The following is a 54,231-nucleotide window of genomic DNA, read 5'->3' on the forward strand; positions in this document are numbered from 1 at the left end:
GCGCAGCACGCGCACCACCAACAGCGTCTGTGCGCCGGGCACGAAGAACGAGAGATAGCTGGGCAGGATCGACAGCAAATCGATCACGCCCCACACGCTGAGCGCGTAATGCAGCGGGCGCCGCACCACGGCCAGACGCAGCGCGTATTCGATGGTGAAGATCACCGTGAACGCCCATTCCAGCGGCACCAGCCAGTCCGCGGCATGCGAATGGATGCGCGGCACGCTGTCGATCATGATCACCACCACGCTCGCCAGGATCGCGACCACCAGCATCAGGTCGAAATTGCGCGAGGGGCGGGTGTCGTGGCGGTAGATGATGTCGAACCACTGCCGGCGCCAGCCATCGTCGGTGGCGGCAGTGAGTTGCGGATCGGAGAAGGGGCGCATGCGCGCATTGTGCCGCAGGCCGGCGAATGCGCGAGAATGCCGCTTCTCCCTCCGCTTCTGCGACCCATCCTCATGAGCACCGCCGCCGATTCGCCCCTGTCCCTCGCGCACTACTACCTGCCGGTGTATCGCCCGCGCCAGGTGGTGCTGGAGCGCGGCCAGGGCAGCCGCGTGTGGGATGATGCGGGGCGTGAGTATCTGGATCTGTCGTCGGGCATCGCGGTGAGCGGGCTCGGCCATAACGACCCCGATCTGGTGGCTGCGCTCACCGAGCAGGCCGGCAAGCTGTGGCACACCAGTAACGTGTTTTTCAGCGCGCCGCCGCTGAAACTGGCCGAAGAACTGGTGAGCGCCTCGCGCTTCGCGGACAAGGTGTTCCTGTGCAATTCCGGCACCGAGGCCAACGAGGCGGCGATCAAGCTGGTGCGCAAGTGGGCCAGCAGCCAGGGCCGTCCGGCCGATAAGCGCGTCATCGTCACCTTCCGCGGCAGTTTCCATGGCCGCACGCTGGCATCGGTCACCGCCACTGCGCAGCCCAAGTACCAGGAAGGCTACGAGCCGCTGCCGGGTGGATTTCGCTATGTGGATTTCAACGACGTCGCGGCGCTGGAAGCGGCGATGGCCAGCGGCGATGTGGCGGCGGTGATGGTCGAGCCGATCCAGGGCGAGGGTGGTGTGATGCCGGCCGCGCCGGGCTTTCTGAGCCGCGTGCGTGCGCTGTGCGACCAGCACGATGCGTTGCTGGTGCTGGACGAAATTCAATGCGGCATGGGCCGCACCGGCACGCTGTTCGCGCATTGGCAGGAACAGGTGACGCCGGACATCGTGACCCTGGCCAAGGCCTTGGGTGGCGGTTTCCCGATCGGTGCGATGCTGGCCGGGCCCAAGGTGGCGCAGACCATGCAGTTCGGCGCGCACGGCACCACCTTCGGCGGCAACCCGCTGGCCGCGGCAGTGGCGCGCGTGGCGCTGCGCAAGCTGGCCTCGCCGCAGATTGCCGACAACGTGGTGCGGCAATCTGCGGCATTGCGTGCAGGTCTGGAAGCGCTCAACGCCGAGTTCGGCCTGTTTGCGCAGATTCGTGGGCGTGGCTTGATGCTGGGCGCGGTGCTGGCCCCAGAACACGCCGGGCAGGCGGGGGCGATCCTGGATCTGGCGGCCAAGCATGGCCTGCTGCTGCTGCAGGCCGGCGCGGATGTGTTGCGCTTCGTACCGGCACTGAATCTGACCGATGCCGAACTGGCCGATGGTCTGGCGCGCTTGCGTCTGGCCATTGCCGAGTATGTCGCGCAGCCGTGATGTCGGGCGGTGCCTGCGCGCCCTCTGGCTGGCACTTTGCCGGCTAGAAGGGTGTTGGAGGATGCGTGGTATGGCATAGAACGCGCTGAGGCAGTGCGCGGTCTTTTGATTTGCTGGGTGGGATGGCTGTCCTCCGCCGTACCCTCACCCCAGCCCCGGTTGCACGCCCCGGCCCGCGCTTGCGACGCGGGCGCTCCAGGGCACGCGCGCCGGTGGCGTGCACCGTGCCTTCTCGCCCCCGGGAGAGCGGCTTTGTTTCATGCGAGCCCATAGCGCTTCAGCACTCGCCGCAACGCGCGGGCGTCGCGCACGGTGTCGGCGTGCAGGCCGGCCGCGCGTGCGCCACGCACGTTGACGAACAGGTCGTCGACAAACAACGTGCGTTCGGCGCGTTGCTCAAGCTGCGCAAGCGCGCGCTGATAGACCGGCACATCCGGTTTGCGGCCGCCCAGTGCACCGCTGCACAGCACGCGGCCCCGCAACAATGGAAATAGCGATGGCACGATCCGCTCGATCGCTTCTGCCATCAGCGGGCCGTTATTGGTGAGCACCGCCACCGCCGTGGTCGTCGATACCGCCAGCACCTGGGTCACCGCCGACGGGTCGGCGCGGCAGGCCGCCACGCGCGCATCGACCCAGGTAGCGCGATCGATCGGCTGCCCCAGCCCTTCGCTCAACTGCGCCAGATACGCCTGCGTGTCGATCGCACCAGCATCGTAGGCGCGCTCCAGACCCTGCGCGAACAACACCTCATGCACGCGCTGCGGTGGGCAATTCGCCGCTGCTGCAAGAGCGGCCATGCGCCGTGGCTGCGCGTAGTGCGCAAGCACGCCGTCGAAATCCAGCAACAGCAGCGATGGTGGTGCGGGCGACATGTGCGTGCTCGTGCGGTGGCTGCGCAGCGTTATCGATTCGGCGCGGCATGGCAAGCGCGCAAGACCTGCAATGCAGGACATTTGCGCAGGTAGGTGGCTGCGCTACCTATTCAGAGTTTTGAATTCGGCAGCGACCTACCCGCCTGCGCCGACCCCACCCGCCACACCGTGGTTGCGAAGCAATCGCGCTGGTTATGGTCACTGCACGCCGCATCCGCGGTATCAGCCGGTCTCGGGGGAGCGCCCGGTCACTCAGCACGCCACACGTCTCCAGGGGTTGATTGCATGCCAAAGTGCTTGAACACCGATCAATTGGCGGCCTCGGTCGCCGACATCCTCGCCACCACCCGCTCGCGCCACGCGCTGGCGTCGATGACCTTGCTGCTGGCCGGCGCGCAGGGCTTGCCTGCGCTGGCGCAAGACGCACGCACGCTGGATGCGGTCAGCGTGGTGGGCACCGGCTCCACGCGCACCACGGCGTCCATCTCGGTGGACGAGATCCAGGCGCAGGTGCCCGGGGTAGCGCCACAGCAGCTGTTGGCCAGCCTGCCCGGCGTGAACGTGCAGACCACCGATCCGTTCGGGCTGTATGAGTTCGGTGATTCGATGACGATCCGCGGGTTTTCCGCCAACCAGATCGGCGTGACGTTGGACGGCATTCCGATCGAAACCTTCGACACCCGCGAAGGCGGGCCGATCACCCGTTACGTGTCCAGCGAGAATCTGCTCGATGTCACGGTGTCGGCTGGTTCGGGTGACGTCACCCAGCCGTCGTATCACGCATTAGGCGGTGCGATCCGTTACACCAGCCTGCCACCGAAGGGCGGCGACAGCTGGAGCGGCAATCTCACCCAGACCATTGGGTCGGACGACCTGGTACGCAGCTTCGTGCGCCTGGACACCCCGGACTGGTGGGAGGGCGGCCCCAGCGCGTATCTGTCCGCCTCGCGCACGCAAGGCGGGGTGTGGGACATGGAGCCGGCCACGCAAAAGAGCGACCACTTCGAAGCCAAGATTCGCCAGGCCTGGGATGCAGGCAGCCTGACATTGGGCTGGATCTACAACAACCGCAAGGACTACGACGTGCAGTCGTACAACTCCGACGGTTCGGTGTCCTGGGATCTGCACGAGCGCATCACCGGCAACCCGGAAGTAGATGCCGAGCATTACAGCGAATGGCAGAACGGGCGACGCGATTCCTTGCTCAGCCTGCACGGCGATTTTCTGTTAAACGATGCGATCGGCTTCACCTTCACCGGCTATTACGAAAACAAGCATGGGTATGGCGTCGGCGGCACCCCGCCGAGCACGGCGACGGGCTTGTACAACGATGCCATCGCCGGCACACCGGGGCGCACCGATATCGCGATCAACGATCCGCAGATCGTCGATGCCAACGGCAATGTCACCCACGTCGGTGCGATGACGCGGCGCGAGGAAATCATGGGCGGCGATCGCTATGGCGTCACCACGTCGGTGTCGTGGGAGACCGAGCACAACAAACTCGAAGTCGGCGCGTGGTACGAAAACTACGATTTCGATCAGGTGCGCCCGCTGTACAACCTGGACCCGGCCACCGGCGCATTGCTCAAAAGCGCGCTGCCGATCGTGATCTACTACGACAACCACTTCTCCACCGAAGTGAAGCAGCTCTACATCAAGGACACGCTACGCCTGCTCGACGACCGGCTCACGATGGAATTCGGCGCCAAGGGGCTGGATGTCAAACGCGACTACAACGGCATCGCCAATCTCGACGACTTCAATGTCGGCATACGCCGCGATGTCACCATCAAGAACAGCGATTGGTTCCAACCGCAGGTCGGCGCCAGCTTCCAGCTTGCCGAGGGTGTGCAGGTGTTCGCCAACTACGCGGAAAACTTCAGCTCGGCGCCGCGGCTGGCGCTGACCTCCGGTGCGTTCAACCCGGATATCGCACCGGAAGAATCCACCAACATCGATATCGGCATTCGTGCCGAATCCACGCAGTGGAGCGGCTATATCGCCGCCTACAAGATCGATTACGAAAACCGCATCATCGCGCTCACAGACCCGGACCCCCTGGTGGCTGCGCCCACCGTCTACGCCAACGTCGGCGACGTGCAGACCTACGGCGCGGAAGTCTCCGGCATGTGGAAGCCGGCCCCGGGCTGGCGGTTGGGCGCATCGCTGACCTGGAACAAGTCCGAATTCCAGGACAACTATTTCGGCCCGGTCAGCGGCAACCTGGTGCAGGTGGAAGGTAACGAAGTGCCGGATGCGCCGAAGGTCATGTTCAGCGTCAACGGCGGTTGGGAAGGCGCGCATTTCTTCGCCAACCTCGATACCAAATACACCGGCAAGCGCTATGGCGACACACTCAATACCGATCAGGTGGATGCCACCTTCATCGTCAACGGCAGCGTCGGGTATCAGGGCGAGGACAGCGGGTTTCTTGCCGGCGGCCGGTTGCAGCTGTCGGTCTACAACCTGTTCGACAAGGACGATGCGATCGGTGCGGTGTTTCCCAACGAAAGCTCCGGTTCGTATCAGTTGATCGCACCGCGCCAGCTGTTCGCCAGTCTGGCGTACACGTTCTGAGGTGCAGCCGCGGCCGGCAAGGTTGCCGGCCGCGTGCGTTAGTCCATGACATGCAGGGGACGTGCGTTGATGCAAGGCAATCACACGGGAGCGATGACGCGGCGGCAATTGCTGGCGCGCATCGGCATGACCGCTGGCGGCGCAATGATGTATCAGGCGATGAGCAGCCTGGGCATGGCGGCCGAGTCCACCTTCAACGGGCCGCTGCAACTGGATGGCGACCCCAAGGGGACGTCGGTCTTGATCCTCGGCGCCGGGCTGGCCGGCATGAGCGCGGCCTTCGAATTACGCAAGGCCGGTTACCGCGTGCAGTTGCTCGAATACAACGACCGCCCGGGCGGACGGAACTGGACCCTGCGCGGCGGTGACCGCTATACCGAGTTGGGCGGTGCCACGCAGCATTGCCAGTTCGACGACGGGCTGTACCTCAATCCAGGGCCATGGCGTATTCCGCATCACCACAAGGCGGTGTTGAGTTACTGCAAGCAGTTTGGCGTGGCGCTGGAAGCGTTCAATCAGGTCAATTACAACGCGCTGCTGCACAGCCAGAAAGGCTTCGGCGGCAAACCGCAGCGCTTTCGCGCCATCGACGCCGACTACAAGGGCCACGTGTCCGAGTTGCTGGCCAAGTGCACGCAGCAGCACGCCCTGGACGCGGCCGTCAGCCGCGAGGATCAGGAGCTGCTGCTGGAATCGCTGCGCACCTGGGGGGCGCTCGACCAGAAGTTCGGGTATGTCAAAGGCAAGGACAGCAGCGAGCGGCGCGGGTTTGCGCGCTATCCCGGTGGCGGCTTGTCGGGCAGGCCGGAATTCTCCGATCCTTTCAGCGTGCAGGACGTGCTGCGCTCACGCCTGTGGACCACACTGGCGGCTGGCAACAACTACGAAATGCAGACCACCATGTTCCAGCCCGTGGGAGGCATGGACCAGATCGGCAAGGCATTCGCGCGTCGCCTGGGCGATGCCATCACCTATAACGCCAAGGTCACCAAGATCGATCAGGACGGCAGCGGCGTGCGTGTGTCCTGGCAGGATGCGACGCGTGGCGGCGAAGAACGTCTCGCCAGTGCGGATTGGTGCATCTGCACCATTCCGTTTTCGGTGCTCAGCCGCATGCCGGTCACTGCCAGCGATGCGATGACCACGGCGATCGGCAAGGTGCCGTACGCGGCATCGGTGAAAGTGGGCCTGCAATTCAAGCGCCGTTTCTGGGAAGAAGACGAAGCGATCTACGGCGGCATCAGTTACACCGATCTGCCGATCACCTTGATCAGTTATCCCAGCACCAACTACCACAGCCCGGGCAAAGGCGTGCTGCTCGGTGCCTATGTATGGGGGTTGGACGCCTACCAGTTCACCGCGATGCCCCCGGAGCAGCGCGTGCGTAAAGCGGTGGAGTACGGCACCCAGCTGCATCGGCAGTATCCGCGCGAATTCGAGAACGGCATTGCGGTCGGCTGGCACCGCGTGCCGTTCACGCATGGCTGCTTCGGCATGTGGAGCGAGCAGGCGCGCGCCGAGCATTACGAACCGCTGTGCCAGATCGACGGCCGCCTTGCGCTGGCCGGCGAGCACGTGTCGTACATCCCGGCCTGGCAGGAGGGTGCCATCCTGTCGGCACACGATGTCGTTGGCCGTCTGCATCGCAAGGTCATTGCCCAGGGAGCGCGCGTATGAGTCTGCTGCCAAGAGCGTGCGGCGCCACGGTTGCGCTCGCCATTCTCGCCTTGTTGCTGCCGCCCAACGTGCGCGATGCGCAGGCGCAGAGTTCCGATGCCACGCAGTTGTTTCCGCAGCAAGGCTTCGCCAAGGCCTCCGGTCAGGACGTTTACCAGGCCATCTGCCAGGGCTGCCATATGCCGGCCGGCGGTGGCGCGCAAGGTGCCGGCGACTATCCTGCGCTTTCCGGCAACCCCAAGCTGGCTGCCGGCCCGTACGTCACCATGATGGTGCTCGACGCCCACGCGGGGATGCCGGGTTTCGCCGACATGCTCGACGACCGCCAGGTGGCCGAAGTGGTGAGCTATGTGCGCACGCACTTCGGTAACGACTATGCCGAGCGCGTGACCATCGACGACGTCAAATCGCTCCGCCGCTGATCTTCTCTTCTACAAGGAATTGCCATGCCACGTTCCATCACGACCGTTCTTAGCGCCGCAGTAATGTGGGCTGCCAGTCTCGGTGCCGCGCACGCCGCCGAGGTGATCCGCCACAAGATTCCCAACAGCGATTTCCCAATTGCTGCTGCGGTGGAAATTCCCGCCGGCAAGGCCACGGTGTATGTCAGCGGCAAGGTGCCGGCGGTGATCGATACCAACGCGCCGAAGGATTCCGCTGCTGCCTATGGCGACACCAAGGCGCAAACGGTGAGCGTGTTGAACCAGATCAAGCAGCAGCTAACCACGCTGGGGTTGGGCATGGGCGATGTGGTGAAGATGCAGGTGTTTCTGGTCGGCGATCCGGCGATGGGCGGCAAGATGGATTTCAACGGCTTCATGGAAGGGTATCGCCAGTTCTTCGGCACCAAGGAGCAACCCAATCTGCCAGCGCGCTCGGCATTTCAGATCGCGGCATTGGGGAACCCGCTGTACCGGGTCGAGATCGAAGTGGTTGCCGTGCGTCCCTGAGTTCGCGTCTTCATCCTGCTGGAGTTTGTCATGAACACTGCTCTTTCGCGCCGCACGTTTCTACGCGACTCCGCGCTGTTCGCCGGCGCCGCCGGTGCCGGCAGCTTGCCGCTGCTGGCCAGCGCCATCGAACGCTCCACTGCCATTGCGCCCACACCGGCAACGGCGCTGACACCGGTAATGATCGATTCCAATGAATTTCCGGATGGACCGTCGGCTGCCGCAGTAAAGGCCATCGCGCAGATCGCACCGCAAGGCGGGAGGTATCTGCGCCAGGTACAGATGGAATTGATGACCACCCTGGCCGCCGAGCTCAAGCTGCCGGTGGATCATCTGATGGCGTACGCCGGGTCCACCGAGCCGCTCGACTACACGATGCTGGCATTCACTTCGCCCAGCGCCGCGTTGGTCACTGCCGATCCCACCTACGAATCCGGCTGGCGTGCGGCAACCCGCAATGGCGCGCGCTTGATCAAGGTGCCGCTGCGCAAGGATTTTTCGCACGATGTACAGGCCATGTGCGCGGCCGATGCCAACGCGGGAGTCATCTACATCTGCAACCCCAACAATCCCACCGGCTCGGTCACCGCACGCAAGGACCTGGACTACGCATTGGCGCACAAGCCCAAAGGCAGCGTGTTGGTGGTGGATGAGGCGTATATCCACTTCGCGCAAAGCACGCGCAGCATGGTCGACATGGTTGCCGCAGGCGAAGACGTGGTGGTGTTGCGCACGTTTTCCAAACTCTATGGCATGGCCGGCATCCGCCTGGGCTATGCGGCCGCGCGCCCGGACCTGCTGGCCAAGCTGAAGTTCTACAGCGTCAACAGCTTGCCGGTCACCGCCGCCGCTGCCGGGCTGGCCAGCCTGCGCGATCCTGCACTGGTGCCGCAACGGCGCGCACGTACCGCCGCTACCCGCATCGATGTGATGGACTTTCTCGCGCGGCAGGGCTATGCATGCACTGCCTCGGAGAGCAATTGCTTTATGGTCGATGTGAAGCGCCCGGCGGCTGGCTTCAAGGACGACATGGCCACCCACGGCGTGTTCATCGGCCGCAGCTGGCCGGTGTGGCCAACCTGGTCGCGCATTACCGTGGGTACCGACACGGAAATGGCGCGCTTCAAACACGCGTTCGTGCAGGTGATTGCCGGTAACCGCGGCCCGCTGCCGGCGCCGGGCGTGGCCACTGCAGCGGCCGATCCGATGGATGCATTTTTCCGTTACGCCTAGAGCGTGTTATGCACGTTGAGATGAGATGCGTTGGCCGTCAGCGGTGCGGAGCGGGTGCTGCGTGGTGCCGGGTTGGCCGGCGCCAAGGCAAGCCGCACGGCGCGCGCTCCGTGCCGCTGGCGGCCAACCCTCCGGGAAGCGCCCTGTGACGCGCCGAGACAAGGCGCACGCCTTGTCTCGGCGCGTCACAGGACGCTTCGCACTCACCTCGAAGTCAGAACACGCTCTGAGCCGGCGTGCGACGGAACGCTCGGTCGCCGACGGCCGAGCGTTCCACAGTCTTGGTCGATGCGCCCGCTGCGCAGCCGATGCGGGCATGATGCGCTGCTGATTGTGCATCGGCTACGCTGGCACTGTCGGCCTATCGCCATCACCGCCGCATCCGTGCACCGCATCCGCTGTGCTGCAACTTCCCAACGCAGGAGTGTTCTCTTGAAGCTGTTTTCCACGATTGCTATGTGTGCGCTGGCGCTGATGGCGCCGACGGCATGGGCACGGACGTGCGCGGTGACCATCACTGGCAACGATCAAATGAAGTTCGACCAGAGCACCATCAAGCTAGCCCCCGAGTGCACGCAGGTGGAGCTCACGCTCAAGCATTCCGGCAAGATGGCTGCCACCGTGATGGGGCACAACTGGGTGTTGACCAAGTCTGCCGATTTCCAGGCGGTGGCCAATGCCGGCGTACGTTCGACCATCGCCGACAGCTATCTGCCCAAGGCCGACGCGCGCGTGATTGCGCACACCAAGGTCATTGGCGGCGGCGACAGCACCACGGTGAGTTTTCCCACCAGCAAGCTGAGCAAGGGCGCAGACTACACGTTCTTCTGCTCGTTCCCCGGCCACTGGGCGATGATGAAGGGCACGCTGACGTTCGGGTGATGCGTGCGGGGCGGCCAACGCTGTCAAGCCTGGCCGCCACACGTGCAAACCTGCGTTGAACGCTGGATGCATGCGGATCTGGGTCAGTCAGGTTGCAGTGGCTGATCTGCATGCGAGTCGCTTGCACGCAACAACCCGCGTTGTAATGCTTGCGCAAGCGCGCCTTCGCGGCTGCGCGCATCGAGCTTGCGGTACAGGTTTTTCAGATGGAATTTGACCGTGTTTTCCGACAGGTGCAGGCAGCGTGCGATCTGTTTGTTGGAATAGCCGCGCGCCAGTTGCGCCAGCACTTCCAGTTCACGCTCGCTGAAGATGTCGCCGGCCGGATCGTCGTCGCCGCTGAGGCGTTCGAGCAACGCCTGGATGGTCAACGCACGCGTGGTGCCGCCCACGGTCTGCGGGTCGTGCTGGCGGAGCGAGCGCAGCATCGCCTTGGCCGGCAGGCCCAGTTCCACGATGGCCTGCCAGCTTTGCGTGAGCGCGACATGGTCCAGCGCGCTGTACAGATACGGCAGGGCGGCGACCAGTTCGCCGCGTTGCTGCAGTACCAGCGCGATGCGTGCACGGGTGCGCGCCAGATGGCAGACATTGTCGTTGGCCAGGCAGGCCCGCTCGATCTGCCCGAGGATGCTCAGCGCTGCGCTGCTGCGCCCGGCCAGGCGATGCCAGCGGGCCAGTGCGAAGCCCATCGCCGCGCGATCATGCCAGCGGTGTGGCGAGCGCAAGGTGTGCGCCAGGCCGGATTCGCCGCCGGTACGTGCGATCAGCACATCGATGGCAGCGTTGCCTGGATGTTCCAGCAACAGCATCAGCCGCCATGCTGCAGCCAGTTCCGACAAGCGCGCCAGCTTGCGTCCGTGAGCAATCTGTTCGATGTGCTCCAGCAACAGCAGCGCACTGCGTCCGCTGTGATCGCGCACGCGTTCCAACCCTAGCGCGGTGCCGTATCCGGCAGCCAGCACGTCCATGCCCCCATCGTGTTGCTCCAGCAATTCCAGCGCCGGGTGCAGCAGGTCGGCTGCGTCGTCGTGGTGGCCGCGTTCGTAGTGCAACTGCGCAAGCAGGCACTGAGCGGCGGCCTCCAGCACCCGATCCAGTTGCGGGGTACGTGCGCACCAGCTCAGTGCTTGTTGATAGCAGGCTTCCGCATCGCTGAGCCGGCCGCGATAGAACAGGCTCTGCCCCAGCGACAACATTGCCTGGCTGGCACCGACGTCGCTGCCGCCGCGCTGCATGGTGTCGCGCGCGTTGCGCGCGTAGCGCTCGGCAACCGCGAACGCGCCTTGCGCAATCGCGGTGGTGGCGCAGATGCAGAGCAACATGCCGCGGCCGAGATGGTCGTCTTCATCCAGTGCGCCGGCCTGGGCGGCAATCTGGGTCAGGCCATGCGGGTTGCCGCAGATTTCATCCAGACGGTCGCGCAGCAGCGCCACAACCACCGTGTAATCGCGCTGGAGCGGCTCGCGTAGCGCAGCCGGAAAATCGCGGAAGCGCTCCAGCAACAGGCGTGCGTGGCTGAACTCGCCCAGCCTGATGTGCAGATGCGCCTGGGTGAGATTGAGCGCGGGCGTGTCGCGAATGGTGCGGTGGTCGAAATGGCGCAGTAGTGCGCGCACTTCATGCGTGCCGTGAGTCAACAGCAGCTGCCAGGTGCCGGCGCGTGCGATGTAGCTGGCGGCAAGATCGCCGCAGTTGCCGCGCCACGCATGCCGCACCGCTTCGGCAAGATGCTGATGATCACCGAACCAGCGCGCTGCGCGTTGATGCAGCTGCACGCTCTGCCCTGGATATTCGCGGTCGAGCAGTTGCTGCAAGAAATCGGCAAACAGTGGGTGATAGCGGAACCATTCGCGCTCGCCATCCAGCGGCACCAGCAGGTCATGAAAATGCTCCAGCCGCGCCAGCAAGCGGCCGCTGTCCTCGCGCTGGCGCACTGCATCGGCGAGCGCGGCGTTGAAGCGTTCCAGCGGGCTGGTGCGTAGCAGGAGCTCGCGGGTGTCCGGGTCCAGATCGTTGACCACCTGTTCGGCCAGATACGCGGCAATCTGCGCGCTGCGCCCCGAAAAACGTGCGGCGACTTCCTGCTGACGTTGGGTATCGCCTTGCAGCCACAGCCGCGCCAGTTGCAGCGCCACTGGCCAGCCTTCTGTGTAGTTGCGTAGTTCGTCCACCACCGGTGTTGGCACGTGCGGGCCTAGCAACGCCTGCGCTTCGGTGTTGTCGAGCGCCAGTTGCGTGTTGCCGATGCGGCTGAGTTGTGCGTGCAGATCCAGCCGCGCCAGCGGCAGATTGGGCACGCGGCGGGTCGCAAGCACGAGATGCAGACGCCCACCACTGTGTTCGATCAGGCGTAGCACCAGTTCATCGACAGGGCTGCTGCCGAGTCGGTCGTAGTCGTCGAGAATCACGCTGATGCGGCGGGGCGCCGCGCGCAGCGCGCGAATCAGCAATGCCGTCGCCTCGCGCGGGTTGTGATCGCGGTTGTGCAGCACGGTGGCGCACAGCGCGTGGTCGGCGCCTGCGTTCTGCAGCGCCAGCGCAAGATGGCCGAGAAAACGGGTAGCGTCGGCATCTTCCTCGTCCAGCGACAGCCATGCCACCGGGCCCTGCTCGCGCATACTCAGGTGCGCATGCCACTGCGCCAGCAGCGTGGTCTTGCCGAATCCGGGTGGGGCGAGCAATAGCGTCAGCGGGCGTGCCTGCGCCTGATCCAGCGCAGCCAGTAGCGCGCCGCGTACCACCGCGGCGGGGCGCGGCAACGCAGGCTCCAGCTTGCCGGCAAGCAGCCAATCGGGAATCGCGGGGTCGCGCGAGGGTGACGGGCGCGGGGTGAGCAGCGCAACAGGCTTGAGCATGAGGCGAGAGCGGCCGTATCAAGCGTCGACAGCGTGCCGGCTCGGCACGCTGCAGATCGGGGTGAAACAGCGGCAATGCAGCGTAATCGCCTGATTCGGCGACGACGGTGCAGCGGCTGCGTCGAGGGTCCCCACCCATGCCCGTCCCTGAGCACCTTTCAGAAACATATGACAGCGACAGGACAAAAGCAAAGTGTGCTGCGCCGAGTCGAGGACTTCACCGCGGCAGATGCGCCTGCTTGTGCGCAGGTGAAGGAACGCTAGAGGTCGCCTGGTACCGGTGGCGCGCGTTCGGAGGCACCGCCACACAGCCTTGCGGGCACGCGGTCACGCGCACCGCAAACCCTCAACGCCCCGCGCTAATTGCGCACCGATTCCCAACTCCCCATTTCCGATTCCCAGCCGATCAGCGCGCCACGTCCGCAAACGCCTCGCGCGCTGCCGCCAGCGTGGCTTCGATCACCGCCTCGTCGTGCGCACTGGACATGAAGCCGGCTTCGTACGCCGAGGGCGCCAGGTAGACGCCCCGCTGCAGCATCGCGTGGAAGAATCGGTTGAAGCTGGTGATGTCGCACGCCGTGGCCTGTGCGTAGCTCTCCACGACGTCGTCGGTGAAGAACAGCCCGAACATGCCGCCAACCTGGTTGGTGGTCACGGCAATGCCGGCTGCGCGCGCGGCATCTTCCAGGCCTTCGCACAGCATGCTGGTGGCCTCGCTCAAGCGCGTGTGGAAGCCCGGCTCCTGCACCAGCTCCAGCATCGCCAGGCCTGCGGCCATGGCCACCGGGTTGCCCGACAAGGTGCCGGCCTGGTAGATCGGCCCGGCCGGAGCAACCTGCTCCATCAAGTCGCGGCGGCCGCCGTAGGCGCCCACCGGCATGCCGCCGCCGATGATCTTGCCGAAGGTGGTCAGGTCCGGGGTCACGCCGTAATGCGCCTGCGCACCACCGAGCGCGACGCGGAAGCCGGTCATCACTTCGTCGAAGATCAGCAACGCGCCGTGCCTAGTGCACAGCGTGCGCAGATGCTGCAGATAGCCGGCCTGCGGCGGAATGCAGTTGGCGTTGCCGACCACCGGCTCGATGATCACCGCCGCCACCTCCGCACCGATCTCGTCGAACAGCGCGGTGGCGCCCTCGAAGTCGTTGAAGCTCAGCGTGGCGGTCAGTTCGCTCAGCCCTGCGGGTACGCCGGGCGAGGTCGGTACGCCCAGGGTCAGCATGCCGCTGCCGGCCTTGACCAGGAACGAATCGCCATGGCCGTGATAACAGCCTTCGAACTTGATGATGCGATTGCGCCCGGTGGCGCCACGCGCCAGGCGTACCGCCGACAGCGTAGCTTCGGTGCCGGAGTTGACCATGCGCACCATCTCGCAGGAGGGCACCAGCCGGGTGATGGTCTGCGCCATCGTCACTTCGGCTGCGCACGGTGCACCGAACGAGAGCCCGTTGCGGATCGACTGCTCGACCGCTTCGCGCACGGCCGGGTGGTTGTGCCCGGCAATCATCGGCCCCCACGAGCCCACATAGTCGATGTAGCGGTTGTCGTCGACATCGAACAGATAGGGGCCATCGGCGCGCGCCACGAAGAACGGCTCGCCGCCGACCGACTTGAACGCCCGTACCGGCGAGTTGACGCCGCCCGGTAGCAAGGTCTGCGCCTGGGCGAACAGGGCGTGGGAGCGGGAATGGTTCATGCACAGATCCTTGAGGAGTACCGATTGGGGGCATCGACGCCCGGCAGCGGGCATCGCGTCCGCCATTGTCAGGCCTGCGGCCGCGCGCGCCTACCCGTCGGACGCCCGCCTACCCGTCGAAGTGGGCGGGTGGGGGAACTTGGCTGCCTATGATCGAACGCGACGGGATCGACAGTTTGGAATGAGCTGATGGCGCCCAGTCATTGGCATCCGGCTGTAGATGTTCAGAAAGTGTGATTTCGGTGGCCGTTGGCGCCGTTCGTTTGTCGCTTGCCGACAGTTCAAGACCTGGGGAGAGAGCATGAACCGTAGTATCCAGAAGCGTGCCTTGGCATTGGCCTTGGTCGTGGCCATGGGCAGCGTCCACGCGCAGTCCACCACCGGCAGCATCGTCGGTAGCGTGGGGCAGGGCAGTGGCACGAGCGTGCTGGTGGAAAACAACAGCGGCTTCAGTCGCGAGGTGCCGGTGGACGCGCGCGGCCGCTACACCGCCGGCAATCTGCCGCTGGGCACCTACAAAGTGACGGTCAAGCGCGAAGGCGCGGTGGTGGAAACGCGTGAGAACGTCGCCATCACCGTCGGGGCCAATACCGACGTGTCGTTTGCTGCCAGCGCCGCGGGGAGCGGCGTGCAGACCCTGGACAGCGTCACCGTCAGCGCCGCCAGCCTCACCACCATCGACGTCAGCAGCGTGGATACGCGCACCGTCGTCACCGCCGAACAGTTGCAGCAACTGCCGCTGGGCCGCACCGCCGAAGCGATTGCGCTGCTGGCACCGGGGGTGGTGGTCAACAGCGGCGGTTTCGACAACGGCCCGCTCGGCGGCTCGCTTCCCAGCTTCGGCGGCTCGGCCGCCAGCGAAAACGCGTACTACCTCAACGGTTTCAACACCACCACCATCAGCAACAACCTGGGCGGCCTGACCCTGCCTTACGGCGCCATCGACCAGCAGGAAATCTTCACCGGCGGCTACGGCGCGCAGTACGGCCGCGCCAACGGCGGCGTGATCAACCAGATCGGCAAGCGCGGCACCAATGAGTGGAAGTTCGGCGCTGCAGTGATCTGGGAGCCGAATGGCCTCAAGGCCAATCAGCGCGACATCTATTGGCGCCCGGACAGCCAGGGCAGCACCATCAACAACGCTGCCTACCGCTATGCGCGTGCGGCCAATGGCCTGTATCAGCCCGCCAGCGAGGCCGAAGCCAACCAGACCACCTACAGCGCCTATGTCGGCGGACCGATCATCCAGGACAAGCTGTTCTTCTTCCTGGCCGCCGAGCAGGTGAATTCTGACGGCGTACGCGTAGGCACCAATCGCGACACCGACAACGGCCGCACCGGTGGCCTCACCGACTACGACTACAAGCAGAAACGCTGGTACGCCAAGGTGGACTGGAACATCACCGACAACCACCTGATCGAGGTGACCGGTGCCAGCGACGTCGCCGAAACCAACGGCTCGATCTATCGCTACGACTATGTTGCGCGTGAGCGTGGTGCCTACTTCACCGACGAGTCCACCTGGAAAACCGGGCCGACGCTGTTCACCGGCAAGTACACCGGCTATCTGGGCGACAACCTCACCGTGACCGCGCTATACGGCAAGATGAGAACACCGGACGAGCTGACGCCGTTCAACTACAACGCCGCCAATGGCCCGGTGATCAACAGCGCCGCATTGCAGAATCCTGCCTACACCGGCGGCACACCGCGCATCGGCAACCAGCTGGTCACTTCGGTCAGCTCGCCGGACCGCGAGTACAAAAAAGACAACCAGCGCCTGAATCTGGAATGGCGCATCGGCCACCACACGCTCAACTTCGGTATCGATAACCAGAAGTCCGAAGGTATCGATGTGGGCTCGATCCTCTCTGGCCCCGGGTTTGCCTGGACCTACGGACAGACCAACGACCCGTACGGGCTGGCCACCGGTGGTCTGGTCAGCCAATCGGCCAACGAAGCCGGCGGCATCGGTGCGCCAAGCCCGGGTTTGGTGGATCCGGTCAACGGATCCAGTGGCTATTACGTGGTGCGCAACATCAACACCAGCCTGTATTCGTACGAAGCCAAGCAGCGCGCCTACTACATCGAAGACAAGTGGCAGGTCACCGACAATCTGCTGCTGAGCCTGGGCTTGCGCAAGGACGAGTTCACCAACTACACCCCGTTCGGCGATCCCTATATCGAAATCGACAACGCGTGGGCGCCGCGCCTGGGCTTCAGCTGGGACGTCAATGGCGACTCAAGCTTGAAGGTGTTCGGTAACCTTGGCCGTTACTACCTCGGTCTGCCGCTATCGGCGGTGAGTCTGTTCACCCCGGCCACCACCACCGATACCTACTACACCTACAGCGGCATCAATGCCGACGGCACGCCGATCCTCGCGCAGCAGCTGGGCTCGGCGGTGTCGGCCAATTCGCGCTTCGGTCGCATCGCCGATGTACGCACCGCGGTGGCCAAGGACATCGAAGGCGAAAACCAGGACGAACTGATCCTCGGGTTTACCAAGCAACTCGATAGCGGCTGGGTGCTGGGCGTGCGCGGCACGCATCGCCGCCTCAATGCCGGCATCGACGACCAGAACTACGATGTCTCCAACACCGCCTTGATCGATGCGGCAGCGGCGCAAGGCGTGACCATCGATTTTTCCAAGGTGGCGGGCGCATCGTTGATCAATCCGGGCCAGACCAATACCTGGGGGGTGATCGGCACCGATGGCCAGTTCCATGAAGTATCGGTGAGCCGTGAGGCGGCAGGTTTTCCGAAGTTCAAGCGCAATTATTCGGCGGTGGAATTCAATCTGGAGCGTCCGTTCGACGGCAAGTGGTATGCCAAGGTCAACTACGTCTGGTCGCATAGCTACGGCACCACCGAAGGCCAGGTGCGTTCGGATCTATGGCGCACCGGCGGCGCGCTCGGTAGCTATCAGGGCCAGGCCTCGGTCTCGACCACGCAGAGCTGGGATCACGCGGCGTTGATGGAACACTTCAACGGCGATCAATCCAACGATCACCGTCATCAGCTCAAGTTGTTCGGCTTCTACCAGTTCACCCCGCAATGGGGCGCCTCGGCCAATTTCAGCCTGATTTCCGGCGCTCCGCACAACTGCCTGGGCAACTACTACGGAACCGAATACAGCGGCCGCGATCCGGCCGGCTATGGCGGCAGTGCAATTACCGGCGGCCCGTACCACTACTGCTACAACCCGGAGACCGGCACCGGCGTGGCATCGCCTCCCGGCTCGCAGGGGCGCCTGGGCTGGATTGCGCAGCTGGATATGGGCGTGACCTACAAGCCGGCCTTTGCCGACGGCAAGCTTGCAGTGCGCTTTGACGTATTCAACATCACCAACGAGCAGACCGCGACCAACATCTACCCGTTCTCGCAGCTGCCCGACAACACCACCAACCCGCTATGGGACCAGGTCGTCGCCTATCAGGCGCCGCGCTCGGGCCGGGTGACGTTGAGCTACGATTTCTAATCGCGTCATTGATAACTGCAGTCCAGGCAGCGACGCGTGATGGCACGCGTCGCTGTTTTGTTTTTGGGGGTGGCGCTGAAATCGACATCATTCTGATGAGCGAGAACACGCCGCCTGCGCGGTGGCTTGGCTGCGTCAAGTGGACTCAAGGCTGGACGACTAAGCGGCAGACTTCAGCTTCATTGCCTGAAAAGCTGCCGTATCGTGGCCAACAGACGCAGCGAGCAGCCGTCAGGTGGACGCGGACGGCGCGGAGGAACCGGGGCGCACGGGCGGACATCGATTCCAAGCATCGGCCGTGCCCGCCTGGCGGCTGCGCAGAAGTGTCGTGAGCTGCTCTTGATCAAAACCCGTCGCGATACGCCTGCACCGCCGCGACCGGATCAGGCGCCGCGTAAACGCCACTGACCACGGCAATCAAGTCCGCACCCGCACTCGCCAGCGCAGGCACCTGCGCAGGCGCAATGCCGCCAATCGCGACGCGCGGCAGGTCGAGTCCGGCGGCTTGCTGCAGCAATGCAGGCGTCGCGCGCCGGGTGGTCTGCTTGGTGGTGGTCGGGAAAAACGCACCGAAGGCCACATAACTGGCGCCCGCTTTCGCTGCGGCGCGCGCGCGCTCGATGTCGTCGTAGCACGACACCCCAATGATGGCCTGCCTGCCCAGCAGCGCGCGCGCTGCCGCCACGTCCCCATCGTCTTCGCCCAGATGCACGCCTTGCGCACCGACCTGGGCCGCCAGCTGCGCATCGTCGTTGATGATCAACGGCACGCCATGGGCCACGCATGCCTCGCGCAGGGCGCTGGCCTGGCGCAGCCGCAGCGCCGCATCCGCCTGCTTGTTGCGGTATTGCAGCCAGGTGATCGACCCCAGCAACGGCGCCGTGCGCAGGAGCAGGCGCTGCGTGTTGGGCTCGTCGGGGGTGATCAGGTAGACGCCGCGAACGTTAAGACGGTTGGGCATGGCAACGCTTCCGAAAGCGGTGGATGGGATGGGACAATGCAGGCCCACTGTTGCATGACCGCGATTATCCGATGAGCGAGACATCCACGACCACCTACCGTACCTGGATGTGCGTCGTCTGCGGGTTTCTCTACCATGAGGCCGACGGCATCCCCGAAGAAGGCATCGCCCCGGGTACCCGCTGGCAGGACGTCCCCGACACCTGGACCTGCCCCGATTGCGGCGTGACCAAGGAAGACTTTGAAATGGTGGAGATCGACTGAGCTGCCGCCAACGGCGTGCAATCAGGCAGTGTCCTCTACCGTGATGCTGTTGCGATGGGAACAGGCGAATGCGTACGTTGCCGAGAACCACACGGCGATGCCCTGTCTGGGTAGCCTGGCCTACCTAACCAGCGCGTAGACCGGCTCAATGCGCCCGCGCGCGCTGGCTGTTCAATTCCACCAGGTGTTCGTGCAGATGGGCCGCGTCCTGCGCGCCCGGGTTGAGCACCAGGTAGCGCGAGAGATCGTGGCGTGCGCCGTTGCGGTGGCCCAGATGCAGATAGGCCATGCCGCGGTCGCGCAGGGCCTCGGGTTGGTCGGGCACCAGCTTCAGGATGCGGTCGGCGCTGCGGGCGGCGCGGTCCCAGTGCTCGGCATCGGCGTAGACACCGTGCAGGTTGCGCAGGATGCGGATCAAGATCGCGCGGTGCGGGGCGGGGTCGAGAATCTGCGCCAGCGCGCGGTCGTCGGGAATTTCACCGCCCAGATGCGGGCGGGCACGTTCGCGCAGCTCATCCACGCCCAGCGGACGGCCGCCGTTGAACGGGTCCATCACCAGCACGCCGTCATCTACCGGCAGACGCACCAGGAAATGGCCGGGAAACGACACCCCCGCCAACGGGATGCCCAGCCGGCGCGCCACTTCGATCTGCACCATCGCCAGCGAAATCGGATTGCCCAGCCGGCGCTCGAACACCTGGTTGAGGTAGCTGTTGCGCGGGTCGTAATATTCGTCGTGATTGCCCGAATAGCCCAGCTCGTCGAACAGGTAGCGATTGACCGCCGCCATCTTCAGCGGCCAAAGATCGATTGCGTCCACTTCCCGGCGCAGATGCTCGACGTGGCTCTGCACCAGCGTGTCGTACAGCTCGGCATCCAGCTGCGGATACTCGTCGCGCGCGATCAGTAGCGCGGTGGACATCAACGGCACCGCATCGTCGTCCAGGCTGGCGAGCGCGGTCCAATGGGGAAGTGGGAGCATGTCGACCATGCTGCCAAGAGTGTCGGCAAGCGGCGCAGGGTTCAAGTCCGGTACTTCCTGACAGGGACGCGGGCCGCATGAATGCGTCACGCTGACAGGCGGCTCTGCGTCCGACGGCTGCAGGCGCCCGTTCGGGAAGGTGACGCGCAGGTCTCACCCGACGGCAGGCCGCCATGCCCCTGGCTGGCATGGCCCCAGAGCCTGCGCGCAGCCGCTTATTTGAGGGTCGGGATGTCCGGGCTGAAGCGCAGCGTGGCGCCATCCTTGAGACCGAGCTTGGCGGCCTGGCCGGCATTTAGCTCCAGCACGTAGCGCGCGGGCTGCTTGCTGGGGTAGGGCGGACAGGCGTCGCCGGCCGAGCACGGCGGCACATCGCGCTGCTGGGAAACCAGCAGGCGCTGTTCATCGAAATACAGGATATCCAGCGCAATTTTGGTGTTCTTCATCCAGTACGCCATCGGCTCCTGGCGGTCGTGGATGAACAGCATGCCGCGGTCCTGGTCCATGGCATCGCGAAACATCAGCCCCTTGGCGCGATCGGCATCGTTGCGCGCCAGTTCTACCTTGTAGCGCGTGCCTGCCAGTTCCACCCAGCTGTCGCCGCTGCTGGCGCAGCCGCCAAGCAGGACCAGAAGCGCAAGGATCAGAAAACGAACACAACGCATGCGGCATACCAACTGGCAAGGAAGCCGCACCATCTGCCAAGCGGCCGCGTGCGTCAAGCTGCTGCGGTGCGTTGTGCGTTGTGCGGTTGCTGCAAGCGCGATGTGGGCGATCCGCCATCGCTTCGCGATGCGGGCCGTCACTGCGCATGCGAAGGCCCGCACGCGATCCTTAGATCACCCGCGGTGGCTCGCCGCCCACGATCACCACGTCGGCCGGGCGCCGCGCGAACAAACCCACGCAGACCACGCCAGGAATCTGGTTCAAGCTGCGCTCCAGCCCTACCGGGTCGGTGATCTGCAGGTGATGCACGTCCAGCACCACGTTGCCGTTGTCGGTCACCACGCCATCGCGCCACACCGGCTGGCCGCCGGTCAGCGCCAGGATCTGCCGGGCGACCAGGCTGCGCGCCATCGGAATCACTTCCACTGGCAGCGGGAAGTTGCCCAGCACCGGCACCTGCTTGCTCGGGTCGACGATGCAGATGAAGCGCTCGCTGGCTTCGGCGATGATCTTCTCGCGCGTCAGCGCCGCGCCGCCGCCCTTGATCAGGCAGCGGTTCGGGTCGCACTCGTCGGCACCGTCCACGTACAGCGACAGATTGCCGGTGTGATTGAGGTCCAGCACCTCGATGCCCTGCTGGCGCAGGCGCGCGCTGCTCTGTTCGGAACTGGATACTGCGCCCTTGATGCGATGGCCGATGCGGCCCAGCGCGTCGATGAAGTAAGCCACCGTCGAGCCGGTGCCCACTCCGACGATCATGCCGTCTTCCACGTAATCGATCGCTTTCTCGGCGGCCAGGCGCTTTGCTTCGGACATTGTTGAGGCTCGGGATTGGGGATTGGGGAGTCGGGATTCGTCGGAGCGTTGCACGTCGGGCTGCGGGGATTGAGCGAATCCCCAATCCCGAATCACGGCGATTCCATCGCCAGCAACAATTTCCACTGCGCAGCGGTGACCGGCAGGATCGACAGGCGGTTGCCGCGCGCGATCAGCGGGAAGCCTTCGCCCAGCGCATCGGCCTGTTGCTTGATTTCGTCCAGCGAAATCGTGCGTGCGAGTTTGCGCTCGAACGCCACGTCCACCAGCATCCAGCGCGGGTCTTCGCGCGTGGACTTGGGATCGTGGTAGTCGGAGGACGGGTCGAACTGGGTGTCGTCCGGGTACGCCGCGCTCGCCACCTTGGCGATGCCGACGATGCCGGGCACCTTGCAGTTGGAATGATAGAAAAACACGCCATCGCCCACGTGCATGCCATCGCGCATGAAGTTGCGCGCCTGGTAATTACGCACGCCGTTCCACGGCTCGGTGCCGACACGTTCCAGATCATCGATGGAGAACGTGTCCGGTTCGGACTTCATCAACCAGTAGCGCTTGCGGGCAGTCATTCGGAAACGGTGTCGTCTTTCAGGAAGGTGGCGTGTTCGGTACAAATGGCGTCGACCGCCACATCCCATGCTTCGGAGGGCAGGGCGGGCACCTGCTGCGCAGCGAAGCCGACACCGACCAGCCAGGGAGGCGGCGCCTGGCGATGCCGGAACGCGAAGCTGCGATCATACCAGCCGCCTCCCATCCCCAGCCGACGGCACGCCGCATCGAAACCGGTCAGCGGCGTGACCACCAGTGCCATCTCCTCCGGTGCCAGCGTGTCGGCGGCTGCCACATCCGGCTCCGGAATGCCGTAGCGATTGCTCACCAGCGGCTGGCCCGGCCGCCACGGTGCGAAGCGCAGCACGCGTCCATCCAGTACTGGCAGGCAGTAGCGCAACCCCGCCGGCAGGGTCAGCTGCCAGCGATGCAGCGCAATTTCGCCATCCATCGCCCAGTAGCCGGCCACGGCGCCGCTATGCGGTGCGAACGGCAGCGCCAGCAAACGCCCGGCCAACGCATCGGCTGCGGCCAAGCGCTGCGCCGCCGGCAGGCTGCGGCGGTGTGCGCGCAACTGCTTGCGCAACGCGTCTCGGTCCTCGGTCATCGGTATCTCGCAGCGCAATCGGTGCTGCATTGTCGAATGCGCGCACGCGCCTGCCTAGCGTGGCGTGCGATGCGGGCCGCAGCTGCGCCTGCGTTGCGGGCGTGCCGATGGAGCCATACGGTGTGCGCACTGCCGGGACATGTCCCCTGCATCTGCACGTGCATGGGCGCTGCAGCGTGCGCGTCGCCACATGCGGCAACGCCACCGACACAGCACCAGCACCGCGACCGCAACACACCGGCCGTGCCGCTTCAGCTACCGCATGCCAGATCTTCAGACGCGCAAAAAGAAACGACGCCCGAAGGCGCCGTTTCAGATTTGCATTCTCCGCCGTGACGATGCGGGCGAAACGACCTTGAACCCGGGGTTCAAGTGGGGACGTTGTGAGGCCATCGGGCTTCCCGCTACAAGGCGGACTTGCACACCCGGCTTCGTCGCGCCCCCGTGGTCGTAATTAAGGGACAAGGCGAATGTTTTGCACGCTGTCGTTTACAGCAGAGAACGCAGGCGAATTATAGACCTCTGTGCCGCGATGGCTAGCCCACTCGTCGGTCAGCGGGCTTGAGGATTCATATTTGCGATGGCAGTGCGAATTCCACTCAGCGCGGTGTGTCGGCAACGCTGTCGAGCCGGCGATTCAAGGTGTCCAGCGTATTGGCCAGCTCACGATCGTAGCGCGCCTGCTGTTCGCGCAGTTGCTGCAACTCATGCGCCAGATTGAGCGCAGCCAGCACCGCGACACGATCCACCGCCGCCATGCGATTGCTGCCGCGGATCTCACGCATGCGTAGATCCAGCAGCCGCGCGGCAGCGGTAAGACTTTCGCGCTCGTCCGCCGTCACGCCCACCGTGTATTCACGATCCAGAATACGGACGCTGACCGGTTCGTTGTTGCTCACGTGTGCTGCTCCAATGACTTCAGGCGGGCGATCATCGCTTCCACCCGCGAGCGCGCCTGCTCGTTCTTGGTCAACAGTTGCGAGCGCTCGCCGATGAGCTGCTCCTGTTGATGACGCAAGCTGCGATTCTCGTCGGCAAGCCGTTGGGTACGCTCCACCAACGCCTCCACGCGGGCGGCGAGTGCGCGGATCTGAGCGAGGGCGGCAGCGTTGTCCATGCGCTCACGATAGGGGCGCGTGCGCGGGGTGGTCAAGCGCCCATGCCTGCCCCGATTCCCGGCGTCAGCACAAGCCCTGCAAGGCCTGGCACAGGATCCAGACAGCCGGCATCGCAGGCGCGGAACGCGCGCTGAAACGCGCAGATCGCGGCCCACGCAGGCCGCCTTGGTACACTGGGAAGTCATATCGCCGGCCGTGCGCCGGCACCTTTCGCTCTTCAGCCTGGATGACCCGATGGATCTGCCCGACGTAACCGCTGTGCAACACGAAAGCCGTCAGCTCGCGCTGGCGTCCTCTGCAGCGGAGTTGCATGGTGGGCTGTGCGGGTGGCTCTCCGGCGGCGGCGCCGACAGTGCCGACTGGCTGGCGCGCGTTCTGGCCGACAGCGGTCAGGTGGCACCCAGGCAGGGCGGGGCGCTGGATCAGCTGCGGCAGGCCACCGTGGCGCAACTGGAAGACCGCGATTTCGCCTTCGAGTTGCTGCTGGTCGAAGACGGCGCCCCGTTGCCGGCGCGCACCGATGCGTTGTTCGACTGGTGCCGCGCCTTTCTGGGCGGCTTCGGCCTGGCTGCGCAGCAGCGTCCGGCGCTGAGCGAAGAAGGAGAGGAAGCGCTGCAGGATCTGGCGCGTCTGGCGCAGGCCTCCAGCGACGACTTCGATACGGCCGACGAGGACGACACTGCATTGGCCGAGATCGAAGAATTCGTGCGCGTGGCGGTGCTGTTGCTGCATGGCGACTGCGTGATGGGGCCGCGCTTTCGCCAGCGTCTGAACTGACTGCCGGCATGAAGAAGCTCACCGGGATTGGCGCGGCCGAGTACGCGCGCCGGCGCAAGCAGCTGATGCAAATGGCTGGCGATCAGGCGATTCTGATCTTGCCGGCCGCGCCCGAGCGCGTGCGTAGCCACGACACGCATTACCCGTATCGACAGGATTCGGATTTCTGGTATCTGAGCGGGTTTGCGGAGCCCGAAGCGGTGCTGGTGCTGGTGCCTGGCCGCAGGCATGGCGAAGCGATTCTGTTCTGCCGCGAACGCGATGCCGAGCGCGAAGCCTGGGATGGCCCGCGCGAAGGTCAGGAAGGTGTGGTGGAACGCTACGGCATGGACGATGCGTACCCCATCGACGATGTCGACGAGATCCTGCCCGGCCTGCTGGAAGGGCGTAGCCGCGTGTACTACCACTTCGGGCGCGATGTCGACTTCGATCTGAAATTGATCGGCTGGCTCAAGCGCGTGCGCGAGCAGGTGCGCCACGGGGCGCAGCCGCCGCACGAATTCCTCGAGCTCGGGCATCTGTTGCACGAGCAGCGCCTGTTCAAATCACGCGACGAAATTGCGCTGATGCAGCAGGCTGCCGACATCAGCGTGCGCGCGCACCGTGCAGCGATGCGGCTGGCGCGGCCGGGTGTGCATGAATACGAACTGCAGGCCGAGGTCGAGCGTGAATTCCGCGCTGCCGATGCATGGCCGGCATACGGCAGCATCGTCGGCACCGGCAGCAACGCCTGCGTGCTGCATTATCGCGCCAACAATGCGCGCAGCCGCGATGGCGAGCTGGTGTTGATCGATGCCGGTGCCGAGTATCGCGGCTATGCGGCCGATATCACCCGCACCTTTCCGGTCAACGGTCGCTTCGCGCCAGCGCAGCGTGCATTGCACGATCTGGTCGGCGCTGCGCAGGCGGCTGCGCTTGCACAGGCGCGGCCCGGCGTGGCGTACGAAGCCGGGCATCTGGCGGCGGTGGAAACCTTGACCGAAGGGCTGCTGCGCCTGGGGCTGCTCAAGGGCAAGCTCGAGCGCAACATCGCCGATGGACACTACAAGCGCTTTTATCGGCACAAGACCGGCCACTGGCTGGGCCTGGATGTGCACGATGTGGGCGACTACCGGTTGGCCGGCGATTCGCGGCTGCTCGAGCCCGGTATGGTGTTCACCATCGAGCCGGGGCTTTACGTATCGGCCGACGACACGTCGGTAGAGGCCAAGTGGCGCGGCATCGGCATTCGCACCGAAGACAATGTGCTGATCACCGCCGATGGCCATCGCGTACTGACCGATGCGCTGGCGCGCAGTGCCGACGAGATCGAAGCGGAGATGGCCGGCGGCGCGTGAGCGCCGGCGCGCGGGTAGGTGGCAAGGGCCGACACGACGTGGCGGGCGTCATGACGTAAGCCGCAGGCGCGGCGCAATTGCGGCAGTCGTGCCGTGGTGCACGCCGATTCCGGGCATCGGCTGCACGCGTCTGGCGGCTGCGCAGGCCCATGTTGGCTGCAGTTATTGGCCCAGCTGCGGCGCCTGCGTGCGTTCGGGCTGTTGCGCTGGCTCGCTCGGCCCGCCGAGTTGACGCGCGCGCTCGAACGATTGCTCTTCCGGCGTGGCCAGCGCCTGTTCGGTTTTCATGTGCGCGCGCAGATGCGCCGGGTTGGCCGGATCGCCCTGCACCACGAACACGTTCTCGCCGCCGTGCACGCCGCGATTGTTCGCTTCGCTCATCAGCACATGATCCACGCGTGACAGCCCACCTTCCTTGGCCAGCGGCAACAAGGCGGCGGTGAGGCGTGCGCTGGTCTGGTCGGGGGCGCGGCCGTGCGCCGCATCGATCGCATGCACGCCGCGTTCGATCTGTTGATACATCGGGTGGTCCGGGTGCGAGCTCTGGCGTGGGTCGTTCATGGCGGTGTTCCGTAGCGTGGTGCCCAAACGTTGCGGGGCGTGATCGGGTGGTGGATGGCGTGGCTGAGCGTCCATTTCAAGCGTTCGCCATGCTGGCCCGGGACTCCAGCCGTGGTGTGGTCAGGCGCGGCTGATGTTCATGCGGCGGCGAAGACCGGGCGGGTCAGATTTTCCGCGCTGCCGTCGGTGCACGCCACCTCATCTTCGATGCGAATGCCGCCATAGGGCTTGAACGCTTCCACGCGCTGCCAGTCGACGCTGGCGGCGTGGCCGTTCTTCTTCACTTCGTCCAGCAGCATGTCGATGAAGTACACGCCAGGCTCGATCGTGACCACCATGCCGGGCTCCAGCACGCGGGTCAGGCGCAGATACGGGTGGCCGGGCGGGCGTTCGATGCGGCCGCCGCGGTCGCTGGCGGCAAATCCGGCCACATCGTGTACTTGCAGGCCGATCAGATGGCCCAGGCCGTGCGGGAAGAATGCAGCACTGACGCCGGTGGCCAACGCCGCTTCCGGCGAGACGGTCAGGATGCCGAACTCCTTGAGGATGCCCATCAACGCCAGATGCGCGTCGATATGCAGCTGCTTGTAGTCCACGCCGGCGCGCACGTTCTGGCCCATGCGCAGCTGGGCGGCATCCACTGCATCGATCAGCGCCTGAAAGTCGCTGCCGGGGTCGGCGGCGTAGGTGCGGGTGATGTCGCTGGCGTAGCCGTATGCGGAAGCGCCGGCGTCGATCAGGAAGCTGCGCAGCGGTTGCGGCGGCTGCTGGCCCAGTTCGGTGTAGTGCAGCACCGCGCCGTGTTCGTTGAGCGCGATGATGTTGCCGTACGGCAAGTCATTGGCGTCCTGGCCCACTGCCGCGCAATACGCCATGTGGATGCCGAATTCGCTTTGTCCGGCGCGGAACGCCGCTTCCGCAGCGCGATGGCCGCGCACCGCCAGTTGCTGGGCGATGCGCAGCAATGCCAGCTCGTAGGGCGTCTTGAACGCGCGCTGGTATTCCAGGTAATCGAGCACCGGCTGCGGGTTGTTCGGCACATACGCACCGAGCGTGCTGTGCGGCTCGCCGAGAATCGCGCAGCGCTCGGCGTGTTTGGGCAGCAGCGCCAGCGCCTGCTCCGGGGTGCGGATGATGTGGATGTCGCAGTGGTCGACCCACCAGCCGCTGGGCGCGTCGGGCACCACATGCCAGTAGTCGAACGGCTGATAGAAGATCACCGTCGGGCGCTTGCCCGGCGTGTAGACCAGCCAGCTGTTGGGGACCCGCGTCAGCGGTACCCAAGCCTTGAACTGCGGGTTTACCGCGTAGGGGTAATCGCGGTCGTCGAACAGCTGGTAATGCGTGCTGCCGCTGGGAACCACCAGATGCTCGAAACCGCCGCGTTGCAGCGCTTCGTCGGCGCGCGCGGCGAGGGTGCGCAGGTGGTCGGAGTACAGGCTGCTCAGGGAGGGCTGGGGCATGCGGGGCTCGATCGGCAATACAAAGGCGATGCGCAGTTTGCCGCAATCCCTGCAATGGCGCTGTGTCCTTGCATGGCCGACAACCAAGGTGCAATCGTCCATGGGCGACGGTTGGCGCGAAGGAGCAACCGTGGACGCATCGTGCCTGCTGCCACGCACATAGGCAGCGCCCGCTTGGCCATTGCGCCGCCGTGTGCCGGCCGCGCTTACCCGGCCAGATGTTCTTCGGCGATCCAGGCGCGCAGGCGCTGCCGGTGCGGCTCGGACATGGTCAGGAAGCGGAAGCCCGCCCAGGCCTGCCCGGGGGCGTGTGCGGCTTCGGACCACAGCAGATGCACGCCGACATCGATCTCGGTCGCGCGGCCAACCCGCTCGGGCAGCAAAAAGCGCAACTGGTACAAGGCATCGTCGTGCAGCGGCACCGAGGCCAACAACAGCATGCCGGTTTCGGACACATTGCCGACCCGGCCGATCTGCGCCTCGCTGAGCGTGTCGATGACCGGCAGCAGGTCGGTCGGCTGGCGGCGCGGTGCGCGGCGGGTGTCCTGAATCATGGCTGGGCCTCGGCGACAGGCGACTGGCCGGCCAGGCTGCGCAGCGTGCGCACGGTGGCATGCCAGGCGCGATCGATCAGACGCGATTTTTCTTCCACCACCAAACGTGCCTGCCCACCGGCCATCAGCCGTGCCAGGCTGTCCAGCGAGTGCTCGCCCACCTTCTGCCCACGCTGATTCACGAACAGCGCGTTGCCGGTCATCGGGCTGTACCAGGACAGGCGTTGCCGGCGCAGGTCACCTTGCTGGTTGACCACGAATTCGAACCAGGTGCCGAACGGCAAGCTGCGCACCTGCAGGTAGCACTCCTCTTCGGCAGGCGTGCGCGGCGTGGCCGCCTGCTTGCGCGCAGCGCTGTCGCCCTGCTCGCCAAGCCGCGCGCGTGCCTTGAGTTTGGCGGCAAGCTCGGTGCGCGAGGTCACCTCGTCCTCGCCACCGGGCGTGGACAAACGCCGTGCGATCGCCGCTGCTTCATCGTGGTGATACCCCACCTGCAGCAATGCGGTTTCCACCTCGGTGCCCAGTGCGATGTCGATGGGTTGGCCCTTGCTGCGGCAGGTCACCTCGCCAATGCGTGCGGTCAGCGCCTGGCGTTCGTCCCATTCGGGCGACTGCTCGCCCTGCCGCAGCAAGGTCAGCGTGAGCACGTCCGACCAGGCCTGGCGCAGTAGCGATTGCACGAAGCGCGGCGGCGCGCTTTGTTCGCACAGCTGCTCGATGCGCGCTTCGGCCTGCTGCTTGGCAGATTCCAGCCGCTCCTTTCCGCGCGCAGCATCCACATGCCGCCGCTCGGCCACCTCGGCCTTGCGCGTGAGGGTGCGCAGATGCGTCTGGATGTCGTCGTTGGCCGCGGCGAAAACAGCCTCGTCGCCTTGGTAGTCGTTGACGATCTTGTCGACCGCGCTGCCCAGCTTGTGCAGCAGGTGCGGGTCGGCATCGTCCTCGCCCAGCCACATGGCCCCGGACTCGGCGACGGTGTTGAGCAATTCGCGCACCGGGTGCTGGTCGCGCACGAAAAAATGCGCGTCGGTCAGCGCCGCGCGCACCACCGGCACCTGCAACTTGGCCAGCAACGCCTGGGCGGGAGCTTGCTCGCGCACTTCGCGCTGCATTTGCGCATAGAGCAGGCCGAGCAGATCGAAGGTGTCGTTGTCCTGCGGCGATAGCGCGGCATCGGGGCCGTGCTGGCGACGCAGCACCTCCAGCACCTGCCGTTGCACCGCATCGATGCCGGATGCGTGTGGCGTTGCTGCCGCCTGCGTGGCCAGCGCACCTTGCAGGCTGGCCAAGGCATCGCCAAGCGCCGCCTTGGGCACCGCAGCGGCGGCGCTGTGCTGCGATGCCTGGGCGACAGCGGCAAGCGAGGTGGGAGAGGGCGCCACGACCTCGTGATGGACGGGCGCCCTCGTGCCTGCGTGGCTTGCGTGCACCGCTGCCTGCGACTGCCGTGCCGATGCCATCAAGCCGCCCAGCGCCTGCACTGCATCGCTGAGCGCCGGCGACAGCGCCTGCGCGGGTGGAGCGATTGCCGTTGCTGGTGGCGCGGCAGCGGGATCCAGCAAGGTGCTCTGCCACGCCGTCGGTGCGGCTTGGCCTGCCCAGCCGGTGGCCGGCCGCGGCGTGCGCGGGCCGGCACCAGGCTTGTTCATTGCGGCAGCATCTTTCGACCCGGGCGCCGCTGCCGGTGGCGCACGCCGCGCCTGCACCTGCGTGGGCTTGATCAGATACGGGTGATAGACCAGCCCCGGCAGGATGCCTTCCTGGGCCAGCGCGCTGTTTGCACTTTCGAACAGATCGCCCAGTCGGTCCATCACCTGGCGCTCGAACACCTTGTACAGCGTCAGCTGTCCATCCAGGCTCAGCCCCAGCGTTTCCCCGCACTGACGCACGATGCGGCATAGCGCGTACGGGCCAAGCGGCAATTCTTCCAGCTCGAATTCGGGTACCGTACCGATCACCGCCAGGCGCTGCGCCAGCAAGAGCAGTGCATCGGCGCGCCGCGATGTCTCGCGACGTGCGATGTCGCTCAGCACGATGTCGCGGTCGATATCGGTGTCTTCGACCAGGGTCAGCATCTGTGTTTGCGCAGGCGTATCGGTCGATGGTGTCAGTACCGGGCGTTCGCGCAGGCTGGCCAGCGCTTGCGCCAATTCCTGCAGGAATGCCTGCGGGAAGCGATCGATGTGATCGCGCAGGCCGCGCATCTGCGCGTAGGTCTCAGCCTGGATCTGGCTATTGCGTGCATGCTCGGCCTGATGCAATAGCTCGCGTTCCAGCTCGACCACGGTCAGCCGCAGCGGTCCGCTCAGCGCCTGCACGCACTGCGCGTGCAGCATGCCGAGCAATCGCCGGCCGCGCGCGGACACCGGCGCATCGGCAATCGGGCCGCTAACTGCAGGTTGTAGGGGAGACACGTGCATGGACATCCGGGGGGAGGAGGCTGGCTCGGTTCAAAGCGTGAGCTATGTAGCATGTTTTTTCGCTGACCGCGCGGCATCGGCGCGCGCTGGCGCATCCTGCCCGCGATGTCCCAGCCGGCGGTCATGCGGGTATGCGCCCCGGTCGTACAGCCGATCCACCGGTGATGCCGGGGCGCCCAGACCCGCTCATACGTCGCGCACGGTCGTGAGCCAGGCATGGATGGCGCACTGGACGCAGTGTGCGCAGGCGGTACATGCCGATGCCAAGCGTCCTGCCGCGCCAGCCTGGCAGTGAGCGTAGTCGCTCGCTGCGCCTAGACCAGGAACAACTCGACCACATCATTGGTGAAACGCCGTCCCAGCTCGGTCGGCACCACGCGCCCGTCTTGCTGCCTCATCCAGCCCTGTGCCACTGCGCGAGCCAGCGGCGCCTCGATGGCACAGGCCGCAAGGCCAGTCGACGCCTCGAAATCGCTTAGCCAGAAGCCCTCGTGCAGGCGCAGCAGGTTGAGCATGTATTCGAACGGCAGCCGTTCGCCCGGCACGATTTCGTCCCCGCCGATCGATGCAGCGGTGCCGGCGCTGGCCAGATAGCTCTGCGGATGCTTGTGCTTCCAGCGCCGCAGCACGTGCTCTTCGGCACCGGAGCTGATCTTGCCGTGCGCGCCCGCGCCGATGCCCAGGTAATCGCCGAAACGCCAGTAGTTGAGGTTGTGCGCGCACTGCCGCCCCGGCTTGGCGTATGCGCTGACTTCGTACTGGGCGTAGCCGGCGTCGGCCAGCAGGCCTTGGCAGTGTTCCTGGATATCCCAGGCGGCATCGTCGTCGGGAATGCCCTTGGGCGGCCGCGCGAAGAACACCGTGTTCGGTTCCAGCGTAAGCTGGTAATGCGACAGGTGCGCCGGCTGCAGCGCGAAGGCGCGCTCCAGATCGTGCTCGGCCTGCATCGGCGTCTGCTCGGGCAGCGCATACATCAGGTCGATATTGAAATTATCGTAGCCGGCGTCCTGCGCCAGTTTGATCGCGCGCTCGGCTTCGGCGCTGTCGTGAATGCGGCCGAGTCGCTGCAGCGCCACATCGTCGAAGGTCTGCACGCCGAAGCTCAGGCGGTTCACGCCAGCAGCGCGGTAATGCTCGAAACGGCCATGCTCGGCGGTACCGGGATTGGTTTCCAGGGTGATTTCAAGATTCGGGGCAAAACGCAGCCGCGCCGCCGCTGCCTGCAGGAAGCGGTCGATCGCCTGCGGCGGAAACAGGCTGGGCGTGCCGCCGCCGAAGAACACCGAATGCACCACGCGGCCCCAGACCAATGGCAGGTCCGCATCCAGGTCGCGGATCAGCGCGTCCACGTACTCCTCGAACGGCAATGCGCCCTTGGCCGCATGCGAGTTGAAATCGCAGTACGGGCACTTGCGCACGCACCAGGGCAGGTGCACGTAGAGCGACAGCGGCGGTGGAATCAGCTGGGGCATTGCGCGAGGTGTGCCTTACAGCGACATCGCATGCAGCTTGTGCTGCAGCGTGGCCAGGGCGACCGCACGATGGCTCAGGCGGTTCTTCAACGCGGTGTCCATCTCCGCCGCGGTCAGGCCATACACCGGGTCCAGGAACACCGGGTTGTAGCCGAAGCCGCCAGCGCCGCGCGGTTGCGTGGTGATCACCCCTTCCCAGCTGCCTTCGGCAATCAGCGGCTGCGGATCTTCCGGATGCCGCAGCAACACGATCACCGCATAAAACCGTGCGCTGCGGCGATCGCTCGGAACCTCGCGCATCGCATCGAGCAACTTGGCGTTGTTGGCCAGCGCATTGGTCGGGGTGCCGGCATAGCGCGCGCTGTACAGACCGGGTGCGCCATCCAATGCATCCACGATCAGCCCCGAATCATCGGCCAGGGCCGGCAAACCGGTGACCGCGCTGGCATGGCGCGCCTTGATCAGCGCGTTCTCGACGAAGGTCAGGCCGGTTTCCGGGACATCTTCCACGCCGAGCTCGCCTTGCGCGACGATGCGCAGCGGCAGGCCGGCCAGCATGGCGCGCAGTTCTTCCAGCTTGCCGGCGTTGCCGCTGGCCAGGACCAGGTGTTTCATTGTTTAGGCTCCAGCAGATCCCACTTGGTGCCGTACAGATCGCGAAAGACCACGACCGTGCCGTACGGCTCGTCGCGCGGGGTTTCCAGAAATTCCACGCCGAACGCCTGCATGGCCGCGTGGTCGCGCCAGAAGTTGTCGGTGTAGAGGAAATGATCCACCCGTCCACCGGTCTGGTCGCCGATGCGCGCGCGCTGCGCGTCGTCGGCCGGCTGCGCCAGCAGCAGGGCGGCATCGTCTGCGCCGCCCGGGCCGATCACGACCCAGCGCTTGCCGTCATCGAGCGGGCGATCCTGCAGCACGCCGAAACCCAGCGCGCCGGTGTACCAGGCAATGGCCGCATCGTAATCGGCAACCAGCAAGGTGGTCAGGGCGATACGACGGCTCATCCGGCCAGCGCAGCGCGTTGCAGTGCGAACAACTCGCCCATGCCTTTTTCGGCCAGGGCAAGCAGCGCGTTGAGTTCGTCGCGACGGAAGGCGTGGCCTTCGGCCGTGCCCTGCAGTTCGATGAAGCCGCCGCCATCGTTCATCACCACATTCATGTCGGTATCGCAGTCGCTGTCTTCCGGGTAATCCAGATCCAGCACCGGCTCACCACGATAGATGCCGACCGACACCGCAGCCACCGCGCCGATCAGCGGGTGCTTCTTGATGTCGCCGCGCTTGAGCAGCAGGTTCACCGCATCGGCCAGCGCCACGTACGCGCCGGTGATGGCCGCGGTGCGGGTGCCGCCATCGGCCTGCAGCACGTCGCAGTCCAGGGTGATGGTGCGCTCGCCAAGTGCATTGCGGTCCACGCAGGCGCGCAGCGCGCGGCCGATCAGACGCTGGATTTCCAGCGTTCGGCCGCCCTGCTTGCCGCGCGCGGCTTCGCGGTCGGAGCGGGTGTGGGTGGAGCGCGGCAACATGCCGTATTCGGCGGTGACCCAGCCTTCGCCCTTGCCGCGCAGGAAACCTGGCACGCGGTTTTCCACGCTGGCGGTGCACAGCACGCGGGTGTCGCCGAAGCTGACCAGCACCGAGCCTTCGGCATGGCGGGTGAAGGCGCGTTCGATGCGCACCGGGCGCAGCTGGTCGGCCGTGCGGCCGCTGGGACGGGAAAAGGTCATGCGATGAGTCCGGAAGTCGGGAGGTAGGTCTGGCGCCACTGCGCAGCGTGCAGGCAGCCGGCGAGGGCGGCTAGGGTACCATTCGCGCTTTGACGGCACGGGATTGACGATGATCCGAAGCATGACTGCGTTTGCTGGCAGCGAACGCATCACACCCTGGGGCACGCTCGGTTGCGAGCTGCGCTCGGTCAACCACCGCTTTCTGGAAGTGGGTGTGCGTCTGCCCGAGGAATTGCGTGCGCTGGAACCGCTGCTGCGCGAGCGCGTGGCAGCAAAGAACAGCCGTGGCAAGCTGGATCTGACCCTGCGCCTGCGCGCGCCCGACAATGCGCAGACGCTGGCGGTCAACGAATCGCTGCTACAGCAACTGGGTGCGCTGGCCACGCGCCTGGATGGCGTGTTCCCCAAATTGCAGGTCGGCTTCACCGACCTGCTGCAGCTGCCCGGCGTGCTGCAGGTGCAGGACGTGGACGCCCCCGCGCTGCAGGCGCAGGCGCTGGCGTTGCTGGAGGAAGTGGTGAGCAGTTTCGTGATCGCGCGCGAGCGCGAGGGCACCAAGCTGGCCGAGGCGATCAGCGAACGGGTGGATGCCATCGAACGCATCGCCGCGGAGGTGCGCATCCTGATTCCGGTGATTCGCGAAGGTCAGCGCGCCAAGCTGGCCGCGCGCCTGGCCGACCTGCCGCATCCGGTCGATCCGGGCCGTGCCGAGCAGGAACTGGTGCTGTGGCTGCAGAAGCTCGACGTGGACGAGGAGCTGGACCGCCTGTCCAGCCACATCGCCGAAATCCGCCGCGTGCTCAAGCAGCGCGAGCCGGTCGGTCGCCGCCTGGACTTCCTGCTGCAGGAGTTCAACCGCGAAGCCAATACGCTGGGCTCCAAGTCGGTGGACAGCCGCACCTCCAATGCCGCCGTGGATCTGAAGGTGTTGATCGATCAAATCCGCGAGCAGGTGCAGAACATCGAGTAGCCGGGATTTGTGATTGGGGATTCGGGATTGGTCGATGGCAAATCCCGTGCCTCTGCGGACCGCGTTCAATCCCGGTAGCATGTCGACCCCGGTGGCACCGGTCCGCAGTCCGTTCGCGAATCCCGACTCCCCAATCCCGAATCCCTGATCCTATGCGCGGCACCCTCTATATCGTTGCGGCCCCCTCCGGCGCCGGCAAGAGCAGCATCGTCAACGCCACCCTGGCACGCGACCCGAAGATCGCCCTGTCGATCTCGTTCACCTCGCGCGCGCCGCGGCCGGGCGAACGCCATGCCGAGCACTACCATTTCGTCTCCGCCGACGAGTTCCAGGGCATGATCGAAGCGGGCGATTTCTTCGAATACGCGCTGGTGCACGGCGACTGGAAGGGCACTGCGCGGCAGTCGGTGGAGCCGCAGCTGGCTGCCGGTCATGACGTCTTGCTGGAAATCGATTGGCAGGGCGCACGCCAGGTGCGCCAGAAGGTGCCCGATGCGGTCAGCGTCTTCATCCTGCCGCCCTCGCGCCAGGCGCTGGACGAGCGCATGCGCAAGCGCGGGCAGGACAGCGAGGACGTCATGGCGCAACGCCTGGCCGCCGCCCGCGAAGAGATGCTGCATTTCGAAGAGTTCGATTACGTGATCATCAACGAGACCTTCGATACGGCGGTTTCGGAGATGTGCGCGATCTTCACCGCCAGCCGGTTGCGTCGGCAGGCGCAACAGCAGCGGCACGCCGGATTGATCCAGGCGCTGCTGGACTAAGCGCCGCTGGCAAGGCTGCGCTGATCGCCGACGGGCGCAGCCGCCGCGCGAGGCGGCATTCCATCCGCTTGCACTGCGTTCAGAACGCGCCGGCCGCGCCAGCGACGGCTCAGGACGGTTTCCTGCTCGCTCCAAGCGGCTCAAACTGCTGATTCCAAAGGAAACTGAATGGGTGGCGGTTGCTGCGACGCCGGCCGGGGCGTAAACTCCGCCCCCCTTTCCCTCATTCGATGCGCGGCCGTTGCCGGTCGCCGGGAGCCCGCATGGCCCGCATTACCGTAGAAGATTGCCTGGAAGTCGTGAACAACCGTTTTGAGCTGGTCATGATGGCCTCCAAGCGCGCCCGTCAGCTCGCCAACGGCGTGCAGCCGCTGATCGAGAATGCCGATGCCAGCGACAAGCCCACCGTGATGGCACTGCGCGAGATCGCCGCACGCCGGATCGACAACGCGCTGATCGATGAAGTCGAGAAGGCCGAACGCGAGCGTGCCGAGCGCGAAGCGCTGGAATGGGCCGCCGCCGAAGTGGTCGCCGACGAAGACATGTCCAAGAACGACGATTGATTTCCAGCATCGCTGCGATCGATCAGAACAGCCCGCCTCGATGCGGGCTGTTTTCGTTTTCGGTCCCGGCAATACGCCTGCGTGTGCAAATGTTTGCCGAGACTGCACGGCTGGCATAGTCTTCCGGCATGAACCCAGGCCCCACTGCCCAGGCGACCGTCGTGACGTCTCCGTCTTCCGACCAGGCCATCCCCGACTACGTCCTGCATCTCGAACGCGCGGCCAGCTACCTGCCCAAGGAGCAGCTGCCGATCCTGCGGCGTGCCTGGGAAGTGGGGGCCACCGCGCATGCCGGGCAGACCCGCAAGTCGGGCGAGCCGTACATCACCCACCCGGTGGCAGTGGCTGGCGTGCTGGCCGAGCTGGGCCTGGACATGGAATCGCTGATCGCCGCAATCCTGCACGACACCATTGAAGATACGCCGCTGACGCGCGAAGAACTGGCGTCCGAGTTCGGCGAAGCGGTGGCCGAGCTGGTCGATGGCGTCACCAAGCTGGACAAGCTCAAGTTCCGCGACCGCCAGGAAGCGGCGGCGGAAAGTTTCCGCAAGATGCTGCTGGCGATGTCGCGCGATCTGCGCGTGATCATGATCAAGCTGGCCGACCGCCTGCACAACATGCGCACGCTCGGCGCGCAGAGCACCGAAGCGCGCGGCCGCATCGCACGCGAGACGCTGGAGATCTACGCACCCATCGCGCAGCGCTTGGGCATGAGCCTGATCAAGTCCGAATTGCAGAATCTGGGCTTTCGCGCGTTGTATCCGTGGCGCCACGCCATCATCGAAAAACACATCCGCAGCCAGCCGGTGGTGCGGCGCGAATCGATGGCGCAGGTGGAAGTGCAGTTGAGCCAGCGGCTGGCCAAGGAAGGTCTGGAGCATCGGCTGGTCAGCCGCATCAAGACGCCCTGGAGCATCTATTCCAAGATGCACGAAGAGAACAAGTCCTTCGACCAGGTGATGGATGTGTTCGGTTTCCGGCTGGTGGTGCGTTCGGTGGCCGATTGCTATCACGCGCTGGGTGCAGTGCATGCCAGCTTCAAGCCGCTGGATGGGCGCTTCCGCGATTTCATCGCGATCCCCAAGGCCAATGGCTACCAGTCGCTGCACACCGTGTTGTTCGGACCGTACGGCTCGCCGATCGAAGTACAGATCCGCACCGAAGAGATGGACCTGATCGCCGAGCGCGGCGTGGCGGCGCACTGGACCTACAAGGTCGGCTCGGCCTCGCCCAACAGCGCGCAGAGTCGTGCGCACGACTGGATCGTGGAACTGATCGATTCGCAGCGCGCCGCCGGTTCGTCGCTGGAGTTCCTGGACAACGTCAAGGTCGACCTGTTTCCGGACGAGGTCTATCTGTTCACGCCCAAGGGCAAGATCCTGGCGTTGCCGCGCAATTCCACCGCACTGGATTTTGCCTACGCGGTGCATACCGACGTGGGCAATCGCGCCGTGGCCTCGCGCGTGGACAAGAAGCTGGTGCCGCTGCGCACCAAGCTGGTCAGCGGGCAGGCGGTGGAGATCATCACCGCACGCTCGGCCACGCCCAAACCGCAGTGGCTGGAATTTGTGGTCAGCAGCAAGGCGCGCACGGCGATCCGGCATCAGCTCAAGCAACTCGAGCACGAAGATGCCGTGCAGCTGGGCCACCGCATGCTGGACCGCGCGCTGGAAGCGATGGACTCCTCGCTGGAACGGCTGCCCAAGGGGCGCCTGGACGCGTTCCTCAACGAGCACCGCTACCCGCGTCTGGAAGCGCTGCTGGCCGATGTGGCGCTTGGCAACTGGATGCCCAATCAGGCCGCGCAGGCGCTGATGGCTTATGCGGAATTGCGTGGCGGCGGCCTGTCCAAGCATTCGCACGAAAAGATCCTGATCGACGGCAGCGAGCGCGGCGTGATCAGTTTCGCCAATTGCTGCCAGCCGATTCCCGGCGATGAGATCATGGGCTACCACACCGCCGGCAAGGGCATCGTGGTGCACCGCCTGGACTGCCCGAACCTGGCGGAACTGCGCAAATCGCCCGAGCGTTGGGTGCCGATCGACTGGGACTCCAACGTGACCGGCGACTACGACACCGCGCTGGTGGTCGAAGTGGAAAATCGCACCGGCGTGCTGGCGCAGTTGGCGGCAGCCATCGCGCAGAGTCAGTCCAATATCGAGCGCGTGGACTATCTGGACCGCGACTTCAACGCAGCCGTGCTGCGCTTCAACATCCAGGTGCGCGACCGCCGCCACCTGGCTGAAGTGATGCGCCGGCTGCGGCGTCTGCACGTGGTGCAGAGCGTGGGGCGGCAGTAAGCGCGACTGCTGCCTGCGCGTTGGCAGCAGCAGGCGGCTTCGCCACAGCTCGACGCCTTGATCGTGTGCGGAGCAACTGCTGCGCATACGTGGCACCTGCTGCAGCAAGCAGCGCCCGCGCCAGCCTGTCGAGGAGGGCAGTCGTTTCGTCAGCCGCTCAGAGTTGCTGGCAATGAACTGACGCGTCGATCGACGCTCAGGCAATCAACCGTTGTAGCGCGGGGTTGTCGTTGTCCTGCTTCCATACCAGATGCAGCTCCACCGGCGTAGCAGGCGTTTCATCGCGCAGCGGCAGGTAGACGATGCCGGCGTAGCGCAGGCCGCTGGCGCCTTCCGGCACCAAGGCCATGCCCATGCCGCCGCGCACCAGCGCCAGCACCGAATGGATCTGGCTGACGTATTGCACCGAGCGCGGTGCGATGCTGCGCGCACCGAACAACTGTGCAAGCAGATCATAGAAATAGCGCGCTTCGTCCGGTGCGTAATTGACCAAAGGCCGGCCGTCGAAATCCTGCAGGCACAGGCTGTCGCGCTGCGCCAGTGGCGAGTCTTCGGGCAGTGCGGCGATCAGCGGTTCGCGTGCAACGCAGCGGCTGTGCAGGCCCTGGCGCTGGATCGGCGGACGCAGCAGGCCGATATCCAGCCGCCCTGCATCCAGTGCATCCAGTTGCGCCAGGCTGACCATCTCCTTGAGTTGCAGGTCCACATCCGGCGCCTCGTTGCGCCAGCGCGCAATGGCCTCGGGCAGGAAGCGATAACTGGCCCCTGCGGTAAAACCCACCGACACGCTGCCGGCATCGCCGGTGCCGATCCGGCGCGCGCGCAGGCCGGCGTTTTCGGCCATGCGCAGGATCGCGCGCGCTTCGGCCAGCAGGCTGCGCCCGGCCTGGGTCAGCCGCACGTGGCGGCTATTGCGCTCCAGCAATGCGGTGCCGACGCTGTGCTCCAACAGTTGAATCTGCCGGCTGAGTGGCGGCTGGGTCATGTTCAGGCGCTCGGCCGCGCGCCGGAAGTGCAGTTCGTCGGCAACGGCGACGAAGCAACGAAGTTGCTGCAGATCGAACATGGTGAAGGTCTCGCAGGAAAAAACCGCACAAGTAATGCTGCACCCGCAACATCTATAGCTGGCGTGCGCTGATGAATAGGCGCGTGCCGCGTTGCCGGGCGACTGACGGGCGCAACCATTGATAATTACAAAGGATCGAAAAAAGCGTTGCAAAGCAGTCATTTGCGATGCATTAACGCGACGCGTGACGCGGTTGATCCAATTGATGTATCAAACAATACGTCCTTTGGTTTGGACTAGCAACGATCTGCCGCCCCAGGATCAATCGCATCCCCCGCCCAGGAGCGTTTGCCCGATGAGCAGCAGATACACACCGACCGAAATGGCCCAGGCGCTTGGCTCCGGTCTGTTGTCGTTTCCGGTTACCCATTTCGATGCCGACCTGGCCTTCGATGAGCCCGCATACCGCAGCAATCTGGACTGGCTGTCTTCGCATCCGGCGGCCGGCCTGTTTGCCGCCGGCGGCACCGGTGAGCTGTTTTCGCTGACGCTGGACGAAGTGAACCGCGCGGTGCGCGCGGCAGTGACCCAGACTGCCGGCCGCATGCCGGTGATCGCGCCGGCCGGCTACGGCACTGCCATTGCGATCGAGATGGCGCAGGCCGCCGAGCGCAACGATGCCGACGGCATTCTGCTGTTTCCGCCCTACCTGACCGAGTGCGATGCCGACGGCGTGGCCGACCATGTCGAGCGCGTCTGCAAGGCGACCTCGCTGGGCGTGATCGTCTACGGTCGCGCCAACGCAAAACTGGACGATGTGACGCTGGCGCGCCTGGCCGAACGCTGCCCGAATCTGGTCGGCTACAAGGATGGCATCGGCGATGTGGATCGCATGACCCGCATCTATGCGCGGCTGGGCGACCGGCTGCTGTACGTGGGCGGCCTGCCCACCGCCGAAACCTTCGCGCTGCCGTATCTGGAAATGGGCGTTACCACGTATTCGTCGGCCATCTTCAATTTCCTCCCGGAATGGGCGCTGGCGTTTTACGCCGCCGTGCGCGCACGCGACCACACCACCATCTACCGCGAGCTCAACGACTTCGTGTTGCCGTATACGGTGTTGCGCAATCGTCGCGCAGGCTACGCGGTGTCCATCGTCAAGGCCGGCATGCGTGCGGTCGGCCGCCCGGCGGGGCCGGTGCGCACGCCGCTGGCCGATCTGACCGAGGCCGAATCCGCACACCTCAAGCAACTGATCGGAGGACGCCGCTGATGCATGCCATCCAGGGTGAATCGTTGATCGGGCAGCGCTGCGTGCAAGGCGCCGGTGCGCAATTTCATGCGGTGGATGCGGCCAGTGGCGAGTCGCTGCAGCCGGTGTTCGGCTCGGTGAGTGCGCAGGATCTGGAGCAAGCCTGCGCATTGGCGCATGCAGCTTTCGATCTCTATCGTGAAACCTCGCTGGAAGTGCGTGCGAAATTTCTGGAGACCATTGCCGAGCAGATCCTGGCGCTGGGCGATGCCTTGATCGAACGCGCCATGCGCGAAAGCGGCCTGCCGCGCGCGCGCCTGGAAGGCGAGCGCGGTCGCACCGTGGGCCAACTGCGTCTGTTCGCCAACGTGGTGCGCGAAGGCAGCTGGCTGCGGCCGCGCATCGATCCCGCGCTGCCGCAGCGCACGCCATTGCCGCGTGCGGATCTGCGCCAGCGGCATATCGCACTGGGTCCGGTGGCAGTATTCGGCGCGAGTAACTTCCCGCTGGCGTTTTCGGTGGCCGGCGGCGACACGGTGTCGGCATTGGCGGCCGGCTGCCCGGTGGTGGTGAAGGCGCATGGCGCACATCCCGGCACTTCGGAACTGGTGGGCCGCGCGATCCAGGCGGCGGTGGCGCAGTGCGGCTTGCCCGAGGGCGTGTTCTCGCTGCTGTTCGATGCAGGGATCGAAATCGGTGCGCAATTGGTGGCCGATGCACGCATCAAGGCGGTGGGCTTCACCGGGTCGCGTGGCGGCGGCATGGCATTGGTCAGGATCGCTGCCGCCCGCCGCGAGCCGATTCCTGTGTATGCGGAAATGAGTGCGATCAATCCGGTGTACTTGTTGCCGCATGCGCTGCAGGCGCGCGCGCCCGCACTGGGCAAGGCCTTCGTTGGTTCGTTGACCCTGGGCGCGGGCCAGTTCTGCACCAATCCCGGCTTGCTGCTGGCGATCGATTCGCCTGCGCTGGATGCGTTTATCGCCTCCGTCACGCACACGCTGCAGGAGGTGTCTCCGGCCGCCATGCTGACGGCAGGCATCGGCCAGGCCTATGCGCAAGGCGTGCAACGCCTGGCCGCACATCCGCAGGTCGCCACGCTGGCGCGCGGCGCAGCCTCGGCGACGGAGCGCTGCCCGGCTGCGTTGTTCGGTACCGACGCCGACGCATTTTTGGCCGATGAGGCGCTGCAGGCCGAAGTCTTCGGTGCGTCGTCGTTGCTGGTCCGTTGCAGGGATATCGAGCAGCTGCGCGCGCTGAGCGAGCACCTGGAAGGCCAGCTCACCGCCACCTTGCATATGGACGCAGCCGACACCGAGTTGGCCGCCGCGCTGCTGCCGGTGCTGGAGCGCAAGGCCGGCCGCATCCTGGTCAACGATTGGCCCACCGGCGTGGAGGTCTGCCACGCGATGGTGCACGGCGGCCCGTTCCCGGCCACGTCCGACAGCCGCAGTACCTCGGTCGGCACGTTGGCGATCGATCGCTTCCTGCGCCCGGTCTGTTACCAGGATCTGCCGGCGGCGCTGCTGCCTGCGGCGGTGGCCAACGGAAATCCCCTCGGACTATGGCGACGCATCGACGGCGCGCTGGGGCACGACTGACAACCGCAGCGGCAACCATGCCTGAGGCGTGCCGGAGGAGGGTCTGGTACGCCATCTGCAGGCGCCATTTGGAGTAGCGAAGCGCACTGCGCTTCCATCGTCATAGGTGAGGAACGATGATGGCTATCGATTCAAAGACGGTCGGTTCAACGACGGTTCCGCGCAGGCGTTACTTGATCCTGCTGATGTTGTTCGTGGTGACCACGATCAACTATGCCGATCGCGCCACCTTGTCCATTGCCGGTTCCGCGGTCCAGGATGCGCTGGGCATCGACGCGCTGCAGATGGGCGTCATCTTCTCCGCGTTCGGCTGGGCGTATGTCGTCGGGCAGATCCCCGGTGGCTGGTTGCTCGATCGGTTCGGGTCGCGGCGTGTGTACGGGTTGTCGTTGCTGGTCTGGTCGTTGTTCACCGCCCTGCAGGGGTTCATCGGCTGGGTGCCGGTGACCTGGGCAGTGACCACGTTGTTCGTGCTGCGCTTTCTGGTGGGTATTGCCGAAGCGCCGTCGTTCCCGGGCAACAGCCGCATCGTGGCGGCATGGTTTCCCACCGCCGAGCGCGGACTGGCTGCCTCCATCTTCAATTCCGCACAGTACTTCGCCACCGTGGCGTTCGCCCCGTTGATGGGCTGGCTGGTGCATGCCTGGGGCTGGGAACACGTGTTCCTGGTGATGGGTGGAGTAGGCGTATTGCTGGCGCTACTGTGGCGCAAGACCATCTACGCACCGCGCGAACATCCGCGTTTGAGCGCGCAGGAGCTGGACTATATCCAGCGCAACGGCGCACTGGTGGATATGGAGCAGGGCAACACGCCCGGCAGCCAGCCCAATGGCACGCAATGGCATTACGCCAAGCAGCTGTTGTGCAATCGCATGTTGCTCGGCGTGTACATCGGACAGTACTGCATCACCACGCTGACCTATTTCTTCCTGACCTGGTTTCCGGTGTATCTGGTCAGGGAACGCGGCATGTCGATCCTCGAGGCAGGCTTCGTGGCGTCGTTGCCGGCGGTCTGCGGATTCATCGGTGGCGTCTTGGGTGGCTACGTGTCCGACCGTATGGTGCGGCGCGGCTATTCGCTCACCGTCTCGCGCAAGACACCCATCGTGATCGGCATGCTGATGTCGGTGACGATGATCGGCTGCAACTACGTGCAGGCCGAATGGATGGTGGTTGGGCTGATGGCGCTGGCGTTCTTCGGCAAGGGCATCGGCGCGCTGGGCTGGGCCGTGGTGGCCGATACCTCGCCCAAGGAAATCGCCGGCCTGTCCGGTGGCCTGTTCAATACCTTCGGCAACATCGCCGGCATCACCACGCCGATTGTCATCGGCTACATCGTGTCCACCACCGGCACCTTCGAATGGGCTTTGGTGTTCGTTGGGCTCAACGCACTGCTGGCGGTGGTGTCCTATCTGGTGATCGTGGGCGAAATCAAGCGGGTGGAACTCAAGGCGCCGCCCGGCGGCCCGACGTTGCCCGTGCCCGCACTGCGTTGAACGTCTTCGGAGAATTCTCATGAATAGCCATACATCATCTGCAGGCATGGGCACCACGCCACGCGTTACCGACGTGCGCGTGGTGCCAGTGGCCGGCCAGGACAGCATGCTGCTCAACCTCAGCGGCGCGCACGCACCGTACTTCACCCGCAACGTGCTGGTGTTGCGCGATTCGTCCGGGCGCACCGGTGTCGGCGAAGTACCGGGCGGCGCTGCCATCGCCGGATTGTTGAACGAAGCGGCCGCCCTCATTCGCAACCGCTCCATCGCCGATTACCAGCGCATCCTCAACCAGGTGCGCACCGCCTTCGCCGATCGCGATAGCGCCGGACGCGGGCTGCAGACCTTCGATCTGCGCATCACCATCCATGCGGTCACCGCCATCGAAGCGGCGTTGCTGGATCTGCTGGGGCAATTTCTCGATCAACCGGTCGCCGCGCTGCTCGGCGAAGGCCAGCAGCGCGATGCGGTCGATGTGCTGGGCTATCTGTTCTTCATCGGTGACCGCCGCAAGACCGGGCTCGATTACCGCGACGGCAGCGCTGTAAGCGATGCCTGGGAAGCGGTGCGCGACCAGGAAGCCCTGACCCCTGCGGCGGTGGTGCGGCTGGCCGAAGCGGCGTACGAAAAATACGGCTTTCGCGATTTCAAGCTCAAGGGCGGCGTGCTGCGCGGCGAAGACGAGATCGAGGCCATCCACGCGCTGCATGCACGCTTTCCGCAGGCGCGCATCACCCTCGACCCCAACGGTGCGTGGTCGTTGGCGCAGGCCATCGCGCTGTGCCGCGACATGCACGGCGTGATGGCGTATGCCGAGGATCCGTGCGGGGCCGAGCAAGGTTACTCCGGCCGCGAAGTGATGGCCGAATTCCGTCGCGCCACCGGCCTGCCCACCGCGACCAACATGATCGCCACCGACTGGCGTCAGATGGGCCACGCCATCCAGTTGCAGTCGGTGGATATTCCGCTGGCGGATCCGCATTTCTGGACGCTGCAGGGCTCGGTGCGGGTGGCGCAACTGTGCCGCGACTGGGGCCTGACCTGGGGCTCGCATTCCAACAACCATTTCGATATCTCGCTGGCGATGTTCACCCACGTGGCGGCCGCAGCGCCGGGACAGGTGACGGCGATCGATACGCACTGGATCTGGCAGGACGGCCAACGTCTGACCCGCAACCCGTTGCAGATCGCCGGCGGTCGGATAACGGTGCCGGCCAAACCCGGCCTGGGCGTGGAGTTGGACATGGATGCACTCGACGCGGCGCATCGCACCTATCAAAGCCTGAGCCTGGGCGCACGCGATGACGCGGCCGCCATGCAGGCGCTGATTCCCAACTGGACCTTCGACAACAAGCGGCCGTGCCTGGTGCGCTGATGCGCACCGCTGCCTGCTGCCGGAGCGCCGGCAGCGGCACATGGCCGCGAGTTCGCCGCAGGTGGAGGACCGAGCAATGAAAACCATGATGGCAATCAGCGGCGCCGCGCTGCTGGCGGTCGGTGCGGCCGGGCGTGCGCGTGCGCAGCAGCCGGACGAAGGATTCTGGAATGGCGCATCGGCGGAGGTCACCGCGCTCAACTTCTACTACAACCGCGATTTTCGCAGTGGCGCAGGGCAGGGCAAGCGTGCCGAATGGGCGCAGGGCTTCGTGGTGGATGCCAAGAGCGGTTACACGCGTGGGCCGGTGGGGGCCGGGCTGGATCTGCTCGGCATCGGCGATTTCAAGCTCGACGGCGTGCGTGCAGAAGCCGGCACCGGTCTGCTTCCCAACAACGCCGACGGCACAGCGCAGCATGCATTGGTGCGTGTTGCGCCCACGCTCAAACTGCGCGCCTCGCAGACCGAACTGAAATGGGGCAGCTTCATTCCAAACGAGCCGTTGGTGCGCGCCAGCATCACCCGCATCATGCCGGAGACGTTCCAAGGCGTGACGCTGGAATCCAAGGACGTGCCCAAGCTCGACCTGCTGCTCGCACGCTTTACCAGCGCCTGGTATCGCGACGGCGATTCGCGCGTGCCGATCACCTTGACCAACAAGAACCGGCGCTTTCTGGGGACGCCGGATTCGGATGCGCTCGATCTGGTATCGGCGACCTACGCCCTGGCACCCGGCACGCAGCTGCGCTATCAAGGTGCCTTGATGGAAGACATCTACCGCCAGCAGCTGTACAACCTGATCCAGACGCGGAAATTCGGCAAGGACCAACTGCGCGTAGATGTGCGCTATTTCCGCACCGACGATATCGGCCAGTCGCGTGCCGGCCCGATCGACAACCGCATGGTCAGCAGCATGGTGTCCTGGCGCAGCGGTGACCACGAAGTCGGCGCCGGCTATCAGAAGTTATCCGGGCCCAGCGCCATGCCATGGCCGGGCGGCACCGATGGCAATGTCTTCAACTGGACCTTCATCAACGACTTTCTCGAACGTGGCGAACGCAGTTGGCAGCTGCGCTACAGCATCGACGGCAAGAGCATCGGCATCCCCGGTCTCAGCGTCATGGCGCGCTATATCAGTGGCGACAGCGCACGCCCGGCCACCTTTGCCGGCGAAGGCCGCGAATGGGCGCGCGATGTGTTGACCACCTACCAGTTCCAGAGCGAGCGCTTCAAGCACCTGAGTCTGATCTGGTTCAACGGCACCTTCCGCTCCAACTATCAGCGCAATGTCGATGAAAACCGCTTGATCCTGCAGTACCGGCGTCAGTTCGACAGCCCCGACCGCTGATGCCTTCCATCCCCCGTTTTGCAAGGTAGCCCCCCGATGTCCGCAACCCAGCAACCCACGCATTGGTTCAGCATCCGTGCCCATGCCCGCGACAACGTCCCCATCGTCGTCAATGATGATAGTGCGCCAGCCGGTGCCATCTTCCCGGACGGTCTGACCGCCATCGAGCACATTCCGCAGGGCCACAAGATGGCCCTGGTGGATCTGCCCGCAGGCGCGGCGGTGATCCGCCTGGGCGCGGTCATTGGCACGGCCAATGCCGCGATCGCGCGCGGCGCCTGGGTGAGCGAGCCGCTGCTGGACATGCCCGAGGCGCCCGAGCTGGCCACGCTGGACCTGTCGCTGCATCCGGCGCATGAATCCGAACCGCTGGAGGGCTACACCTTTCAGGGCTACCGCAATCGCGACGGGAGTGTGGGCACGCGCAACATCCTGGGCATCATGACCAGCGTGCAGTGCGTGGTTGGCGTGCTCGGGCATGCGGTGGAACGCATCCGGGCCGAGTTGCTGCCCAGGTATCCCAATGTCGATGACGTGGTGGCGGTCAATCATGTCTACGGTTGCGGCGTGGCGATCACCGCGCCGGAGGCGATCATTCCCATCCGCACGCTGCGCAATATCGCGCGTAGCCCCAACTTCGGCGGACAGGCGTTGATCGTCGGCCTGGGCTGCGAAAAGCTCGCACCGGAACGCTTGCTCCCCGACGATGCCGGTGCCGACGACAGCGCTGTCTACCGTCTGCAGGAAGCCAGCCTGGGCTTTGCCGACATGGTCGGCTCGATCATGGCCATGGCCGAAGAGCGGCTGCGCCATCTGGACCTGCGCCGCCGCGAAACCGTCCCGGCCAGCGAACTGGTGGTGGGCATGCAATGCGGCGGCAGCGATGCGTTTTCCGGCGTCACCGCCAACCCGGGCCTGGGTGTGGCCGCCGACCTGCTGGTGCGTGCCGGGGCCACGGTGATGTTCTCCGAAAACACCGAAGTGCGCGACGGCATCCATCTGCTGGTGCCACGCGCGGCCAACGCCGACGTGGCCAAGGCGCTGCTGCGCGAAATGGCCTGGTACGACACCTATCTGGCACGCGGGCAGGCCGACCGCAGTGCCAACACCACGCCGGGCAACAAGAAGGGCGGGCTGGCCAATATCGTGGAGAAGGCGATGGGCTCGATCGCCAAGTCCGGTTCCTCGGTCATCAATGGCGTGGTGCCGCCCGGCGAGCGGGTCAAAGGCCGTGGATTGCAGTACTGCGCCACCCCGGCCAGCGATTTCGTCTGCGGCACGCTACAGGTGGCTGCCGGCATGAACCTGCATGTGTTCACCACCGGGCGCGGCACTCCCTATGGCCTGGGCATGGTGCCGGTGATCAAGGTCGCCACCCGCAGCGAACTGGCGCAACGCTGGTCCGACCTGATGGACATCGATGCCGGCGGCGTGGCCACCGGCGCCAAGACGCTGGAAGAACTGGGTTGGGAGTTGTTCCAGCGCTATCTGGATGTGGCCAGCGGCCAGCGCACCTGGACTGAGCAGCATCGCCTGCACAACGACCTGGCGTTGTTCAATCCGGCGCCGATTACCTGAGTTGCCATACCCTGCGCCTTCACTGCGTTCGCTCAGCCGTCGCATGCGCCGATACAATGCGCGTTCGTTTTCAGTGTTGACGGAGTTGCCATGTCCCAGATCATCCATACCGACCAGGCGCCTGCCGCCATCGGCCCGTATTCGCAGGCCGTGCGTGCCGGCAACACCGTGTATTTCTCCGGCCAGATCCCGTTGGACCCGGCCACCGGCGAGATCGTGCCAGGCGACATCGGCGCGCAGGCGCGGCGTGCGTTCGACAACCTCAAGGCGGTGGCCGAAGCGGCCGGCGGCTCGCTCGACAAGATCGTGCGCCTGGGCCTGTATCTCACCGACCTGGGGCAGTTTGCTGCCGTCAACGCGGTGATGCAGGAGTATTTCCAGGCACCGTTCCCGGCGCGTTCGACCATCGAAGTCTCCGGCCTGCCCAAGGGTGCCGGCTTCGAAGTCGATGCGATGATGGTGCTTGAGTGATGGTGCTCGCGTGATCCTGCGCCGCTGATCGGCCGTGTCGCGCACGCGTGTCGTCACACCGGGCCTGGCCGTGGCCGGCCAGGCCCGGCTGTCCAGCCTACCCGGTGTCGGCCCGAAAGTGGCCGACAGGTTCGCTGCGCGCGGCATCCTGAGCGTGCAGGACCTGTGGCTGCATCTGCCGCTGCGTTACGAAGACCGCACGCGCTTGACCACCATCGCGCAGCTGCAAGGTGGCGTGCCGGCGCAGATCGAAGGGCGCGTGGAGGCGGTGGAGCGCGGCTTCCGCTTCCGGCCGGTGCTGCGCGTGGCAGTGTCCGACGCGTCGCATGGCACGCTGGTGCTGCGCTTCTTTCATTTTCGTGCGGCGCAGGTGGCGCAGTTCGCCGTCGGCACGCGGGTGCGCGTGTTCGGCACACCCAAGCCCGGGCAGTACGGCTGGGAGATCGTGCACCCCAGTTACCGCGTGCTCGCGCCGGACGAAGATGCCGGGTTGGGCGACAGTCTGGATCCGGTGTATCCGGTGCTCGAAGGCGTTGGCCCGGCCACGTTGCGCAAGCTCATCGGTCAGGCGCTGGAGCGTCTGCCGCCCGAAAGTGCGCTGGAATTGTTGCCGCCGCACTGGCTGCAGGACGAGCGATTGCCCTCATTGCGCGCGGCGTTGCTCACCATGCATCGCCCGCCGGTCGGCACTGATCCACAGCAACTGCTCGCCGGAGGCCATCCGGCCCAGCAGCGCCTGGCGATCGAGGAATTGCTGGCCCACCAACTCAGCCTGCGCCGGCAACGCATCGCATTGCAGCGTTTGCACGCGCCCAGCCTGCCCGGCAACGGCACATTGGTGCAGCAATTGCGCAAGGCGCTGCCGTTCCAGCTGACCGGCGCGCAACAACGCGTGTTCGAGCAGATTGCGCATGACCTTGCGCAACCCTCGCCGATGCTGCGGCTGGTACAGGGCGATGTCGGCAGCGGCAAGACTGTGGTCGCCGCACTGGCGGCAATGTTGGCGGTGGAGCAGGGCAAACAGGTCGCACTTGCCGCGCCCACCGAATTGCTGGCCGAGCAGCACCTCGCCAATCTGCGTAGCTGGTTGGAACCATTGGGCATCCGCATCGTCTGGCTGGCCGGCAAGGTCACCGGCAAGGCGCGCGCTGCAGCGATGGCCGAGGTCGCCTCTGGTCAGGCGCAGGTCGTGGTCGGCACGCATGCGCTGATGCAGGAAGCGGTAGTCTTCCACGATCTGGCGTTGGCCATCATCGACGAGCAACACCGCTTCGGCGTGCATCAGCGCCTTGCGCTGCGCGACAAGGGGGCGGCGGCGGGAAGCGTGCCGCATCAACTGGTGATGACCGCCACGCCCATCCCGCGCACATTGGCGATGTCTGCTTACGCAGATCTGGATGTTTCGGCCATCGACCAATTGCCGCCTGGCCGCACGCCGGTGCAGACGATCGTACTGAGCGCGGAGCGCCGGCCCGAGTTGGTCGAACGTATCCGCGCCGCCTGTGCCGAAGGGCGTCAGGCGTATTGGGTGTGCACGCTGATCGAAGAAAGCGAAGAACCCGGGAAAGGCGCGCAAGTCCAGCAAGGCGGGCCGCCACGCATCGAAGCGCAGGCGGCCGAAGTTACCTTCGAGGCCTTGTCGGCGCAGTTGCCGGGCGTGCGGGTGGCGCTGGTGCACGGCCGCATGAAGCCAGCCGAAAAGCAGAAGGCCATGCTGGATTTCAAGCAAGGCCGCAGCGACCTGCTGGTGGCCACCACCGTGATCGAAGTCGGCGTGGACGTGCCCAATGCATCGTTGATGATCATCGAAAATGCCGAGCGGCTTGGCCTGGCCCAGTTGCACCAGTTGCGCGGCCGGGTCGGTCGCGGTGCGGCCGCTTCCAGTTGCGTGTTGCTGTACCAGGCACCGTTGTCGATGATGGCGCGTCAGCGTCTGGAGACCATGCGCCAGACCAACGACGGTTTCGTGATCGCGGAGAAGGATCTCCAATTGCGTGGCCCGGGCGAATTGCTTGGCACCCGGCAAACCGGTCTGGCCAGTTTCCGCATCGCCGATCTGGCGCGCGACGCCGGCCTGCTGCCGCGCGTGCAGGTGCTGGCCGAACGTCTGCTGGCCGAAGCGCCAGACATTGCCGACCGCGTGGTCGAACGCTGGATCGGCGGGGCGGTGCGGTATGCGGCCGCTTGAGCGGCCGGGATTCGGGATTCGTAACAGCGCGGCGGCTGCGCGCTGCTGATTCGCGTGACTGGCCGATCCTTGCGAAGATGCCGCAACGAATCCCGAATGCCCAATCCCGAATCCCATGACTGACAAGATACCGCTGCTGATCGATACCGACCCCGGCGTGGACGACGCCTTGGCGCTGCTGATGGCCTTTAACGACAGCCGCCATGAGGTCGTCGGCCTGACCATCGCCGCCGGCAATGTCGGCCTGCAGTACACGGTGCGCAACGCCTTGAAGGTCTGCGAGATCGCTGGCCGCGCCGATGTGCCGGTCTACGCCGGCTGCCCGCAGCCGTTGCTGCACCCGTCGGTGGATGCGGCGCACGTGCACGGTCTCGACGGCTTCGGCGATATCGGTCTGGCACCGTCCAAGCGCACTGCCGAAGCCGAGCATGCCGCGCTCGCCATTCTGCGTCTGTCGCATCAACACGCCGGCAAGCTGTTGCTGGTCGCACTCGGCCCGCTGACCAACCTCGCGCTGGCACTCACGCTGGATCCGACCCTGCCGCAGCGCGTGGCGCGCCTGGTCGTCATGGGCGGGGCATTGACCGGGCATGGCAACATCACCGCCGCGGCCGAGTTCAATATCGGTTTCGACCCGGAAGCGGCGCATATCGTGTTCCGCGGTTTTCCGCAGTTCGACGTGGCCGACTGGGAAGCCACCATCGCGCACGGCCTGCTGCACCGGGACGTGGAACAGTGGCTGGCGGCCGATTCCGCCCGCGCCCGGTTCTACGAGGAGATCTCGCGCAAGACCCGGCTGTGGTCCGAAGACAGCCGCGGCGAGTACTGGTATGCCGCCGACGCGCTGGCGATGGCTTTCGCCCTGCACCCGGAAGGCGCGCAGCGGCTGGAGCAGCGCCCGGTACACATCGAACTGTCCGGTGCGCATACCCGTGGCATGACCCTGGTGGACTGGAACCGGCAGGGCGGGACGCCCGACAATGCAAATCTGCTGCTGGCCTATGACATCCAGCAGTTCTACGGGCTGGTAGGGGCGGCCCTGGCGGCGAACTGAGGCGACCTTGCACCGGCTGCCTGGGCGCAGCTATAATGCCCGGCTTATCCAGGCAGCCCGGCGCCAAGTCCATGAAAGATAACGTTCATCCCAACTACAAAGACGTCGTCTTTCACGACGTGACGTCCGATTTCAAGATTCTGACCCGTTCCACCATGACCTCGAAAGAGACCGTGAAGTGGGAAGACGGCCAGGAATATCCGCTGATCAAGGTGGAAATTTCCTCGTCCTCGCACCCGTTCTATACCGGCAAGCACAAGGTGATCGACACCGGCGGCCGTATCGACAAGTTCCAGAAGCGCTACGCGCGCTGAACTTGCAGGACGGGCTGTACCGGCAGCGGCCGCGCATTGCGCGGCCGTTGTTTTTTTGGGCGCTGAACGCTTCGCCTGTATGCCTGGCGCGACGCGTCTACGACTTCTGTCCAAGCGACGGCCAAAATGCTGCTGTGCGATAATGGCCTGATCCGAGGCGATGCCTTGGACTTCCATCACGTGCCTGCCCATGTGGGATCAGGCGCCTTCCACTGAAGGAGCGTACACAGTGTCCGATCTTGATCAGGTCACGCTCAACGCCGGCGACAAGTCGGTCGTTCTGCCGGTTCTCAAGCCCACGCTTGGCAATGATTGCGTCGATATCTCCAAGCTGACCAAAGAAACCGGTCTGTTCACCTACGACTCGGGCTTCACCGCCACCGCCAGCTGCAAGTCGGCCATCACCTACATCGATGGCGACAATGGCGTGTTGCTGTATCGCGGCTACCCGATCGAACAGCTGGCCGAAAAGTCCAGCTTCCTCGAGGTCTCGTACCTGCTGATGAACGGCGAACTGCCGACGGCGGACGAATTCAAGAAGTTCGACCACGAAGTGACGCATCACACGATGATGCACGAGTCGCTGAAGAACTTCCTCGGTGGTTTCCGTCATGACGCGCACCCGATGGCCATGCTGGCCGGCTCGGTCGCCTCGCTGTCTGCGTTCTACCATGACACCCTGGACCTCAACGATCCGGAGCAGCGCCGTCAGGCCGCCATCCGTCTGATCGCCAAGGTGCCGACCCTGGCGGCTGCCGCGTACCGTTATTCGATCGGCTGGCCGATCCGCTACCCGCGCAACAACCTGAACTACGTCGATCGCTTCCTGCACATGATGTTCGAAGTGCCGAGCGAGCCGCTGGAGATCAATCCGGTCGTTGCCAAGGCCCTGGATCTGCTGTTCATCCTGCACGCCGACCACGAGCAGAACGCCTCGACCTCGACCGTGCGTCTGGTCGGCTCGACCGGTGCCAACCCGTACGCCTCGGTCGCAGCGGGCATCACCGCGCTGTGGGGCCCGGCACACGGTGGCGCCAACGAAGCCGTGCTGAAGATGCTGGAAGAGATCGGCACCGCCGACAACGTCGAGTCCGCCGTGGCCAAGGCCAAGGACAAGAATTCCTCGTTCCGTCTGATGGGCTTCGGTCACCGCGTCTACAAGAACTTCGACCCGCGCGCCAAGATCATCCGTGAGATGACCCACAAGGTGCTGGGCGAGCTGGGCGTGAACGACCCGCTGCTGGAAGTGGCGCTGAAGCTGGAAGAGGCCGCGCTGAAGGACGACTACTTCGTGCAGCGCAAGCTGTATCCGAACGTCGACTTCTACTCGGGCATCATCTACAAGGCGCTCAATATCCCGGTGGAAATGTTCACCGTGATGTTCGCCATCGCACGCACCGCAGGCTGGGTGTCGCATTGGCTGGAACAGCAGGTCGACCCGGAAATGAAGATCGGCCGTCCGCGCCAGATCTACACCGGCTACGACAAGCGCGATTACACCGACAGCGCCAAGCGCTGATCGGCCCACGCGTACCTGCGTAAACGAACGCCCCGCCTTGCGGGGCGTTTGCATTTGGACGGTTGCGTGGCGGTGGATCTTCCAACAAAGCGGGACGCTGTGGTGGCGAGTGGCGAGTGCCAACCGGCGACCGGCGGCGCATGGCGCGACGGTTCGTCCAGTAGTGGCGAGTCCCGAATAAAACGAGCGCTGCCGCAGTGGCGTTGCGACGCCGGCTTAGAGAGTCCGCCCTGAACAATTCC

General features: G+C 65.3%; 47 protein-coding genes and 2 other RNA genes (1 of these 49 cut by a window edge). 26 read left to right on the plus strand and 23 right to left on the minus strand.

The annotated features are described in order from the left end of the window. Window positions 1-390: the 5' portion of an ion transporter gene (locus J7367_RS15560; RefSeq protein ID WP_007967699.1), read on the minus strand. Its footprint begins 483 nt before the window's first position; 390 of the gene's 873 nt are visible here — the first part of the coding sequence; the start codon lies at window positions 388-390; its stop codon lies beyond the left edge, outside the window. A gap of 72 nt (window positions 391-462) precedes the next feature. Here J7367_RS15560 and J7367_RS15565 point away from each other — a divergent pair, with 72 nt between their 5' ends. Beyond that, window positions 463-1,689, plus strand: coding sequence for an acetylornithine transaminase (locus J7367_RS15565; protein WP_007974495.1), 1,227 nt, complete (start codon window positions 463-465; stop codon window positions 1,687-1,689). 257 nt (window positions 1,690-1,946) lie between these two features. Here J7367_RS15565 and J7367_RS15570 read toward each other — a convergent pair whose 3' ends face one another. After that, a complete protein-coding gene (locus J7367_RS15570) occupies window positions 1,947-2,564 on the minus strand; it encodes an HAD-IA family hydrolase (protein WP_057661087.1) in 618 nt (205 codons plus the stop codon). Window positions 2,565-2,861: 297 nt separating this feature from the next. Between J7367_RS15570 and J7367_RS15575 the strand changes: the two genes are divergently transcribed. From J7367_RS15575 to azu, 6 genes are all read left to right on the plus strand, one after another. Continuing rightward, window positions 2,862-5,144, plus strand: coding sequence for a TonB-dependent receptor (locus tag J7367_RS15575; RefSeq protein ID WP_057661085.1), 2,283 nt, complete (start codon window positions 2,862-2,864; stop codon window positions 5,142-5,144). A 69-nt stretch (window positions 5,145-5,213) separates the two neighbouring features. Further along, window positions 5,214-6,821 (plus strand): flavin monoamine oxidase family protein, encoded by a 1,608-nt coding sequence (locus J7367_RS15580; protein WP_057661083.1) that lies wholly within the window; start codon window positions 5,214-5,216, stop codon window positions 6,819-6,821. After that, window positions 6,818-7,243 (plus strand): cytochrome c, encoded by a 426-nt coding sequence (locus tag J7367_RS15585; RefSeq protein WP_057661081.1) that lies wholly within the window; start codon window positions 6,818-6,820, stop codon window positions 7,241-7,243. Before J7367_RS15580 ends, J7367_RS15585 begins: the two co-directional genes overlap by 4 nt. Before the next feature lie 24 nt (window positions 7,244-7,267). Continuing rightward, window positions 7,268-7,771, plus strand: a complete 504-nt coding sequence (locus J7367_RS15590) for a RidA family protein (RefSeq protein WP_057661079.1) — start codon at window positions 7,268-7,270, stop codon at window positions 7,769-7,771. Window positions 7,772-7,801: 30 nt separating this feature from the next. After that, window positions 7,802-9,004: a pyridoxal phosphate-dependent aminotransferase gene (locus J7367_RS15595; protein ID WP_057661077.1), complete on the plus strand. Its 1,203-nt coding sequence runs from the start codon at window positions 7,802-7,804 to the stop codon at window positions 9,002-9,004. Between the two features lie 432 nt (window positions 9,005-9,436). Beyond that, window positions 9,437-9,886 carry an azurin gene (azu, locus tag J7367_RS15600; RefSeq protein ID WP_005921714.1) on the plus strand — a complete coding sequence of 150 codons (450 nt, stop codon included), beginning with the start codon at window positions 9,437-9,439 and terminating at the stop codon, window positions 9,884-9,886. An 83-nt stretch (window positions 9,887-9,969) separates the two neighbouring features. Here the strand turns inward: azu and J7367_RS15605 are convergent, their stop codons facing one another. After that, window positions 9,970-12,741 (minus strand): LuxR C-terminal-related transcriptional regulator, encoded by a 2,772-nt coding sequence (locus J7367_RS15605; RefSeq protein ID WP_057661595.1) that lies wholly within the window; start codon window positions 12,739-12,741, stop codon window positions 9,970-9,972. Between the two features lie 406 nt (window positions 12,742-13,147). Beyond that, entirely contained in the window at window positions 13,148-14,437 is a 1,290-nt protein-coding gene (gene hemL, locus J7367_RS15610; protein WP_057661596.1) for a glutamate-1-semialdehyde 2,1-aminomutase, read from the minus strand. 301 nt (window positions 14,438-14,738) lie between these two features. Between hemL and J7367_RS15615 the strand changes: the two genes are divergently transcribed. Further along, the gene (locus tag J7367_RS15615) at window positions 14,739-17,918 is read left to right on the plus strand and encodes a TonB-dependent receptor plug domain-containing protein (RefSeq protein WP_007967681.1); all 3,180 of its coding nucleotides are present in this window, start codon (window positions 14,739-14,741) and stop codon (window positions 17,916-17,918) included. 206 nt (window positions 17,919-18,124) lie between these two features. On the opposite strand, the gene J7367_RS15620 is transcribed toward J7367_RS15615, so the two are convergent. Further along, a non-coding RNA gene (locus J7367_RS15620) (sX9 sRNA) lies at window positions 18,125-18,198 on the minus strand. 63 nt (window positions 18,199-18,261) lie between these two features. Next, window positions 18,262-18,879: a thiamine phosphate synthase gene (gene thiE, locus J7367_RS15625; RefSeq protein ID WP_042676135.1), complete on the minus strand. Its 618-nt coding sequence runs from the start codon at window positions 18,877-18,879 to the stop codon at window positions 18,262-18,264. 23 nt (window positions 18,880-18,902) lie between these two features. Between thiE and J7367_RS15630 the strand changes: the two genes are divergently transcribed. Then, on the plus strand, window positions 18,903-19,142 hold the full coding sequence (locus tag J7367_RS15630) for a rubredoxin (protein ID WP_008575804.1): 240 nt from the start codon (window positions 18,903-18,905) through the stop codon (window positions 19,140-19,142). A gap of 145 nt (window positions 19,143-19,287) precedes the next feature. Here the strand turns inward: J7367_RS15630 and J7367_RS15635 are convergent, their stop codons facing one another. The 8 genes from J7367_RS15635 to J7367_RS15670 form a co-directional block, all read right to left on the minus strand. Next, window positions 19,288-20,169, minus strand: coding sequence for a SirB1 family protein (locus J7367_RS15635; protein ID WP_014090972.1), 882 nt, complete (start codon window positions 20,167-20,169; stop codon window positions 19,288-19,290). 170 nt (window positions 20,170-20,339) lie between these two features. Further along, window positions 20,340-20,789: a DUF192 domain-containing protein gene (locus J7367_RS15640; RefSeq protein ID WP_057661599.1), complete on the minus strand. Its 450-nt coding sequence runs from the start codon at window positions 20,787-20,789 to the stop codon at window positions 20,340-20,342. A 169-nt stretch (window positions 20,790-20,958) separates the two neighbouring features. Further along, a complete protein-coding gene (gene rpiA, locus J7367_RS15645; protein WP_007967672.1) occupies window positions 20,959-21,606 on the minus strand; it encodes a ribose-5-phosphate isomerase RpiA in 648 nt (215 codons plus the stop codon). 92 nt (window positions 21,607-21,698) lie between these two features. Beyond that, complete coding sequence (locus tag J7367_RS15650) at window positions 21,699-22,175, minus strand: EVE domain-containing protein (protein ID WP_022558552.1); 477 nt, start codon at window positions 22,173-22,175, stop codon at window positions 21,699-21,701. Continuing rightward, window positions 22,172-22,762, minus strand: a complete 591-nt coding sequence (locus J7367_RS15655; RefSeq protein ID WP_057661601.1) for a 5-formyltetrahydrofolate cyclo-ligase — start codon at window positions 22,760-22,762, stop codon at window positions 22,172-22,174. The genes J7367_RS15650 and J7367_RS15655 overlap by 4 nt, the downstream gene beginning before the upstream one ends. A gap of 320 nt (window positions 22,763-23,082) precedes the next feature. Further along, window positions 23,083-23,266: non-coding RNA, 6S RNA (gene ssrS / locus J7367_RS15660), on the minus strand. A gap of 95 nt (window positions 23,267-23,361) precedes the next feature. Further along, a complete protein-coding gene (locus tag J7367_RS15665; RefSeq protein ID WP_005911936.1) occupies window positions 23,362-23,661 on the minus strand; it encodes a cell division protein ZapA in 300 nt (99 codons plus the stop codon). Next, window positions 23,658-23,879 (minus strand): TIGR02449 family protein, encoded by a 222-nt coding sequence (locus tag J7367_RS15670; RefSeq protein WP_033480983.1) that lies wholly within the window; start codon window positions 23,877-23,879, stop codon window positions 23,658-23,660. Before J7367_RS15670 ends, J7367_RS15665 begins: the two co-directional genes overlap by 4 nt. Before the next feature lie 235 nt (window positions 23,880-24,114). On the opposite strand from J7367_RS15670, the gene J7367_RS15675 reads away from it, so the two are divergent. Continuing rightward, complete coding sequence (locus J7367_RS15675) at window positions 24,115-24,657, plus strand: YecA family protein (protein WP_057661602.1); 543 nt, start codon at window positions 24,115-24,117, stop codon at window positions 24,655-24,657. Window positions 24,658-24,665: 8 nt separating this feature from the next. Next, entirely contained in the window at window positions 24,666-25,994 is a 1,329-nt protein-coding gene (locus tag J7367_RS15680) for an aminopeptidase P N-terminal domain-containing protein (RefSeq protein WP_057661604.1), read from the plus strand. A gap of 162 nt (window positions 25,995-26,156) precedes the next feature. On the opposite strand, the gene J7367_RS15685 is transcribed toward J7367_RS15680, so the two are convergent. The 8 genes from J7367_RS15685 to rph all read right to left on the minus strand — a co-directional run bounded on the left by J7367_RS15685 (window position 26,157) and on the right by rph (window position 34,190). Next, window positions 26,157-26,555 carry an XVIPCD domain-containing protein gene (locus J7367_RS15685; RefSeq protein ID WP_057661626.1) on the minus strand — a complete coding sequence of 133 codons (399 nt, stop codon included), beginning with the start codon at window positions 26,553-26,555 and terminating at the stop codon, window positions 26,157-26,159. A 137-nt stretch (window positions 26,556-26,692) separates the two neighbouring features. Then, on the minus strand, window positions 26,693-28,018 hold the full coding sequence (gene pepQ, locus J7367_RS15690; protein WP_057661629.1) for a Xaa-Pro dipeptidase: 1,326 nt from the start codon (window positions 28,016-28,018) through the stop codon (window positions 26,693-26,695). Between the two features lie 206 nt (window positions 28,019-28,224). Further along, window positions 28,225-28,572 carry a PilZ domain-containing protein gene (locus J7367_RS15695; protein WP_057661606.1) on the minus strand — a complete coding sequence of 116 codons (348 nt, stop codon included), beginning with the start codon at window positions 28,570-28,572 and terminating at the stop codon, window positions 28,225-28,227. Further along, on the minus strand, window positions 28,569-30,998 hold the full coding sequence (locus tag J7367_RS15700) for a DUF1631 domain-containing protein (RefSeq protein WP_057661608.1): 2,430 nt from the start codon (window positions 30,996-30,998) through the stop codon (window positions 28,569-28,571). Before J7367_RS15700 ends, J7367_RS15695 begins: the two co-directional genes overlap by 4 nt. A 308-nt stretch (window positions 30,999-31,306) precedes the next feature. Continuing rightward, window positions 31,307-32,464, minus strand: coding sequence for a radical SAM family heme chaperone HemW (hemW, locus tag J7367_RS15705; protein WP_057661610.1), 1,158 nt, complete (start codon window positions 32,462-32,464; stop codon window positions 31,307-31,309). Window positions 32,465-32,479: 15 nt separating this feature from the next. Beyond that, window positions 32,480-33,079, minus strand: a complete 600-nt coding sequence (gene rdgB / locus J7367_RS15710) for an RdgB/HAM1 family non-canonical purine NTP pyrophosphatase (protein WP_007967651.1) — start codon at window positions 33,077-33,079, stop codon at window positions 32,480-32,482. Next, window positions 33,076-33,468, minus strand: a complete 393-nt coding sequence (locus J7367_RS15715) for a VOC family protein (protein ID WP_007967650.1) — start codon at window positions 33,466-33,468, stop codon at window positions 33,076-33,078. Before J7367_RS15715 ends, rdgB begins: the two co-directional genes overlap by 4 nt. Continuing rightward, window positions 33,465-34,190: a ribonuclease PH gene (gene rph, locus J7367_RS15720; RefSeq protein ID WP_005996762.1), complete on the minus strand. Its 726-nt coding sequence runs from the start codon at window positions 34,188-34,190 to the stop codon at window positions 33,465-33,467. Before rph ends, J7367_RS15715 begins: the two co-directional genes overlap by 4 nt. Before the next feature lie 109 nt (window positions 34,191-34,299). Between rph and J7367_RS15725 the strand changes: the two genes are divergently transcribed. The 4 genes from J7367_RS15725 (at window position 34,300) to J7367_RS15740 (ending at window position 38,787) form a co-directional block, all read left to right on the plus strand. Further along, on the plus strand, window positions 34,300-35,160 hold the full coding sequence (locus tag J7367_RS15725; RefSeq protein ID WP_007974457.1) for a YicC/YloC family endoribonuclease: 861 nt from the start codon (window positions 34,300-34,302) through the stop codon (window positions 35,158-35,160). A 152-nt stretch (window positions 35,161-35,312) separates the two neighbouring features. After that, a complete protein-coding gene (gene gmk / locus J7367_RS15730; protein WP_005996765.1) occupies window positions 35,313-35,924 on the plus strand; it encodes a guanylate kinase in 612 nt (203 codons plus the stop codon). A gap of 263 nt (window positions 35,925-36,187) precedes the next feature. Continuing rightward, on the plus strand, window positions 36,188-36,487 hold the full coding sequence (gene rpoZ / locus J7367_RS15735; protein WP_002812428.1) for a DNA-directed RNA polymerase subunit omega: 300 nt from the start codon (window positions 36,188-36,190) through the stop codon (window positions 36,485-36,487). A 128-nt stretch (window positions 36,488-36,615) separates the two neighbouring features. Beyond that, on the plus strand, window positions 36,616-38,787 hold the full coding sequence (locus J7367_RS15740; protein WP_003486157.1) for a bifunctional (p)ppGpp synthetase/guanosine-3',5'-bis(diphosphate) 3'-pyrophosphohydrolase: 2,172 nt from the start codon (window positions 36,616-36,618) through the stop codon (window positions 38,785-38,787). A 196-nt stretch (window positions 38,788-38,983) separates the two neighbouring features. Here J7367_RS15740 and J7367_RS15745 read toward each other — a convergent pair whose 3' ends face one another. Then, window positions 38,984-39,853: a LysR family transcriptional regulator gene (locus J7367_RS15745; RefSeq protein WP_007967643.1), complete on the minus strand. Its 870-nt coding sequence runs from the start codon at window positions 39,851-39,853 to the stop codon at window positions 38,984-38,986. 295 nt (window positions 39,854-40,148) lie between these two features. On the opposite strand from J7367_RS15745, the gene kdgD reads away from it, so the two are divergent. The 11 genes from kdgD (at window position 40,149) to J7367_RS15800 (ending at window position 53,989) form a co-directional block, all read left to right on the plus strand. After that, the gene (kdgD, locus tag J7367_RS15750) at window positions 40,149-41,066 is read left to right on the plus strand and encodes a 5-dehydro-4-deoxyglucarate dehydratase (protein ID WP_057661612.1); all 918 of its coding nucleotides are present in this window, start codon (window positions 40,149-40,151) and stop codon (window positions 41,064-41,066) included. Beyond that, window positions 41,066-42,646 carry an aldehyde dehydrogenase (NADP(+)) gene (locus J7367_RS15755; RefSeq protein ID WP_007967641.1) on the plus strand — a complete coding sequence of 527 codons (1,581 nt, stop codon included), beginning with the start codon at window positions 41,066-41,068 and terminating at the stop codon, window positions 42,644-42,646. The genes kdgD and J7367_RS15755 overlap by 1 nt, the downstream gene beginning before the upstream one ends. A gap of 116 nt (window positions 42,647-42,762) precedes the next feature. Further along, on the plus strand, window positions 42,763-44,142 hold the full coding sequence (locus tag J7367_RS15760; RefSeq protein ID WP_057661613.1) for an MFS transporter: 1,380 nt from the start codon (window positions 42,763-42,765) through the stop codon (window positions 44,140-44,142). Window positions 44,143-44,161: 19 nt separating this feature from the next. Continuing rightward, window positions 44,162-45,517, plus strand: coding sequence for a glucarate dehydratase (gene gudD / locus J7367_RS15765; protein ID WP_057661616.1), 1,356 nt, complete (start codon window positions 44,162-44,164; stop codon window positions 45,515-45,517). A gap of 76 nt (window positions 45,518-45,593) precedes the next feature. Then, entirely contained in the window at window positions 45,594-46,865 is a 1,272-nt protein-coding gene (locus J7367_RS15770) for an OprD family porin (protein WP_057661631.1), read from the plus strand. A gap of 36 nt (window positions 46,866-46,901) precedes the next feature. After that, window positions 46,902-48,443 (plus strand): galactarate dehydratase, encoded by a 1,542-nt coding sequence (gene garD, locus J7367_RS15775; RefSeq protein WP_057661618.1) that lies wholly within the window; start codon window positions 46,902-46,904, stop codon window positions 48,441-48,443. 90 nt (window positions 48,444-48,533) lie between these two features. Next, entirely contained in the window at window positions 48,534-48,914 is a 381-nt protein-coding gene (locus J7367_RS15780) for a RidA family protein (RefSeq protein ID WP_057661620.1), read from the plus strand. 34 nt (window positions 48,915-48,948) lie between these two features. Continuing rightward, a complete protein-coding gene (gene recG, locus J7367_RS15785; RefSeq protein WP_057661622.1) occupies window positions 48,949-51,102 on the plus strand; it encodes an ATP-dependent DNA helicase RecG in 2,154 nt (717 codons plus the stop codon). A 115-nt stretch (window positions 51,103-51,217) separates the two neighbouring features. Further along, complete coding sequence (locus J7367_RS15790) at window positions 51,218-52,156, plus strand: nucleoside hydrolase (RefSeq protein WP_057661624.1); 939 nt, start codon at window positions 51,218-51,220, stop codon at window positions 52,154-52,156. A 71-nt stretch (window positions 52,157-52,227) separates the two neighbouring features. Next, window positions 52,228-52,470 carry a type B 50S ribosomal protein L31 gene (locus J7367_RS15795; RefSeq protein WP_005911911.1) on the plus strand — a complete coding sequence of 81 codons (243 nt, stop codon included), beginning with the start codon at window positions 52,228-52,230 and terminating at the stop codon, window positions 52,468-52,470. 229 nt (window positions 52,471-52,699) lie between these two features. After that, window positions 52,700-53,989, plus strand: coding sequence for a citrate synthase (locus tag J7367_RS15800; RefSeq protein WP_003486167.1), 1,290 nt, complete (start codon window positions 52,700-52,702; stop codon window positions 53,987-53,989). Window positions 53,990-54,231: the final 242 nt, after the last annotated feature.

It is taken from the genome of Xanthomonas sp. D-36-1, from assembly GCF_017746155.1.
GTDB lineage: Bacteria > Pseudomonadota > Gammaproteobacteria > Xanthomonadales > Xanthomonadaceae > Xanthomonas > Xanthomonas cissicola.

Coding starts and splice junctions, on each gene's coding strand:
- J7367_RS15790 (WP_057661624.1), top strand. CDS start 51,218: ATGACTGACAAGATACCGCTGCTGATCGATACCGACCCCGGCGTGGAC.
- kdgD (WP_057661612.1), top strand. CDS start 40,149: ATGAGCAGCAGATACACACCGACCGAAATGGCCCAGGCGCTTGGCTCC.
- J7367_RS15670 (WP_033480983.1), bottom strand. CDS start 23,879: ATGGACAACGCTGCCGCCCTCGCTCAGATCCGCGCACTCGCCGCCCGC.
- hemW (WP_057661610.1), bottom strand. CDS start 32,464: ATGCCCCAGCTGATTCCACCGCCGCTGTCGCTCTACGTGCACCTGCCC.
- pepQ (WP_057661629.1), bottom strand. CDS start 28,018: ATGCCCCAGCCCTCCCTGAGCAGCCTGTACTCCGACCACCTGCGCACC.
- J7367_RS15745 (WP_007967643.1), bottom strand. CDS start 39,853: ATGTTCGATCTGCAGCAACTTCGTTGCTTCGTCGCCGTTGCCGACGAA.
- gudD (WP_057661616.1), top strand. CDS start 44,162: ATGAATAGCCATACATCATCTGCAGGCATGGGCACCACGCCACGCGTT.
- J7367_RS15795 (WP_005911911.1), top strand. CDS start 52,228: ATGAAAGATAACGTTCATCCCAACTACAAAGACGTCGTCTTTCACGAC.
- J7367_RS15590 (WP_057661079.1), top strand. CDS start 7,268: ATGCCACGTTCCATCACGACCGTTCTTAGCGCCGCAGTAATGTGGGCT.
- J7367_RS15715 (WP_007967650.1), bottom strand. CDS start 33,468: ATGAGCCGTCGTATCGCCCTGACCACCTTGCTGGTTGCCGATTACGAT.
- J7367_RS15585 (WP_057661081.1), top strand. CDS start 6,818: ATGAGTCTGCTGCCAAGAGCGTGCGGCGCCACGGTTGCGCTCGCCATT.
- J7367_RS15780 (WP_057661620.1), top strand. CDS start 48,534: ATGTCCCAGATCATCCATACCGACCAGGCGCCTGCCGCCATCGGCCCG.
- J7367_RS15570 (WP_057661087.1), bottom strand. CDS start 2,564: ATGTCGCCCGCACCACCATCGCTGCTGTTGCTGGATTTCGACGGCGTG.
- J7367_RS15580 (WP_057661083.1), top strand. CDS start 5,214: ATGCAAGGCAATCACACGGGAGCGATGACGCGGCGGCAATTGCTGGCG.
- rph (WP_005996762.1), bottom strand. CDS start 34,190: ATGACCTTTTCCCGTCCCAGCGGCCGCACGGCCGACCAGCTGCGCCCG.
- J7367_RS15770 (WP_057661631.1), top strand. CDS start 45,594: ATGAAAACCATGATGGCAATCAGCGGCGCCGCGCTGCTGGCGGTCGGT.
- rpoZ (WP_002812428.1), top strand. CDS start 36,188: ATGGCCCGCATTACCGTAGAAGATTGCCTGGAAGTCGTGAACAACCGT.
- J7367_RS15725 (WP_007974457.1), top strand. CDS start 34,300: ATGATCCGAAGCATGACTGCGTTTGCTGGCAGCGAACGCATCACACCC.
- garD (WP_057661618.1), top strand. CDS start 46,902: ATGTCCGCAACCCAGCAACCCACGCATTGGTTCAGCATCCGTGCCCAT.
- J7367_RS15695 (WP_057661606.1), bottom strand. CDS start 28,572: ATGATTCAGGACACCCGCCGCGCACCGCGCCGCCAGCCGACCGACCTG.
- J7367_RS15630 (WP_008575804.1), top strand. CDS start 18,903: ATGGGATGGGACAATGCAGGCCCACTGTTGCATGACCGCGATTATCCG.
- J7367_RS15760 (WP_057661613.1), top strand. CDS start 42,763: ATGATGGCTATCGATTCAAAGACGGTCGGTTCAACGACGGTTCCGCGC.
- J7367_RS15685 (WP_057661626.1), bottom strand. CDS start 26,555: ATGAACGACCCACGCCAGAGCTCGCACCCGGACCACCCGATGTATCAA.
- J7367_RS15655 (WP_057661601.1), bottom strand. CDS start 22,762: ATGACCGAGGACCGAGACGCGTTGCGCAAGCAGTTGCGCGCACACCGC.
- gmk (WP_005996765.1), top strand. CDS start 35,313: ATGCGCGGCACCCTCTATATCGTTGCGGCCCCCTCCGGCGCCGGCAAG.
- J7367_RS15755 (WP_007967641.1), top strand. CDS start 41,066: ATGCATGCCATCCAGGGTGAATCGTTGATCGGGCAGCGCTGCGTGCAA.
- thiE (WP_042676135.1), bottom strand. CDS start 18,879: ATGCCCAACCGTCTTAACGTTCGCGGCGTCTACCTGATCACCCCCGAC.
- J7367_RS15640 (WP_057661599.1), bottom strand. CDS start 20,789: ATGCGTTGTGTTCGTTTTCTGATCCTTGCGCTTCTGGTCCTGCTTGGC.
- J7367_RS15650 (WP_022558552.1), bottom strand. CDS start 22,175: ATGACTGCCCGCAAGCGCTACTGGTTGATGAAGTCCGAACCGGACACG.
- J7367_RS15595 (WP_057661077.1), top strand. CDS start 7,802: ATGAACACTGCTCTTTCGCGCCGCACGTTTCTACGCGACTCCGCGCTG.
- J7367_RS15680 (WP_057661604.1), top strand. CDS start 24,666: ATGAAGAAGCTCACCGGGATTGGCGCGGCCGAGTACGCGCGCCGGCGC.
- J7367_RS15605 (WP_057661595.1), bottom strand. CDS start 12,741: ATGCTCAAGCCTGTTGCGCTGCTCACCCCGCGCCCGTCACCCTCGCGC.
- J7367_RS15565 (WP_007974495.1), top strand. CDS start 463: ATGAGCACCGCCGCCGATTCGCCCCTGTCCCTCGCGCACTACTACCTG.
- J7367_RS15740 (WP_003486157.1), top strand. CDS start 36,616: ATGAACCCAGGCCCCACTGCCCAGGCGACCGTCGTGACGTCTCCGTCT.
- J7367_RS15675 (WP_057661602.1), top strand. CDS start 24,115: ATGGATCTGCCCGACGTAACCGCTGTGCAACACGAAAGCCGTCAGCTC.
- rdgB (WP_007967651.1), bottom strand. CDS start 33,079: ATGAAACACCTGGTCCTGGCCAGCGGCAACGCCGGCAAGCTGGAAGAA.
- J7367_RS15615 (WP_007967681.1), top strand. CDS start 14,739: ATGAACCGTAGTATCCAGAAGCGTGCCTTGGCATTGGCCTTGGTCGTG.
- rpiA (WP_007967672.1), bottom strand. CDS start 21,606: ATGTCCGAAGCAAAGCGCCTGGCCGCCGAGAAAGCGATCGATTACGTG.
- J7367_RS15700 (WP_057661608.1), bottom strand. CDS start 30,998: ATGTCCATGCACGTGTCTCCCCTACAACCTGCAGTTAGCGGCCCGATT.
- hemL (WP_057661596.1), bottom strand. CDS start 14,437: ATGAACCATTCCCGCTCCCACGCCCTGTTCGCCCAGGCGCAGACCTTG.